We start from the raw sequence: 57,671 nt of genomic DNA on the forward strand, positions 1-57,671 counted from the left end.
GGTCTCCTGACTGTAAATTATCCGTAAGATAATTTGGATACAGTGCGGAAGCGCGCACTAAGGCTTGATCATTTAATAATAAACGATAATCATTTAGGTTTTCGGGAATTGTAAATCCTTTTGGTTTTATATCTAGATACTTACTACAGCTTCCTAAAGCCAGTAGACCAAATAGCAATCCTATATATATTTTTTTCATGGTATTTTCTTTTTAAAATCCTACAGATACTCCTAAATTGTAAACTACGGGTGCCAATACACCTCTATTGGGGCTTGTTACCGTACTATAGCCTACCCAAACCTCTGGGTCGAGATTATCTTTGTTGGCGGCCCATCTCCAGGCATTCAGCACCTGAGCGGTCAAGCGTATATAGCTCAGTTTGGTTGGCGCAATCCATTTACCTGGGAAATTATAGGACAGGGAGATGTCCCTTAATTTGATATAATCTGCTTTTTGGACAAATTTATGTGCTGCGTTGTAGATATCGGAAACATTGATAGAAGCAGCCGAAATAAAAGCCGGAGCAAGATCGGGATTACTTTCATCACCTGGGTTCTTCCAATAATCCAACCACAGTTTGTCAAAATTACTGTTATAGTTCAGTTCAGCATATTTGCTCAAAAACTCTGGGTGCACCCCGCGCATGACATGTCCACCATTGAAAATAAACATAAATGATAAGGTGAGATCTTTATACCGGAAGCCATTTCTAAAGGAAACGTTATATGGCGGTATGGTCGTTCCCTCGTAGATTAAATCATCGACTGTAAGTTGCTGCGTACTTTCTACCAGACTTCCATCGGCTTTTCTAGCCAAGGGCCTGCCCTGCTCATTCAGACCAGCGTAGTCTATACTATACAAACTTCCCATGGGAATGCCCACCCTGTTTTGTGGGGCATAATAGTAATAATAAGGCGTGTTTTGTTCAACAAATAGACTGGTGATCTTATTTTTATTATAACTAAAGTTTAAGGTACTGTTCCAACTGAAATCCTGCTGTTGGATAATTTTACCATTCAGTCCCAGTTCAATCCCCCGATTCTGCATATCACCATAATTCAGCAGGACCATGTCCCAGCCCAATGTGGGGTCCAATGGCGTATTTCCCAAAAGATCCGTCGTCTTTTTGTTATAGACATCGATGCTCGCAGACAGCCTATTTTTAAAGAGGGAGAAATCAAGCCCGACATTGAATACATTTGTCCGTTCCCAACGCAACAAAGGATTAGGTGGCGAATCGATATAGGCTTGCATTTCACCGTTAAAATAATTGAGGCTATTACTAACTCTTGAAATCAGGTAAGGTCCATTATCTTTGGGGACATTACCGTTGACACCATAGGTCATCCGAAGAGACCAGCGGTCTAATGGTTCCCAGTTAATTTTTGGCAAATGATACAATGCCCCCACCGACCAAAGAGGTTTGTATTGGTTCTTGATATCCGTACCGAACAGATTGGACTGGTCCATACGTATACTACCGCTCAAAGTCAACTTTTGGTCGTAGGTATAGGATCCATTGGCATAAAAAGAAACAAATCTATCAACTAAATCACTAAAACCACGCTCTCGTTTCGACAAGATATAGCTATTGAAAAGTGCCTGAGTATTTTGAATTGGGATACCGAACAACTCTTCATTAATACCTTTATAAACTAAACTATTTTCATCATAACCGTATTTATAAATATCAGTAAACCGATTATTAATCTGCCTGCGTTCAGCCCCGGCAATCGCTACAATTTCATGCTTATCATGAAAAGTATTCTGATAGTTGAACTGCCCCCTTAAGGTATAACTATTGACATCATCCCTTCGTTCTTGAAATTGTCCTCCTTGAGGAACATTCCGTTTTATTACCCCAGCTTCATCAATCTGCGTGGCATCGTTGACCATGGCCGTAACCACTTGCGCATTCTTTCTATTTAAAGTACCATTATAGCCCTCAGTCCGCTCAGTCTGATAGGAAAGGTCAAAGTCCAATCCTTTAATGAGTTTAAAATTGGCGGCAAAATTTAAATTGAGGTATTTGTTATAAAACTTCTCATGGATGGCCGACACCTGATCCAGGGGAATATATGTTTCATCCTCAAGTCCTAAAGCATTTAGGCGATCTATTTCAAACTGAGATTTTGAGCCATACCATTGAGCCGCCGAGCCATCTTCGTTACGTAACAGATAGTAGGAAGCCTTTCCGCCAATATAATTGTCGTAAAAATTAAAACCGATATCCCCTTCCCTGGATTGATTTTTCCCCAGGACATTTGCCCTCAGGTTAAACCAGTCTGTAAACTTAAAATTGTTCTTCAAACTGAAACCTATCTCTTTATTGGTCGCTCTTCCTTTATTATAATCTCCTGGCTGTGTATAATTAAGTGAATAGTGGTAGGTATAACGATCCGATCCTCCGGAAACGGCCAGATTATGCTGCTGGTCAAACCTGGTGGTATGCAGGAATTCGTCCATTTCACTATAACGGTCCCTATTGCGGTAAACATCCAACCGCTTCTCCATTTCGGCTTCGGATATCACGCCTCCCTTGTGGTCATACAAGATCCGATAGACATCATTCATGGCCTTTCGAGGATCAATGGCAGCATAATCACCTGATCTATAGTTGAACATTTCCTTCTGAAAGTCGACCAATTCAGCACTGCTCATCTGATTGAGATACTGTCGGCTTGGGAGCCCTCTAAAAGAGAGTGTGTTGCTGTAGTCTATTTTGGTTTTCCCCGCAGTACCAATCTTTGTGGTAATGACAATCACACCATTGGAGGAGCGCACTCCATAAATTGATGCTGCTGATGCATCTTTTAATACCGTTATAGAAGCTATATCGTTGGGATTGATAGCGGTCAGATCACCTTCGTATGGCATCCCATCCACAACAATCAATGGCGCTGCTTGCGCATTGATTGTAGAGCGTCCACGGATCTCAATACCTAGATTATTCTTATTATTTTGAGGGCTGGATGCATTACGAACTAAGCTCAGTCCGGGTAACAATCCGTCAACACGGTCTAATAAGTTGGGCTGTAAACGTCCTTCCATATCTTTGGCGGTGACTTGTGCGATGGAACCCGCCGCTCTTTCCTTGCTTATTTTCTGATATCCCGTATTGACCGTGACATTGACTTCTTGCAGCTGTGCGTCAACTGCATGCATGGTAATTGTACCCAGATCGGATTTGACCGGAAGGGAAATCGCTGAAAATCCTACCATTGTGATTTCCAGAAAGTGTTTTGAGCTAACGCCGTTGAGTTCAAAATACCCATTGTGATCTGTGATGGTCCCTTGTGGTACTCCTTTTATGCGAACGGTTGCCCCCTGCAACGGTCGCTGATGATCATCAACAACAAATCCTTTTACAGGCATTCTCTGATTCGATACTATATTGTTGCCAGAAAATGCATCCCTTGTTCCTGTTTTTTCACGAACGACAATAATCTTGCCTTTGATTTCAAAGTCAAGATTCAGGTTTCCCAGCAGTTTTTCAAGTGCTCTCCCTAATGATCCATTTTCGACATTCAGATTGACCTTGGTATCCGGATCGATGGTCGTTGCAGCCCACACATATGAATAACCTGTCTGCTTATTGATCGTGGAAAATACCTTCCTCAACGAAACAGATTTTTCATGGATAGATACATTTTGTCCATAGGTTTTAGCCCCAACATGGAGCAGACAACAGGACATCATAATGGTTGTTAGCGATATACGCATAATGTTCCCCCTCCAATGTGACCGTCCCCAGAAATCCGGGCGTTCACTGTTTTTCATAATTTCTGTCTGTCCGTGTAGGGCACGACAAACTTCTGCATAATTTTTATACATTTGTTTTAGGTTAAGATTAAAATTCAGTTACAGTTAGAATCGCTTGACCAGAAGCCTCATATGTTGCAAGCATTGAGGCTTCGTCGTTTTATTTAGGTTGTTTTCTATCTACATAAATGGTTTTTCCTTTAAATTTAAACTTGACTTTCCCCGTACTCTCCAGTACATTGATAATATCTTTTAAACTGCTATTACGGGATAGCATCCCCTCAAATTCTTCTGTTTTCACCTCTTGGTCAAGGTAGACCACATCCACATTGTACCAAGCCGCAATATCCTTCAGTATAGTCGATAGGGATTCTGAATTGAATACAAAATATCCTTCTCTCAAGGCATTGCCCATATCAAGATCAACTGTGCGGCGTTCGATCTGTCCATCATGCATATAGACCTCTTGGCCAGGAGACAATATGATCTGCCGTTGCCCTTGTTGAACCTTTACTTTTCCTTCATAAAGTGTTGCCTTGAAGTCATGCTCATTCCGGGTTGCTCTGACATTAAAATGTGTCCCCAGTACCGTAACGTTTATTTTTCCGTTTTGTACAGTAAATGGTTTCAAGTTGATGATCTGTCCTGCTGAAGAGAGGTATTTTTTTGCAACCTCGAAATAAGCTTCACCGCTTAACCGCACTTGTCTGAGACTATCCGTTTCATAATAATCCAGTTGTGTCTCCGCATTCATCCAAACCTTAGTCCCATCCGGTAAAAGAACAGCCAGCTTCGCTCCTTTTGGGGTTGATACCAGCAGATTCTCTTTGTTATTTGCCCTTTTATTGGAGATATCAGCCAATGCCACCAGTGTATCAGTAGTATTTAAAGCAATCGAATCCCCTTTGTTCAAGTATATCATACCCGCTGTTTTGGCAGGGTGAATATTGGGGTCCGGACTTTCCTGATACCCGGTACCGGCAATATAGTATGCAAAGAATAAGGCCATGAAGCCGATAAATACAGCTGCAATTTTCAGAAACCAAGCCCGCTTAAAGAATGAAATGGAATCCGGCTTAGTCAAATACTCCTGTTCAAAAATTTGAAATGAACGCTCCCAATCATAAGTAGACAACTTTTTTAAATCATTATTAAACAAAAGTTTATCCTGAACCATATCATCTATTACTCGATTCTCAGGTGCATTGGAAAGCCATGAATCAAGTTGCTGTTTTTCATCGGCACTTAATCGTTCTAACTTCGATTTACTTAATAAGTATATGATATGTTGAGGTATCTGCTCCATATTGCTTTATATACTTAAAACAATATTCTAATTTTGTTTCTCTAAAGAAATGGTAGATATTTTTATAATCAACTAAATATCAACACTATATTTTATAGTGCTTAATAATGTAGCAGGAGCAAAAGTAGGCAAAAAAATTGGTCAGGTTTCAGTCTTTTTCTTAAAAGCTCAATTCCTCTTTTCTTTTGATTATAAACGGTGCTTGTGGTGATGCCCAATGAAACAGCGACTTCTTGGGGACTCAAGTCTTCGACGACTAATTTGAACATCACATGTCGACACTGTTCGGGTAATGTTTCAATGGCTTCATGGACTTCTCGAAGTGTTTCCATATAGACAATCTGATGACTGATAGGAAGATCAATTAAATCGACCTGTGCCGTATACCTATCTGCCTGTTGTCGGCTTCGGGTCTGCTGTTGAATACGGTTAAGTGCCGCATTTCTACAACTGGTATAGAGAAAACCCCGGACCGACTCAAAATAGTCAAAGTCCAGCCGTCTTTCCCATAGTTTGAAAAAGACATCCTGTACAATTTCCTCAATAATACTTTTGTCCAAGTCCATTTTTTCCAGAAAATAGCACATCGGGCCATAGAAGGTTTTATACAGAAACTGCAGCCCCGTCCTCTTACCTTCACGAAAAGATTCGATAAAATCTTGTTTGCTAAATTCCTGGTTTACCTTGTTTTTCACAATTCAATATTACTTAAATTTTAACTAAATATGAAAATTTCATTGCTTGTACTTTCGATTAAAGAACACAGAATTGTTGCAGTCTATAGGATTATACCGGATTGCATGGCATCTCACTAAAATACAACACCGTCATCCAGGTAAACACATGATCAAATGCTGTAAACACTGCAATGCAGATCACAGCACAGCGGCGGATTCTTCATAAAATTCTTCATTCCATTTGGCCAACTGACACATGATCGGGATCAGTGCTTTTCCTTTTTCCGTCAGCGAATACTCTACACGGGGTGGTAATTCTTTAAATTCTTCTCTGAGCACTATGCCATCTTCTTCCAGTTCTTTCAACGAAGTTGTCAATACTTTCCTTGAAATGTTCTCGATCAATGCATCCAACTGTCCAAAACGTGCTTTCCGATCACGCAGTGTATAGATAATCACGGGCTTCCATCTGGTCCCCAAAATTCCCATCGAACGCTGCATCGCACATGAACTGCTTTTAAATTCTGTTCTTTTCATTTGCATACCAATAATAGTTACACAAAGGTAACCACTTTATACTATTAATAGTTACAAAAATAAACTATTTAAAATATCTTTGTATAAAGAACAGTAATTAAGATAAACAATGAATATACAGACACTCTTTAATCCCTTCCAATACAAAAATCTTATTCTCAAAAACCGTTTTGTCATGGCTCCAATGACACGTGCATTTGCCATCGATGGTATCCCTAGTGATGCAATCACAGGTTATTATGAACGCCGAGCAGCAGGTGATGTCGGTCTGATCCTTACAGAAGGTACAGTCATTGACAGGCCGGCCTCTAAAAATTTAAAAGATATTCCCAACTTTTATGGTGACCAGGCATTAGATGCTTGGAAAAATGTGGTTGAGGCAGTTCATGCCAAAGGGGGAAGAATAGCGCCACAAATTTGGCATGTGGGTTATACTCCCATGCAATGGGTACCTCCTGCAACTTTCGAAAGCCCTGATACCATGACCTTGACGGATATTGAATCTACTATACAGGCTTATGCCACGGCTGCAAAATCAGCCAAGGATCTTGGGTTCGATGCCTTTGAGATCCATGGTGCTCATGGTTATTTGATCGACCAGTTTTTTTGGGAGGGCATGAATCACAGGACAGACGAATTTGGGGGCAAATCCTTAAAGGATCGTTCAAAATTTGCTGTGGAAGTAGTAAAAGCAATGCGAAAGGCAGTAGGCCCCGATTTTGTAATCATCCTACGATTGTCACAATGGAAACAACAGGATTATACGGTTAAGCTAGCACCAACTCCGGCAAGCATGGAAGAGTGGATATTACCTTTGGTGGATGCTGGGGTAGACATTTTCCATGGAAGCCAGCGTCGTTATTGGGAGCCGGAATATGATGGCAGTGACCTCAACTTCGCCGGTTGGTTGAAAAAAATCTCTGGACAGCCAACCATCACCGTAGGATCTGTAGGGCTGGACAAGGATTTTGGGGAGGTGTTTACCAATTCGGCATTCAAATCTTCACCCGCCTCACTGGATGAATTGGTACGCCGCTATGAACGCGGGGATTTTGATCTAGTCGCCGTCGGAAGAGCTATTCTACAAGACCCAAACTGGGTAAAGAAAGTACAAACTGGAAAATTCGAAGAGCTATCTACTTTTGAAGCAAGCAGTTTGGGAAGCTTATCCTAAAAATATATTTCACTAGTTGGGTACGGCATCATGGATGGTCATTATTTTGATAAGGCGCTTCATTCAACCCATAAATACAATAATCATCTTCGGGACCAAAGCAAAAGTATGGCCTTACCACACCATACTTTTGTTTCTATATAAAAGCTGCCTAATCTTCAAAGAGCCGCTCGTATTGATTTGATTTTCTGCTCCGTTGGGCTGCTTCCATAAAACGAAATATCTCAATCGTTTCCGCCGCCGCTACAGGAGCCTTTCCTGTATCAAAGAAATCGAGTATTTCTTTGACCAGAGGACCGTAGCCGACAAATGGTCCTAAGGTAGCAATCCCATGTTCACCAAAAGCAGTACCCGCTATATTATTAGCTCCCTTCCTGATTCCCCTTACTGTGCCAATACGTCCATCTTTCCAATAGCCAACAACCAATTCTTGGTCGGGATTAAAAATTCGGATTACTTTTTCACAGCCTGTTCCCATCACAGAATAAAGCATTTCAACACCATGAATCATATACCAGGCCAAGTCCAAATGATGAGATTCAAGCTCGGCATATGTATAGACCTCAGCACCAAGGACAGGGCCAACTGAACCATTTTTCACCTTCAGCACGTTAGCATCATAGCGTAATGAAGAGCTTGAGAACAAGGGTACCTGTTTATTCTTGGCGTACGAAAAAATGGCTTCCACATCTTTCAGATCCTGGGCCATAGGTTTATCAATAAAACAGGGTTTTCCGGCTGAAATCACTTTTTTTGCCTGCTCAAGATGTACTCTTCCATCATTGGATTCGAGCAAAACAAAATCCACTTCTTGGAGCAGTTGGTCAATGGAATCCACGATCTTCACCCCCATGTCTACCATTGCTTTTACGATATCAGGTTTCATCTTCAAGGCTGAGGCAATATCTGGGCTACCATGAGGATATGCAGCAACAACCTTATACCCTCTATTTGCAAGCGGCCCTGCATTGATATCTTTGGTAAACATCTGACTATGGATGGTATCCAAGCCAATGACTCCGATTTTTTTAAATTTACCTTGATGTATTTGTGCAGATACCCGGTCTGCCAAAACAACCCCTCCGCCCAATATGGCCATTTGGGCAAGGAACTTTCTTCTGTCGTTAATCATATTGAGGCATTTATAGAGGCATAGGTGGTAAAGAAAAACCATTTTTGTAGGTATGCTTGATCCATTCTTCGGCACTTTGCCTGGCATTTAGCTTTACATAATCACGTATAAACCGTGGATCTCCATCGACCACTTCAAACTCATCGACCGACACCACTTGCAATTCGTCGTTGGTTCCGATATTGGTAAACCGCATCGATTCACCGTCCCAAAGCAGATCCCTATGAAGACCTTGCAGACGAACTGCCAGTACTCCCATAACCACCATTTCATTAAAGGGACCAGCGAATGAAAAATTTGAGCTAGCTTCCGTTCTATTACCTTTTGGCTCTTTAGCTGCTCGAATCCAGTCCTGTTCATGTGCATTGGTGCTCCATATATCACCATTTCCGCCTGGAATCCGTGGGATCCAAGGCTTTGGTTTCTGAAAATGGGCCATATTTTCCACTGGCAGGAGCGTCGGGTTCATCCCATAACATCCCGTCATGATTTTTCCCTTTTTACCCACAAATATGATCCCTCCATTCTCATCTCCCATCATAACGCCATCTCTGAGTTCAGCTGGTCTTTCTGGACGTAACCCACCATCATACCAAAAAATGTCTACTTCTGGCATATTGACCTGACCAATTTTCGCTCTTGCCGGAAAAGTATATTTGACCATTTCAGCATGTGGTGGTGAATAGAGATTGCTCAAGGTGGAACTTCCATTCACTTTGATAGGATACTTAAGACCTAGAGCCCAGTACACGGGATCCATAATATGACAGGCCATATCCCCTAACGCTCCTGTCCCAAAGTCCCACCAGCCCCGCCAGTTCCATGGCGTATATACACTATTATAGGGTCTTTTCTCTGCACTCCCGATAAACAACTCCCAATCTAAGGTTTCAGGAATAGGCATGGCTTGCTTGGGCTTCATGAGTCCCTGCGGCCAGATAGGCCTGTCGGTCCAACAATGTACCTCATATACTTCCCCAATACAATCCGATTGTATCCACTCGGCAATCTCCCTGCACCAATCAAAGGAATTACCCTGATTGCCCATTTGGGTCGCAACGCCATAGTGCTGTGCAAGCTTGGTCAATAAACGGGATTCGTATACCGAATGGGTAAGCGGTTTCTGTGTATAACAATGTTTACCCAGTGTAATGGCATGCGCAGTGACTCCCGCATGGGAATGATCGGGTGTGGCTACCATAACCGCATCGATTTCCTTGTCGATCTGATCAAACATCAACCTCCAATCCTTAAACTTTTTGGCCTTGGGGTAATCATTAAAGGTCTTCTGGGCATATTTCCAGTCCACATCACAGAGAGCAACAATATTTTCAGTTTTCATATTGGCCAGGTTCCTACGCCCCATACCACCAACGCCAATACCGGCAATATTCAATTTGTCACTCGGTGCGACATGTCCAAACTTTTTCCCTAAAACGGTGTTTGATACAATGGTGAAACCAGTCAGCAGTGCTGTGTTTTTTATAAAATTCCTTCTTGAATTTTCCATTTTTTTAGTTCTATTTAACGGGTTAATAATTTTCATTTTGAATCAGTACACCATTGGATCTATCTATCTCAACTTGTGGTATTGGAAAAGGCCAGCTCTTGTCATTGGCATCACGTCCTTTATTGGCAAATCCATACTTGGTAAAAAATGCTTTCATGGTAGCTGTATAAGTTCCCCAACGAATCAAATCATATAACCTAAATCCTTCCAATGCAAGTTCGTGCCTTCTCTCCAGATGAATAGCTGCCAGCACATCTGCAGACGATTTGACAGCATAATTGGCCTGAAACTCCTGCTCTCCAATGGCTTTCAGCCCTTGTCCGAATAAACGGAAAACGGCAGGCCCGTCAGCTTTCTTGGTCGTGACAAAAGCCCGATGGCGGACCTGATTGAGTTTGTCCAAAACATCATCCACACTTCCTCCTGTTTTCAGTGTGGCTTCGGCATAGATAAGTAGAACCTCAGCATAGCGGATCCAATAGGGTTGCCAATTGCTCCTTTGCAGATCATTATTCTGACGATACTGCTGCGGCACAAAAGCTTTTCTGCTCTGTTGTAAATTAAAGTCATTGAAATAGCCTTTGTAATTATGTACTTCATTGCCACCAGCAGAGGTTTTGAAGATATCGTTGTGACTAATGATTGTCATCATCTTTCGCGGATCCGCTGCCTCAAAACTACTGGCCAGATCACGTGTAGGGGTGTTTCCTCCCCAGCCCCCCACATTATTACGGCCAACATTCATAATGGCAAATGGATCCCCGCCTAAGCCGAAGGCTGGTTCATATTGATGCAGGATACCAAATATGCATTCCGAAGAGAAAGGTCCAACTTTATAGTCGCCGCGAAATAGGTCGTTGAAGTCAGGCAGCAATGCCAACTTTCCATTCATAATGATATCCTGAGTCGCTGTCCTGGCCAGTCCATATTCTGTCTTTGCATCTCCGCTCATTTTGGACTGTTCCATTAATCCGGCAAAAAATAGGGCAGCACGTGCTTTAATAGCTAATGCAGCATCTTTCGACAATCGCCCTGTTTCGGTAGCAGTAAGCTGTGATCGACGCGGAAAATTAGGTTCAGCAATCGCTTCATCCAAATCCTTCATCATCTGCCCCCGGATATCTTCAATAGGTGATTTAGCCAGCCTCACGCTCGGATCTGCTATTGTAACAATAAGCGGTACATCTTTAAAGACCGTTACCAGGTCAAAATAGTACCAGGCGCGCAACATTTTTACTTCAGCAATATAACGGGCCAAAGTTTCCTTGGGCAGCTTCACTCCATTCTGAACCAGGTTATCACCTTGCTTCAACAGTCCGTCTAATGCTTGATTGCATTTTCCGATCCCACGATAACGATTGGACCAGGTCTCATTGAGCAGTGCATTGGAAGCCAAGGGACGTCCTGTACCTACTTCGGTCGTTTGAGGCCGATCGCCAGGGTCAGATCCTCCGGCATCAGCATTATCCACACTTTCGTCCATGATGGCTACTTTATTTACCGTATATCCCCATCCATCGGCCAAGGGCTGATAGCAGCTAGTGACAAGTTTGAGCCCTGCACCATCGGTCTTAAAAAACTCTTCTTCATTCAGCACCCCATATGGATCACGGGTCAAATAATCCTTTTTACAACTTATACTCGCACAAAGTATGCTGAGTAAGCATATGGTCAATTTTGTAATTTTCATAACTAAAAGCTTAAGTTTAAACCTAACATCCAAGATTTTGCTACGGGATAGTACCCCTGATCGACCCCCATATTCAAAGGAGAACTATTACCTATTTCAGGATCCAGTCCCGAATATTTGGTGAAGGTGAACAGGTTGTAAGCTCCAGCCCACACACGCAATCCTTTGAGCTGCAAATGCTGTAAAGTCACCGACGGCAAAGCATAACCCAATTGGATCGATTTGATCCGTAAATAGGATCCATCTTCAACCAACCAATCCGAAATCTGTAGGTTATTTTGGTTGGAGGAACTAATTTTAAATTGACTCTGGCTAGGATTCGTTGGAGACCATGCGTCAGTAAGCAGCTCTTTAGGTGCATTGTACCAGCCGACGCCAGATTTCATATCGATCTTCACAATATTCATGATATCATTCCCTATTGTTCCCTGGGCCAATACTTTTAAATCAAAATTTTTATAATCGGCCCCCAAAGTAAAGCCATAAGAAAGGTCTGGAAATGGATCCCCGATATAAGTCCGGTCATTGCTATTAATAACGTCATCTGCGTTGATATCGACAAACCGAAGATCACCAGGTGAAGCTCCAGCCTGTCCTGACTGGTCCACTTCGGCCTGATTCTGAAAGATTCCATTTGTCTTAAAACCATAGTAATATCCGATCGGCATATTTTCCTCTGTCAGAGTCGTTGTATAGCTGATCCAGCCACCGCCAGGAATAGGCTCTCCGCCACCTAATGACAATACTTTGTTTTTAAAGGTCGACACATTGGCTCCAATAACATACCCAACTTCACCAACTTTATCATGATATTTCATGGCCAGCTCCAAACCATTGTTTCTTACTGCCCCCGCATTCGTCCACGGACTGTTGGTATAGCCTAAATAATTGGGCAAAGGCACCGTCAACAACATGCCTTTGGTATCTTTTTTATAGTAATCAACAGTCAATTCTAATTTATTCTGCAGGAAAGCAAGATCCAATCCTACATCAAGCTGTTCTGTTTTCTCCCACTGAATGTTGGCATTTCCGAAATAGTTGCTCCCGCCACTCAACTGCGGGGCATAATTACCAAAGTAATAATAGCCCTGATTGCCGGAGTAGGTGGTCAGGTAAGCCCCACGACCGATATTTTGGTTACCAATATTTCCCCAACTAGCACGTAATTTCCCCCTGGACAACCAGCTAAGATCTTTGGCAAAATCTTCTTCGGCAAAATTCCAGCCAATGGATAAGGATGGGAATGCCCCCCATTTTTTATCGGTCCCAAAGTTGGAAGAACCATCATAACGAAAATTCCCGGTAAGCATATATCGGTTTTTATAAGAATAAAAAATACGACCGAAGTACGAATTAAGCGCACTTTCCCATTTTGTACCGGAGGCCTGGGGATTAATGCTGCCGGCGTCAATAATCCATTGACTAGGTGAATTAGACACAAATCCTTGTTTAGAAGCACCGGAAGATTCGGATGTCCATTGTTCAGCAGAGGTTCCCAACAGGGCCGTAAAGCGATGGTTATTCCATTGTTTTTCAAAACTCAATGTATTCTCCCACACATAATAATCGGTCTTGGAATTATATGCTCCAACGGTAGCATCGGAATTGAACTGATTTCCATTAAGATAATATTTCGGAGCAAAAGAATTCGATACACCTGTGGAGAGGTCCAAGCCAAAATTACTTCTGAATTTAAGCCAGTCGGTCAGTCGAATATCCATGCTTCCCCCTCCTTTTATAGCCTTGCCCTTCCATCTATTCTTTTCATAGATCGCTGTCTGAGCGACGGGATTTTCTTTATTGGTCATCAAAATAGGGCTGTAAAAGGACCAGGGATTATTGATATCAATCTTATCCAAAAATAATGCATCCTTCAGAAATCCTGGAATATCGGTCAGATTGTTGCGATAAACCGGAGAGATAGGATCTGCAACAAAAGCTATAAATGCGGTATTAAAACCAGAGCTATTTTCCAGAACATTTCCCCGGCCTTCACTTATAATCCCGATGTTCGCTGACAATTTCAGCCAAGATCGAAGATTGTGTTCAATATTTGTCCGGAACGAGATCCGATCATAATCAGAACCTCTAATAATCCCTTCTTGATTTAAGTAGTTGACGCTAGTTCGGTACGATAAGTCTTTTACACCGCCGGAAACGGATATATCATAATTTTGGATCAGGGCATTTTTTTGATTCACCTCTTTCCACCAATTGGTCCCCGCCTCATTGCCGTTGTTACTACGCAAAAATTTAAGCACCTCCTGTTTATTTTCTTCCGTAAAATATGGATCCAATCCAGCATTGATATTTGCTCGGTTTTTATACTCCATGAATTCGGAGGCATTCATCATGTCATATATCTTTACAGGGTTCTGGAATCCAAAATAGGTATCAAAGCCAATTAAATTAGATAGCTTATCACTTCTCTGGTCACCTTTTTGTGTGGTTACCATGATCACACCATTGGCTGCTCTTGATCCATAAATCGCTGTTGCTGAAGCATCTTTCAATACTTCCATGGATTGAATGTCATTTGGATTCAGCCAGCCAATATCGGATTGAGGCAACCCATCGACCACATACAGTGGATTATTGTCATTAACGGTTCCAATGCCTCGAATACGGACCGCGGGTGGGGTGCCGGGGCTTCCTCCGGTCGAGGTGATCTGCACCCCTGCTGCTTGTCCTTGCAATGCTTCCGTTGCATTCCGTACCGGCATATTCCGCAATTCTTTCCCTGCCACCTGATCTACTGCCCCCGTAACATCCCGTTTGAGCTGGGTACCATAGCCCACCACAACGACTTCATCTAACCCTTTGACAAGAGGCTGTAGGGTAATGGTCTGCAATTCATCGTCTTGAATTTTCCATTCCAGGGCGCTGTACCCCAACAAACTAATCTCCAACAGCTGACCCATGCCGGCATTATCCAAGGAAAAATGACCATTTTGATCGGTCGATGTGGCCTTGTTTGTGCCTTTAATTTTTACAGTAACCCCAGGTAAGACCTTACCTGATGGCTCCATAATGATTCCTTTTATTGTTTTCTGTACAGATACCCCAGCTGGCCGGCCTGAATTTCCATGGGGAGACGCTTGAATGAAAATCGTCTTGTTTTTAATCTCGTACGTCAGATTGTAGGGTGTCAGACAGTGACGAAGCACTTGACTAATATCAGCATCTTTAACACTGAGATTGATTTTCGCTATTCGGTCCAGTTGCCTTTGACCGATCAGGAAATCATAATTGGTCTGCTTTTGAATCTGCGACAACACAGATTGCAATGAAGCATTTTTCATGTTTAAGGTTAATTTTTGGCTATAGGCATGTGCATAGACATGCACAAAACTACTTGTCAATAGGATGGTTATGGCTCGTGACAAGGAGTGTCCTCCTGAAAAATAGCCCGAAAAGCCACCCACAGAAGCAGGTTTAAACTTCTTTATCATAATAAATGGTATAAAAAATTAGATAATAAGTGATTGATGGTTATCTTAGGTTTAGTCTCCGATGATTATCCTCCTTTCTTTAACTTTAAAATGGATATTGGATATTTTTTCCAACTGGGTCAATATTTCAGTAATCTTCTTGTTTTTGTTCAATGATCCAGTATAACGTTCATGATTGTCACTGATATTAGCTATTCCACGGATATCATACCATCGGCTGAGTTCGATAATAATCTCTTCAATTGTTAAGTTGTTAAAGTGAATAAGACCGCTTTTCCATGCAATAAAATCATCCACATTGACCATGGAAAGATTGATTTTTCCTGATTTCTTTATCACAGCCTGTTCACCTGGTATTAATAAAGAACTAGATTTAGCAGAGTTTATGCGTATAGCACCCTGTAAAAGTGTGGTTTGTATATCGGATTGATCTGGATAAGCTTTGACGTTAAATTTCGTACCAAGAACTGTTACCCTTGAATAGTCTGACACGACTACAAAAGGTTGTTTAGGATTGTGTGCTACTTCAAAATATGCCTCTCCAACAACTTCGACGGTCCTTGTAGGCTCACCAGAAAAAGTCCTTGGAAATTTGAGGGAACTGGCACTATTCAGCCAGACCCGCGTACCATCTTCCAAAACAATATTTGACATGGCTCCTCTTTCGGTTGAAAATATATTCAAGTCATTGCGCTGATGGTCCGGGGGAGCATTTCTACTCCCCGCAGCATAGCGGATTCCTCCATCTGCAGTCAATCCAATATGATACCCATTTTTAACATAGGACAATGACTGACCATTCTGCTTTACATCAACAACATGTCCGTCCGCGAGTCGCAACATCACGCCACTGCTATCCAACAATGAAATCGATGAGTCAACCGTTGTGACCTGCGAAATATGATCTACTTTTGCCGGAACAACGAAGAGCTCTTTTCCTATAAAGAACATTAATATGGCAGCAACTGCAGACACAAGCGGCCAATGGAATAGTGATGTTGATGATGCTTTTGTTTTGTCTAAACTGGTTATTTCTCCATATATGGATTCAAGTACCCCTTCATGATCGTAATCAACTTCAGTTTCTTCAAAAAAAGGATCTGTGGTTTTTATCTCATCATAAAGATCGTAAAGTTGTTGCTGTTCCAGGCCCTCGACAAGCTGAACAAACTCAGTATATTCTTTGGAACTGATTTGTTCAGAAAGATATTTCTCTAGCAAAAACTTCAATCTATTGTTATATTCCATACCAAATTAATATGCTGGTTTTATAGGAATACACCAGTGGAATTACCAGAGGACTAGAAAAAATTAAAAAAAATTCACTGAAATAAGAAATATGGAGATTGTCATGAATTCATGGCCCCGGAAATGCATCTTTAATATTGCCAAAGCTGCAACCATATGGTTTTTGACGGTATTGGGAGAAATGGCAAGATGCTGGGCAATCTCGAGATGTGTCATATCTTCTTCACGGCTCAATTGAAATACCTTCCGCTGCATTGGTGTCATCTTAGTCATGGCCTGCTCCAGGAGTCTTTTTATGTCCTTCACCCCGAAATGATTATCAACAAAAGATTCACTTACTTTCAGACGTTCAATATGGAGGTCCCTGTGTTTTTGATAGCGTAATACGCTACGCAATTTATTCAGGGACTTTTGTTTGCACATGACATATAAGATCAACCAAAGTTCTTTTTCTTCGCCCAGACGTTCTCTTGAATTCCAGAAATGGACAAATACCTCCTGCACGATATCCTCGGCAAGAAAACGGTCTTTGATGATATAGAAAGCCATTGCAAATACTTTCTTCGCATATTTATTGTAAAAAAAGGTCAACGCCAATTCGTTCCCTTCCTTCAGTTTATTCAGGTTCTCACAATCCAGTGATTTGGTCCTATTGATCATGTTTGAGATAAATGCGTCGGAAAAGCCAAACTACAAAATTTTATGTAAAATACAGGAATTAAAGATCTTTAATTAACCAAAATCAGATCCGGACAATCCCTTTATTTTTTCCCTTGAGATCATGCAGCTGATCAGCAGCAGGAAGTCTTGATGAAAAAGCCAGGCGATTTTTTTTAAAACAATACGTTAAAAAAGAAGTTATCTAACATATGGTCCGGCCATCATGGGTTGATGGCAGGCTTTTAGTATTAGCACTCATAAGGTAACGATATGCTCAAAATACGCCTACTTCATTTGCTGTTCATTTCCCTATTTTTTTCGACCATGCAGGCACAAGAAAAATTTCCGCGCGACCCTAGATTAGAAATTGCAGCTTCTGTAGGTGCTTATCGTCCGATTGGCGTCAGTGTCACCGCAGACAATAGATTGTTTGTATCGTTTCCCAAACAACATAAAAATTATCAATATGCACTCACGGAAATTATCGATGGAAAACCTGTCCCCTATCCGAATGAGGAATGGAATAGCCAGGGCAACGCTGCATCTCATTTTGTGAATGTACAGGATTTATTTGTCGATGCGCAGGATAATCTCTGGATATTAGATTCTAAACCTTCTTCCTCAGGCTCTATTTTTGGTGCTACTGAAAATTCTTCTGGTGGACAGTTCAAACTACTAAAAGTCAACACCAAAACGAATCAGGTTGAACGCATATATACTTTCGATGATCTTGACAAAACAAAATCGGGTTTGAACGATGTGCGCATCGATGTACAAAAAGATCTGGCTTATCTATCCGATCCTGGACAAGCTGCAATAATTGTTTTGGATCTAAAAACGGGTAAAAGCAGAAAAACATTAGAAAAAACCTTCTTTACACAAGCTGATCCGGAAATTGTGCTACACTATGCAGGAAGGGATATGCGGGATGCCGATGGAAAACCTTTTCGATCCCATGTAAATGGTATCGCATTAACACAGGATTTCAGGTACTTCTATTTCAAACCCATAAACAAAAAACAACTATATCGTATCGAAACCAAATACCTGGCAGATACTTTACTAACGGCAGCGGAATTAGCATCTAAGGTGGAAGATATGGGTGATGTGGGTATTACACACGGGCTACTTGCGGATGCTCATGGGAACATCTACCTGACGACTTCAACAGCGTACAGTATAAAATACTTAAGTCCGGATGGTCAGCTACATACCCTGACCCAGGACCCACGATTGTTGTGGCCAGATTCTTTGGGAATCGGAGGAAATGGCTATCTTTATTTTTCATGTGCCCAACTATTTAAAGATCCCCAGTGGAACAAGGGAATCGATCGTGTTGAGTTGCCTTATTATATCTTTAAAATAAAGCTTCCGCAGTGATTCAATAAAAATCAATAAAACGAATGAAACTATTCAGTCTACCAATCTCCATAGTAATCCTTAGCCTTTTTTATTTGATGTCCAATGCACAAACAAGTCGTCCTGTCCTGGACATCATGTTAAGTAATTACCAATACCCGTATAAGGTACAGTATCTCAACTTTAAAAGTCAGGGTGAGCATCTAAAAATGGCTTATATGGATGTGCAGCCTCAAACAACAAACGGCCATACAGTTGTACTTCTTCATGGTAAAAATTTTAATGGTGCTTATTGGAAAACGACCATCCAAGCTTTAAACCAGGCAGGATACCGTGTTATAGTCCCGGATCAAATCGGTTTCGGCAAATCCTCAAAACCCATAGCATACCAATTCAGTTTTCAGCAGCTGGCTGAAAATACAAAGTTTCTTCTTAACAGCCTGAAGCTTAATAAAATTTATCTCCTTGGGCATTCGATGGGGGGCATGTTAGCAACACGATTTAGCTTGATGTATCCCGAAATGGTGGATAAACTTATCTTAGAAAATCCCATCGGACTAGAAGACTGGAAACTTGTTGCCCCATACACTTCCATCGACCAAAATTATCAAACAGAGTTAAAGACCGACTATGAATCGGTTAGGAAATACCAGAATGCTTTTTATTATGACAATAAATGGAAGCCAGAATATGATGAATGGGTTTATCTTTTGTCTGGCTGGACGAAAGCTTCGGATTATCCAACGGTGGCATTGGTGAATGCCAAAACAACGGACATGATTTTTACCCAGCCTGTGGTTTACGAATTCCAACATATTAAAGCCGCTACGCTATTGATTATTGGAACAAGGGACAGAACAGCAATTGGAAAGAACACTGTAAAGGATCCACAACTTGCCTCTAAGATGGGCTTATACCAGCATTTGGGAAAAGAAACCCAACAAAAAATTAAAGGTTCTAAACTCGTTGAGCTAGACAATGTTGGGCATCTTCCACATATTGAGGTATTCGATCGCTTTATTCAACCACTTATTTCCTTCTTGCAAGATTGATTTCTTGTCAGAAGGAAGAAATCCCATTGGAACACTTCGCCTTTGCGTGTAATCCCGCCTACTTTTCCTATATTTTCACCCATTTTCATATACAAAAACGCTAATAAGGTGCTCAAAACTTAATTTTTGAAGGGCACCAACATGTTTATACCTGGCCACAACACCTCTTGAACAAAGAGATCTCATGATAAACCAGGCTTATACTGAAAAAACATATCGGTATATGGGCATTGAAAGCAGCCAAAACGGCATATTAATAATTTTAGCATAAATTTTACTAATAATTTTATTAAACTAATATTTTTAGTATATTTGATTATCAATTTCAGATAGCATCTTTTATGGAACAGGTAAACAAATATGACAACGCGGAACTACACGTGGGCGATATTGTTCGCTTTCATACTCCCTATCCAGACGAGGATCCAAATACAATTTTCATTGTGCTTTGGTCATACTACGATCCGGAAGGAAAATCATCCAGGGCTGAGGTGGTCAAGTTTGATCCAGGCTCCAAGCATTATCCAATGATTCAGAAATGGTTCATCCGGGACTTAGAAAGAGTGCCTGAGGTCAGTCCCGAATTACTCAAACAGATTGCGTTGTTTATGAAGAGCAAGCTTGGCAATGCCATTATCAGCAAGTTAATTATCTAAATCAAGAGCCATTATGGAAAATAAATTCAAAGCGAACAAAGCATATGCATCAAGACCAAGATGGTCTGACTGGCGTGAACAGCTAAAAGAAAGTGAATTACATGGTTTGCGTCAAAGACTTGAAACAATGGAACGGGAAACACTTATTGATTGGTTACAATGGTACAATCCCAAAGGAAACTATACAGATCGTAAATGTTTTGAAAATGGTATCAAACCGATTTCTAAATTAAAAGCTATTGAATATACCTACAAAGAAATCTCACGTATCCATTTGAAAAAGGCCCATAATACCTTTTCTAATGGCCGAATTCAACTTATGTTCAACAATTAAACCTTGAGCGCATGGAACTTTTTATCAAACAGATTATCAGCTGTCAATTACCAAAAATAATAGCGATGGAATTACAGCGGGAAGATTGGCGTTACAAGCTTTCAGAACTGAAAGATAAGGCTCTTTTTGATCAACTCTCGCTACTGAAAAGACAAGAATTGCTCAGCTGGTTACAATGGAATGATCATACTGGCATTTATTCGGACTATGATCGTATTCGAAAGGGTGTGCCTTTATTCACTAAAACCCAGGCTTTAATCTCCGTATACTATTCCATTATGCGCAATCATGAAGATTGGGATGGCTGCATGGAGGGAGAATATATCCGGGGGAATGTATTTTATTGATTCGCATTCGGTTTTGGACCAATTGTAGCAGCAGCTAAGGTCTCCAGATTTGCAATAGCAGCTCCCATCGTATTATTGAAATAGGCATAAACCTCTTTTCCTTCAGTTAACCATTTATTAATGTAACTACTGTATTCATTCAACACAACATCGTCATAGCTGCCCCCATAATCACCTTTGGGGCCATGAAACCGTAGGTATATAAAATTGGCCTGATCATACTGGATATTTATAAGTCCATGACCATCTTTATCGTGCAAGACGATGGCCATTCCATACGCATTTAACAACGCAAATACTTCTTCCCGATACCAGGATACATGCCTAAATTCCACACATATATGCCAGCCAGCACTTCTTTTATGCTGGAAAATACATGTTAATAATTTGGTCAGATTTATAAAGGCTGTAAATTTAGTTGATGGAGGAAGCTGCAACAATAAACAGCCTTTCTTGTGCCCCACAGCATCAACACAACATAAAAAACGTGCAACATCATCGGGAACAAAGTCCAAACCCTTTTGATGTGTTATACCTTGCCAAATTTTAAAGGTAAAACGAAAATGATCTACTGTCTCCTGTGCCCATCGCCGAACAGTTTTCTCTTGGGGAATTTTATAAAATGAACTGTTCACTTCCAGTGAGTTAAATAATAAGCTATAAACCGCAAGCCTGCTTTTTTCCCGTAAATGTTCCGGATAAAAACTTTTATTTTGATAAGGTAAAAGAATACCACTCGTACCTGAAAAATATAATTGTCCCATGACACTATAACAACAGAAAGGATGGGTATAGTTTTAAAACTATTCATGATAGTTGATGGTGACAGGAAGTCTTTTCGGTCAGAACATGATGCTATAACCAAATAAATCACTTCGTTTCATTATATTTAGCCAATAAAATACGATGGAACATTAGCCCTATTGATAATACTATATATTTTTTCCCGATGGCATTGGGACAGGAGGATCGGAAATAGGTCTTGGATCAGCGTGAATAATACATTTCTTAAACATAATCAGAAATAATATGAGTACTTCCGAAGGAAGCAAGTTTGTCATTGAAAAGGTAGAACGTACAGCGGAGACCACAATTTCAGCATTAGCTGATCTGACGATGAATGTTGTTCGTCATGGTGCATCAATAGGCTTCATGGATACGCTGAACATAGCGGAAGCTATCCAATTTTGGACGCATGTCCTCACAAAAGTTGAGCAAGGAAAAACTATATTATTGATTGCTAAGGACGTACCGACTGGACAGATTGTCGGAACTGTCCAATTGCAAATCGACCTACCTTCCAATCAATCCCACCGAGCAGACCTTGCTAAAATGCTAGTCCATAATTCATTTCGCAGAAAAGGGATTGCTAAAAAATTGCTCCAACAGATCGAACTTAACGCTCGGGCCCTACACAAATCATTAATTGTCCTGGATACGGTTACAGACAGTCCTGCATATGCATTATATCTAAGATGTGGCTGGAAGATTGTTGGAGATATTCCCAATTATGCCTTTTTCCCGGATGGTTCTCCTTGTAGCACAACCTACTTCTATAAAAGTATAGAATAGATTTTTCATAAAAAAACCTCTAAAAACGCAAATGCTTTATAGAGGTATCTTTTCTGAATAAGCTCGTGTCAAGTTCAATTATTTTTATACCATACGGGACCAGGTTTATTACCCATTTTGAATACCAAAGTTGCCCCTGACATAATTTGCTCATGTGTAATGTAACTTGTTTCCAGTGGTTTTCCGTCAATGGTAACCGATTGGATATAGCAATGGGTCTTGTCCACATGATCTGCTTTAATGGTCAACTTTTTTCCATTGGGCAGCTGCAATTCCGCATGCATAAATAATGGTGTACCAATCTCATAACGACCACTTACAGGATCTACTGGATAAAAACCAAGTGCACTAAATACATACCAGGCCGACATCTGTCCACAGTCATCATTTCCGCTCAAACCGGAAGGGCTGTTCAAATAGAGTTTATCCATTACCTCAGCAGCATATTGCTGTGTTTTCCAAGGCTTTCCAGCCGCATTGAATAAATATAAGGCATGATGGCTCGGTTCATTTCCATGCGCATATTGCCCAATCATACCTGTACTAAAGATAGGTAACTTACTTGTATCAGCAGGGTGAAACGTAAACATACTATCCAACTTCTGTTCGAAGCGCTTCTGGCCACCAACCAGCTTGATTAAACCAGGAATATCATGCTGTACTGACCAAAAATATTGCCATGCATTACTCTCGCAAATATGAGCACTGTAGTCTTCCGGATCAAATGGTGTGATAAACTTGCCATGACTATCCCGCGGTTGCATAAAGGATGTGGATGGATTATAAACATTCTTATAATTTTGAGCCCTGGCAAAAAATGTTGCCGCAACGTCTTTATTTCCCATCTTTTTGGCCATCATTGCAATACAATGATCATCGAACGCATATTCAAGCGTACGCGACAGAGACCAGTTGTCTGCATTATATTCATCCTCAACATCGTAAGGTACATAACCCAGTTTTTTATATAAACCTATACCTCGATAACGATCGATATTGGCTGTAGCAACACAAGCTTCGAGTGCCTTTTTCGCATCAAAATCACCGATTCCTTTTAAATACGCATCCACGATTACCGGTATTGCATGATTACCAATCATCATATCTGTTTCACTTCCATAGATGTTCCATACTGGCAATCGTCCATTTTGTTCATAAAATGCGAGAAACGATTTAACCATATCATTTACCCGGTTAGGGGCAATATAAGTAAATAAAGGATGAGAAGCCCGATAGGTATCCCAAAGCGAGAATGTGCTGTAATTTGTCCAACCTTCGGCTTGATGTATTTTCCGGTCAGCGCCAAAATAAGTCCCATCCACATCGCCAAATATCGTCGGCGCCAGCATAGCATGATATAAGGCGGTATAGAATTTTACAGCAACTTCTTTATCTGCGGTCTCAACAGCAATTTTCCCCAGCTCTTCATTCCAGTTATTTTCGGCTTGTTGTTGATAATAATCAAAATCGTCTTTTGGAACTTCGGCATTTAAGTTTTTGGAAGCTCCTTCCATGCTTACTCCCGACAAGGCGGTGCTTAAAGTAATCTGTTCTCCAGCAGTGGTTTTAAAATCGAAACGAGCCTTAAATGCCATACCAGTAGGTTTGGCTGTGGGTACTCCGCCCGCTGTTGACTGGATGACCGAACTATCCATATGGACAGCCTGAAAGGGTTTTGAAAATCGGGTTTCAAAGTAGACCTTTTGTCCTTTGGCCCAACCTTCAGAAAAACGGTAGCCCCGAATGGTAACGGAATCTACGACTTCAATGTGGGAATCGGTAGTTGCATCCCAGTTCATTGCTTTTTTCAGATCCAGAAAAACAGCAGATTCTGCCTCAGGAAAAGTATAACGCTGAATCCCACAACGAGCTGTTGCCGTTAATTCAACATCAATATTGTAATCTGTCAGCTTGACCTGATAATATCCTGCATGAGCCTGTTCATGCTCATGCGAAAATCTGGAATGTATACCTAAAGGTGCCTCAGCCTCACGATAAGGTAGGGTAACAGGCATAAACGATATATCATACAAATCTCCTGCTCCAGTGCCACTCAAATGGGTATGACTGAATCCTGCAATTGTACTATCAGGATAAAAATATCCTGAAATACGATCCCAACCTGGTAATCCGTTGTCGGGACTCAACTGTACCATTCCAAATGGGGATTGTGCTCCCGGATAAGTGTTTCCGGTAAAATCAGTTCCTATAAATGGATTGACTAAATTTGCATATGAACGCTCTTCGGTATTGTTCTGCACAGCACAGCCCATTACGGATAATAGGCTTGCACTGATCAAATAATTTATAAATTTCATGTGTGGTTAACGTATTTAAACTTGGCCTTTATTATCTGTCTCCAGTAACAATTAGGATATCCTTACTATGGACCAAAACCTGATGACTGATCTTAAACCCGCCGAGTGGTTTCCCGTCAACTAGAATTTTTTTGATATATTCTCCCGCTCCATCTTTTTGACGTCTGATAGTCACTTTATCTGCATGTGGATAGTACTTGTTGTCCAATTGTATGACCACTTTATCAAATACAGGGGTCACCACAGTGTAATCTGGCCTACCTGGACAAAACGGATAAATACCCATCATATTCATCAATGCCCATGTGGACATGGTACCCGTATCATCATTTCCAGGAATACCGCCTGGGCTATTGGTAAAATGTTTTTCCAGAATTTGTTTAACTAGCTTCTGTGTACGCCACTCTTCACCTTTTATCTCTGAGAACACATGTGGATAAAGCATATCCGGCTCATTGGTCACATCAAAATACCCTTTATCAAAAGTAGACTGCAACCTGTCGACAAATTTTTTCTTCCCGCCCATTAACTTCATCAATCCGGGAATATCAAATGGTATCGCAAAACTATAATTCCATGCATTGCCTTCATGAAAGCCATGATTCGGCTCGAAATTAGCTCCCATCAAGGGATCGAAAGGAGTTAAAAACGTTCCATCAGGAAGAATTGGGCGAAAGGTACCAAACTGAGGGGAATAATAATGCTTATATCCTTTTGCCCGCTTACTGAATAGTTGTGCATCACTAGATTTCCCCAATGAAGTAGCCAGTTGAGACAAGTTCCAATCAGCTACATAATATTCAATGGCATGCGACACTGAATTATCGAATGAGTCCCGAAGTGGTACATAGCCATACTTGACATAATCTTTATTGTCAGGACGGATTCTGTTGGAAGAGTCAGTTGTCGTGGCCGATTTTAAAAATGCTTCATAAGCGGTATTGATATCATAATCCCGAATCCCTTTCATCCATGCATCGACAATCACAGGTATGGCAGGATCACCGTCCATCGTGAAACTCTCCCGACTATATAATTCCCATTTCGGCATCCAGCCATTTTCTTTATAGATATCGATCATCGAACGGATCATACCGACTTGTCTATCTGGATAAACCAATGACATCAGGGGCTGTACATTCCTATAGGTATCCCACAATGAAAATACAGTAAAACGATTGTGGTCTGCGACAAGTGTCTTCCGGTTTTCCATGGCAGGGTATTCACCATTGACATCCTGCAAAATATTGGGATGGATCATCGCATGATATAATGCGGTATAAAAAACTGTTTTTTGATCTTCGGTGCCTCCTTCAACCTGAATTTTTGACAGCGCCTTATTCCATAAGGATGAAGCTTCCGCCCTGGTCTTTTCAAAGCCAAACTCTTGTTGTTCAGCCTCCAGATTTTTACGGGCATTCTCAACACTCACGAATGACACGGCAAGTTGGACTTCTACACTTTCATTTTCCTGAACATCAAAACTTAGAAATGCGCCGAGGTCATCACCAGATAGTTGATCTGTATAATCTGTAAAAACCTTATACTTTCCTGCATCTTTGTTCCAATCATTTTCCCATTTTTCTCCTGCACGTTGGAATTTCCAGTACCCCTTTTTCGCAGGCTTTTTATTGACACGCATCACAAAGAAGATGGGGTATACGGCCTGATTGTTGGTGTAACAAAAAGAGCCTAGCAATTTTGATCCTTCGAGCTCTGTATCACTGACATAACGGACTGTGGCGCCGGTCTCATTGGTTAATCCTTCCCCTAGATTAAGTAAAATATTCGCCTGTCCTTTAGGAAAGGTGAATCTGGACACTCCTACACGGGTAGTTGCTGAGACTTCTGTCTTAATCCCATATTTTTTTAATACATTACTGTAATAACCCGGATGAGCTTCTTCTTGTGCATAGGTGCTCCCATATTCATGGTAGTCCACCTCCAGTTTTCCGGATGTTGGCATCAACAACAAGCTTCCCATATCTGGGCAGCCGACACCGCTGAGATTCACATGTGAAAATCCGGTAAAGTAACGGTTGCTGTGTTCGTATGGAGTAGACCACCACCTGGCATCTTTATCAAATGCATTTAACGTAGATCCCATGACATTAAAGGGAGATACATTCATAAGCCCATGAGGTACCTGGGCTCCAGGGTTAGTGGTACCATAATTACTGGTCCCGATAAAGGGGTTAACATAGTCTGTAGGAAGATTTTGGGCAGAAACATTCTCCCACATCAATACTCCTAGAAGGAAATAACGGATAAACTTGATCATATCATCTTGATAAGCGATTTTCTATTTACTTCTCCTTAACAGAAAAGAACAAAATCGCAGATTTTAGCGTGCGGTCACAATACTACAGATAATTGCAAAGATTTACAAATATCCATGGCAGTTATATCGATCATTTTACGTTTGTTAATAGGATTTAGCATATTCAAAAAAATGATCCCAAAAGGGATTCTTGGGCACAAAAAAAATCCTGAAGTGGGGCGCTTCAGGATTTTACTAACTAACCAATTATTAACCTAAATTATGAAAACTACTTGTAAAACGTCCCCTTCCCTACTTTCTTATCTCTTGATCTGTAGTTTAACCAAACTTTAACAAAATGAATATCCTTCTCAGGAAAGTACGTAATAAAATCTTCCTCCTTCGCCAGCAGCCATAAGTTCTTCCCAGATGATGCCTATTCATGCGCAAGTCCCCACTGCATATTAGGTTTATCGCCCATTTCCAGGATCAGCTCTCCGCCCTTTAGCAGTTCTTCAGCATTAAAATAGAAGGTATGAAGTGGCTTACCGTTCAGGTTCGCTCCCTGCACATACATATTTCTTTTGCTTGCATTTTTTGCTTTGATTACAAATTGACTTCCCCTACCGTACCTTCCGTCCAGCTTAATTTTAATTTCCTCAAAAGATGGACTGCCTATTTCGTATATCGGTTTAGCCCGGGTACCTCCATCGAGCTGAAATAAACCAATAGCATTCATAACATACCATGCACTCATCTGTCCTTGATCCTCATCACCCAAATAGGCATTTGAAATTCCCTGCCCATAATATCTTTCACCTATTGATCGGCTCCATTTCTGCGTCAGCCACGGTTTGTTCAACCAATTAAAAATGTATGCAAAATGCATGGACTGCTGGTTTCCTTGAACAACAGGATAATCCCAATACTGGTCATTTGGACCATTATAGCGCCATTTTTCACTTTCCCCAAAGCCCCATTCCAAGCGTTTCAAAAAAACATCCTCTCCGATCATCTGAGCCAGGGCAGGAATATCCTGCGGCACAAAGAATGTCAGTTGCCAGGCATTTCCTTCTACATAATGATGATTGGCACCGGATTTAAAAGGATCAAAATCTTTGTACCATTCACCTTTGGCATCTTTCATTCTTGCATAGCCACTTTTAACATCAATGGCATTCTTCCACCACGTTCCCCGCTCATTAAAATAGTTATAATCCGTGTCCTTGCCCAAGGATTTCGCAAACTGTCCTACTGTCCAATCATCAAAACTATATTCCATAGAGTTTGAGAATCTACCCAAATCATACGGAACATATTTATATTTTAAGTAGACATCCAAATCCCGGTTGCCTGCAAAACCACCTTCAAATTTCGAAGGACTGGTCATCTGCATTTTCTTAACCGCATGGAATGCCTTTGATACATCATAATCCCGTATTCCCATTTGATATGCACCCACGATCAGTGGTATTTCATGTTCGGCAACCATGACAGGAATATACTCCATCCCTGCCGGGCCTTTGGCCAACCAGCCATTAGCATCATACATCGCCAACTGTGAACGAACCCATTTATTCGACCATTCTGGTGTAACCAGATTCCAAAATTGATTCAGATTCCAGAATGTATTCCAAAATGCGTCACAGCCCAAAGCAAGGTCATCTTTATGCGCCAAAGTCTGAACCACTTCGTCTGAAGACCGCCATTGTCCATTAACATCACTAAATGTATTCCGGCTTGCCAATGTACGGTACATATTTGTATAAAATTTCTCCTTCTCCAGGTAATCGCTTGTCTTAATTTCCAATCGACCAAGCAGCTCATCCCAAACACGATGCTGATTGGCCACCACTTGGTCAAAGGACCACCCAAATGGATCTGACAGTTCTGTTGCCAGGTTTTCCTCCGCATTGGCAATACTCACATAGGAAATACCTGTCCGCAGCTGTACATCTTTATCACTATGGACATCAAATTCGACAAACATACCTGCAAACTGCGCACTATCAGCCATGAGATCAGCACCTTTTCTAATTTTATCATTGTGCCATGTACCATAATTTATGATCGGTCTATCAAACTCCATCACGAAATAGACAACATAATCTTGTTTGGCATCTGTTGACCACACATTCTCGGAAAGTTGATTGCTATATCCTACGATCTTATAATCTGATATTTTTTTAAGAGATAGGCCCTTAATCTTATAATCGTATTCCCCATTGACTTTGAGATCGACCATAATACGCCCGGTATCGGATTTATGATACGTGTATTTCTGAAAACTGGATCTTGTCCCTGCTGTTAGTTTCACATCAATATCGTGATCTATAAGATGTACTGCGTAATATCCTAAGGGCGCTCTTTCAGTCGTTTTATCAATTGCTGATCGATATCCCGAATTGGTGCTATATTGATCTCCGACCCTCGTTTTTAGTGGACCAGCAGTAGGGAAAGTCCCGAGCCCTGCCATTGTCCATTCGTGTATATGGCTAAAGGTGCCAATGGATTCTATTGAAGGTTCGTAACCAGCTTGCCAGCCAATATTTTGGTTGTCCGGACTAATCTTAACCATTCCAAATGGCATCCATGGTCCTGGGGCCAGCATCCATCTGGAATGTGCCGCCCCTATCATCGTATTGACATAATCCGACACTCCGCCCAGCCTCTTAGGCCCGCGGGTTATGGTATCGGAGCTTATTAATTGATCATTGCTATAAATCGCGTATCGGCTCTGCACTTTTTTCGATGTATAGGGCATTGGGATCTCCAATCGAGACGTCCCTTTTTCTTGTGTCTCCTCGTAAATCTTCTGACCATCCAATATGACCTTGACCTGTTCATCATCCTTCAATTTCAAGAGATCAACCAACATGTACTGCACACGCTCATTACCATTTTTAACCTCAAAATCCGACTGTTGCACCTGTTTAACGATGGTCGTATAATCAGTCAGTAGCCTTGCTTTTTGGGGTCCTGACAACCTAAAGGAGTCAAACTCGATCCAACCACCTTTGATAACTGTTAAAGTAATCTGGTTAAACCCCGGGCGAACAAGGTGTGCAGGCAATGCCAGTGTTATTGTGGAAGCACCGGACTTAGCATTGGTACTTATCGGTTCGCCGGTCCCTGCTCCTTTTTTTAACTCGTAATTATAAACTTCACCATTAATTGAAATCTGCAAGGTTGGTATATGTTTGGGATCACTATTAGCCAAGTTAACTTCAAAGGTCCATTTACCTTTATTCGTCTTATTTAGCACATAGTTTAGGTTTAGAAAATGCGTCCTTAATCCTGAAGTCCCGCCAGTTCCACCCCATTCGTTGGCTGGTCCGGGTAATACATAGGGAAGATCTTTTATGGGCGATGACTGGCCAATAATAAACGACCTGTCCTCATAACCAAAATCATGTTCCAAGAACTTTTTATAATTACCTGGTGATAATGCAAATTCCTTGCTAGAACCGTCTGTATTTCCTACTTGCCAAATCGTCTTATCTTGTCCTGAAACAAGCTGAATGGACATTAAAAATACGCTTATAAGACATGATAGGGAGAAATAGATTTTCATAATTCGCAGATTTTATAGTTTTCTTCTTTATCTCCTTCCCAAATTTCAGTAAAGAGAGGTTTCCTCGTATAGCTTGTGCTACTTTTTATTAAAAGTACCTTAATTTGTACATACATAAACAATCATACAAAACACACACTAACCATTAAATAAATGGTAAACACCACAATATTACTATAAAAAAATGCAAATAACAAGCATAAAAAAAACAATATGTGTATACATATTGTTTTTACAAATAAATAGGGAATAGATCGAAGAGATTTACCCACTTAATTCATTGCTTGCTCTATATTGATCATATTGAAGACATTTCCAGATTGAGTGGTAAACTTCAAAAATCGTCTTCTGCCACTCTGATTGGCAAATAGGACAACCTTAATCCGATGTTCGTCAATTTTAGAGATTTCAAACCAATCACCTTTAACTCCAGCCAGAGCTAAGGGATTGGTGGTATTATTCTCATACTTCAAATTTACCCGCGGCCTATAAAGGTCCATACTGAGATTATTGATAAGCACATCATTCAACCACCATCTTTCATTATTTTTGGTCAATAGGATCGTGTCTACTTTTGGAGAATTAAACTGATGGGTGCTCGCATCAAACTCTGGGCCACGCCTGGTCGCAAAAGGTTCCTTACAGCTTATCAGCGATAAGATCATTGCCAAAAACAAACAGATTGTTGAGATTACTTTTTTAGCGATTGCCATAAGCGACAATTTAATATTGGGTATTTTGAATCCAATAGGTTATATTTATATAATTTAATAGCTTTGACTTAGTAAAGATAAAAAGTTTAATCTTTATATTCTCATTATGAAGAACATTCTACACATTTGTGTAGAGCGTTATACCTTTATATTACAGACATTTAAAGTATTAGAATTTTCAACTATTGTTTTGGGTGATTGCTCAACATACAAATAATGGGGATAAACCAACCTATTAGTCACGTGTGATTTGAGATTAAATCCTTATTTTTGCGGCACTAAGAGCCTTGGACAATATTAATCTTAACTTGGGATTTGAAGCGATCGCGGGTCATCTTTGTAATTTACACTATGAAAATTAAAATTGAAGATTTTTTTAAACCGGTACATGTTAAGGATGATTTTAGCAAAGATGACTATGAAATTGTGGAAGCCTTCATTAATTTCGCTCGATCTTTAAGCAGGTTAACTTATCAGAGTATATATTTAATTGACTATTCAAAAAAGAGTTTTTTATTTGTATCTGACAATCCGATTTTTTTATGTGGGAGTTCTCCCGAGAAGGTTTTAAAGGAAGGTTATCAGCATTATCTTGATAATGTCCCCAAAGACGATCTATTGTTAATAAAAAAAGCTAACGATGTCGGTTTTGCTTTTTTCGGAAACCTGGATACTAAGGATCGATTAAAATTTTCCATATCTTATGATTTCCACTTAAAGCAACCTGGCAGCAAACCCCTGTTGATAAATCATAAGCTGAAGCCGCTACTGTTGGATAAACACTCAAATCCCTGGATTGCCCTTTGTCTGGTTTCCATTTCATCGCATGCCAACCCTGGCAATATCAAATTTAAGTCCGATGAAGATGGGAAACAATTTGAATATGATCTGGATAAAGACGTGTGGGTAGAGACCCTTCGTGTCAAATTAAAACCCCGAGAAAAAGATATTCTCCTTTTTTCAGCACAGGGACTTACAATGGATCAAATTGCAGATCGGCTCTATGTATCCATTGATACAGTTAAGTTCCATAAGAAACAGATATTTTCGAAATTGAAAGTTAAAAGTATCACGGAAGCAACGGCATTGGCCATCGAATTATCTCTCTTTTAAACGCGTTATACAGCTATTCATTTTTAGAATACGATAACATGAGTTTAGACAGATCGATAAATTTCTGAATATCATTGTCATTTCCGTCGCTAAACTGTGAAAATCTATTCTTTTGGATAAATGTCTTAAGCCATTCCGATTTAATATAAATTGGTAAGGTTTCTGAATAAAGATAGATGATCGGATCGCCTAATTGATAGGATTCAATTTCTAATTTTCGGAGGGTATTGACTACTTTTTTGTCACATTCAGCAATGATCAACCCACTACCAAGGCTAAATGGACCATAAAAAGCATCGAAAAGCATTTTTTTCAAAATATTAATCCTATTGCCCACTATTTTACCTGAAATAACAAAGCGACCTATATGCCAAAAATTATCGATATCTGGAATCAATAAGCTGTCTGTTTCAATATCAAATAATTTTTGAATGGGCAGGCAAGTTTCTTTATCCCAATAAGTAATTCGAATGGAAGCTTGAATTCCATGATCTATTTTACTTCGAAGTACATAATAAATTGATCGATCAAAGAATACCGCATCTTCCCCGATCAGTGAGTCATAATCTGTACGATATTCTTTTTCAGAATAGTCATTGAGCTTGTAGTGTTCCTGTGTAGTTACTAAATAAAAATGAATAAGTTCAGGAAGTTCGTTTCTATTAAGTTTAGTAAAATAATAATTTTCAGGCGTCCAGTTCATGCAGATGAAATTCAATATGCAACTATAAAAATAAAGATTTTTAGCTTAAATCTTCTTGTCAAAACAATTACTACACAAAAGTGTAACAACCCTCTAACCTCAATCAGCTATCTCACTCATGCATAGATAAATAATATGAATCTGGAAAAACTTTTATTGGTTTATTTGTGGCGATATTGAACACAATATGGCTAACCATACCTGACAACAGATATAACCCTAATGATAATTGTGGTGGCGGCGAATCCATTGCTATTTTACCATATGCTGTGAGAAAATCTTCAAGCCAGCGAGTTTCTATATGCTTTGCTTTCAAACTGTCCACAATAAATTTTCCAACATTCATTTCAAATACCTGATGTTCTTTACTCAACTGTTGCAGGTTACGGCTTTCTGGTGTGATTACAGTTAAAAAGCCCGCCCATCCCAAGTTGTAAGGATGAATGACCGGTATGCCTTTTTGTGCCATATACGCATCGAATAAAAAAGGAATATCAGATGAAAAATCCAATGCATTAATCGCTACTTTATGCTGAAGATCAAGTTCATAAAGGTTTTTCCGATCAATGAACTCTGGATAAATGACTACATTTGCATCTGGATTGATTGCCATCAATCGCTCTTTGATTGCAATGACCTTTTTGATACCTATATCTTTTTGTAGATAATTTTGACGATTAAGATTGCTCAATTCTACCGTATCACCATCTATAATGGTCAGGTTTTCAAACCCCATCCGTAATAAACATTCTGCAATATAACTTCCGATACCGCAACCACCGATAAGCACAGGGAAGTCCTTGATGCTCTGCTGCTCTTCCTCTTTAATATGTATATTGTTACGTAGATATCTCAAATTCATATTTTACGGCAATTTATACCTTGATAAAGATAGTACTATAATTTATAAAATATCAGGTCAGTATGCTGAAAATGTTTCAAAAGTTGGTTCAATCAGCACTAATATCGGAATGAAAAATGAGGACGAAAAAATCAGATTATCAAGAACATCAGGTGCGAAACATGATACATGAATATTTATATGCCTAAATAAAAAGGTAAAAATATGATCCGCCTATAACGATAGATTCTGACAATTATGTTCGAAAAATTCAGGCAAAAAAGATATCTTTAATATAGAAAACAACAAACTAACAGCCGCCATGGACAATACAAGAATATATCGGATGTCATTTGCTGGGGTATATCCACATTACATACAAAAGGCAGAAAAAAAGGGTCGCACCAAAGAAGATGTGGATGAAATCATATATTGGTTGACAGGCTATAACAAAGCCTCACTGCAACAGCTTATTGCCGATAAAGTAGATTTTGAAAGTTTTTTTGGTCAAGCTCCCAATTTCAATACCAATGCATCAAAAATTACAGGTGTGATCTGTGGCTATCGTATAGAGGATATTGAGGATCCTCTAGTTCAAAAGGTTCGTTACCTCGATAAATTGATTGACGAATTGGCCAAAGGCAAATCAATGGAGAAAATACTGAGAAAATGAGTTCATGACGACTATCTTATAGCCTATTCATATAAAGCTTTGCCCATCTCCTTTACATCAAGTATCGTCTTTTCTTTTTGGCCCCGGATAGACGTTAGTAGCCTAATTATAAAACCATTAAATACTTTAAGCTTGACAACCATATTTTATCCGATTAACTTTGTCATGATCCTTATGTTATGATCCCAGCTATTTGGAATGGTAAACTAAGGGAGTTTTTAAATTTTACACGATTTTAGAAAGTGCTAAACTGACAACTATGGAAAAGCAGGTAAATGCAGGTGAATTTGTAGATCGATTTATGACCGGGAGCCTAAAACACTTACGGTATCAACAATCCCCTGTCAAGATATTCCAGTTGAGCGAGATAGCCCCATATATTAAATTTCCAACACCACCTATTTTCCTGGGCTACAACCTCCTTGTGCATATAACAGCAGGTTATTTTAAGCATCGGATTGGTGCCAAAGAATATGTAGTGGAGGCCCCTGCAATTTTAATCAGTAGCTATGGCAATATATCGACCATAAAATCGGTAGATAAATCTGCAAAAGGGCACTGTGTTTTGATCAATGATAATGCGATGACCTCGCTATTTCGGGAGCAAGAAATTCTAAATATTTTCAATATTTCACCTCTGCTCAATTTAACAGCACCGGACAGTTCAGCTCTGCAGGATCTTTTTAAACTGCTTTACAATGAATTACTTTCTGAATCTCCTTATAAGGAACTATTTGAAAGCTTACTAAAATCGTTGCTTTTAAAAATCATAAAACTTTCTTCTTCCAATCAAACGCTGAACCGAAGACAGGAAATTGCCATGATGTTTAAACAGCTTGTGCACAAAAACTTCAAAAAGCAAAAGCATATTGGATTTTATGCGGATAGACTAGCCGTATCTACCAATTATCTAAATCGATGTGTTTTTTCGGTGTTCAAAAAATCATCCAAGGAGATTATCCTTGAGGTACTCATCATGCACAGCCAATTTCTTCTTTTTGAGTCCAACAAAAGTATTGCTGATATTTGTTATGAGCTTGATTTTTCCGATCCATCTTATTTCTCCCGTCTGTTTAAAAAAATCGTGGGAATTTCTCCTTCCGCCTATCGAAAAAAATCAACATAGCCCACATATGCACGATTTGTCCTATCTTTTATACTAAAGTACACAAACGAATCAGACTGATTGCAACTATTTTTGTATAGCATTGGAAATATAAGGGGTTGTTCATTCCAATAATGGAAGGTACTTTTCCTATTTTCAACGCTGATTGTACCATCATTTAATTACATATTTAAAGAGATGCTTAAGGTTTCAGAAAACAACAATATAGCTCAAGATTTCGATTTGTTTATCGCGAACTTCAAAGACAGACTATCCGATCTATTCAATAAAGAATATGACTATAATGCCCTTAGTCTAACCAGAGGCTTACCACCTGATTTCCTTTCTGAAATAATGGACATGAGACCGTTATCAGTTGCTATCCCCACACATCATGGTGGGCGTGGATTACATGTAAAGGAATGTCTGGGCGTGCTTGCTGCGGCTTCTTATGAATCGCTTTCACTGTCACTCATCTTTGGAATCAATATTGCCCTGTTTTTAGAACCATTTGCAAAATATGGCAATACCTTACTACAAGAAAGGATTTTCCATCAATTCTTGGAAAATAAAGCTATGGGTGGATTAATGATCACTGAACCGGCCTATGGCAGTGATGCACTCAATATGCGGACTTGTTACAGCCAAAAAGAAGACAAATATCACATTCAAGGTGAAAAACACTGGCAAGGATTAACGGGTGCAGCCGATTTTTGGCTTGTCACAGCCCGCAAGAAAAATGAGCATGGTGAACTGGTACGTGATATTGATTTTTTTGTTACCGACAACTCTATTGAAGAGCAAAAGATTGAAGTGCTAAAAAAATACAATAGTCTGGGTTTGTATGCCATTCCATATGGTCTCAATCATATCGATATTGAGGTACCCGTAGATTATCGACTTACACCTGAAAGTACCGGTATTAAATTGATGCTTGACACTTTACATCGCAGCCGGCTTCAATTCCCTGGAATGGGAATGGGATTTATAAAGCGTATGCTGGACGAGTCCATGAAACACTGTACAGAAAGACGGGTGGCAGGTATTCCTTTGAATGAAATGGATTCAGTCAAGTTCCAATTATCCCGTTTACAAGCGGCATTTACCCTCTGTTCTGCGATGTGTTCATACAGCGCTTCTGTCAGTTCAATCAACAATGACCTTTCGTCTCATGCTGTAGATGCAAACAGTGTCAAAGCACTGGTCACAGATCTCATGCATGAATCTGCTCAGATATGTGTCCAATTATCCGGGGCAAATGGTTATAAGCTCGACCATATTGCAGGTCGTGGCTTAGTAGATAGCCGGCCTTTTCAAATATTCGAAGGATCGAATGAAATGCTCTATACGCAGGTAGCTGAAGCTATTGCTAAACTTATGCGAAAAAGTAAGGAGAATAATTTACTTGCCTACCTAAAGAAATATAATGCAACAGAACTGGCTGCTCCATTTTTCTCCTCTATTCTAAATTTTGATTTTCCATTACAGCCCAAACAACGGGAAATGGTTACTTTGGGAAAGATCATTGCCAGGGTAGTCTGCTTCCAATTCGTATTGCAAATTAATAATGCTGGATTTAATGATGGCATGACAGAAATTGCCCGACAACATATCAGTATGGATTTGTACATGCTGGTAGGGCAACTCTCCAATAACAATAATGCCGAACCGCTCATGAACTATGGGGAAAAGACGGATTGGATGAGCTTCACTTCTTAATCCAGCCTCTTTATAAGCTTTGAAAGGGATGAGGATTGACTGATATTGTTCTTCATCCCTTTTGCTTTATATGTCCGCAATGTCCCATTCCCATACACTATGATAATGTTGGGTCTCTTCTAAGTAATTTATAAATTTCAGATAAAAGGGGTGTGTGCCGAGTGTAGCGCTATCACCTATGACAACCAATTTCTTTTTCGCTCGCGTCATGGCTACATTCATGCGCCGCACATCTGACAAAAAACCAATTTGTTGATCCATATTGCTCCGTGTCAAGCTGATGTAAATAATATCTTTTTCTTGTCCCTGAAAACTATCTATTGTCTGCACCTTAATATTATCCATATAGGGATGTAACTCCTCATCTTGTTCCAAAATTTCCTTTAAAAGTGTCACTTGTTTTCTATATGGGGCAATAATTCCAATACTTGGCCAGGTTCCTATGGAGACAGACTGTTGCCATAATGTGAACGATAATTTGAGATGATGTTTCAGAAAATAAGCCTCTCCTCTATTGAAAATGCTCTCCTCATGTTCACTTTCTTCAAATCCGGCCCCAGCAGTATCGATAAACATGATAGGTTCTGTATCTTGAGGTAACCTCCAGTTTGCTACCGAGTCATCCGCTTTCAAAAGACCTCCGTACATGATCAATGAGGGATAATTCATGATTTGCTCGTTCATTCTATATTGAATATCGAGCAATGCGCTAGCATCTGGAAAAAGTTTGACCAGTTTTTCAAATAATGTATAGCTCAATTTATTGCCCGTTTCCCGACTGGATTTAACCGTAGGTGGTAATTGGCAATGGTCGCCCGCCAAAACCAATTTTCGCGCCTTCAATATAGGAATCCAGCAGGCTGGTTCCAATGCTTGCGCTGCTTCATCTATCACAACTGTTTCATACATCCGGTGGCGGATAACTTCCTGATTAGCACCAACCAGTGTGGCAGTAATCACCTGAGACCGGTCAAGAATGTCTTTCACAATAAAATCTTGGATCCGGTCAACATCTTTCCTTATTCTGTACGCTTCTTCAAATAGTGCTTTTCTCTGTTCTCGCTCTGCCTTCCCAAAATTACGCTTATATTTTTGCGCCATTTCTGTATAGCTTCGAACCTGTTTCTGTAAAGACCGTATTTCCTTATTAGCCTTATGGAGTTCCACCTTTGTATCCAATGTTAACGCTTGAAGGTGTTCTGAAACTTTAACCGGATTGCCAATTCGTGTCACCGTAATCCCCTCCGCATCAAGACGCTCCGTCAATACATCTACGGCTGTGTTACTTGGAGCCACCACGAGTATCTGTGTCTTATTTTGTTTAAGCAATGCCTCCACTGCCCTGATCAATGTGGTGGTCTTTCCAGTTCCGGGCGGGCCATGCAACAGGACAATATCCTCCGTGTTCAGGATACGTTGTATGGCATCATTCTGGCTCCTATTCAGATCAGGGTGCTGAAAAATCTGATGTTGATGTCCTGACAACAACTGTTCAGCGCCAATAAGCTTATTCACCAATGAATCTTTTTGGGCCTTCTCACTTCGCTCTTTTGCCTCACGTAGAGCACGAAACATCTCCCGATATGAGTATTCATCAAATTGTAGATCTACCCCAAGTTTACCACGCCGACTCCAATCCGGCAGTTCATCCACACGAAAAGAAATTTGCATTCGATCTGCATGAATTGAGGTGATTATCCCCTCAATCCGATCTTCTTCCGGAGCATGATTTGAAAATAAACAAACCGGCATACCAAAATGAAATTTATGTTCCAAATGCTGATTGTTTGTCCTGGCCAAAGTAACTGATAGATAATCTCCTCTTCCCAATTCGCTGTCTACTATTTGAACTGGAAACCAGGTCACGCCATGCATTCTTCTTTCTTTTAAACTGCTTTTTAACAATAAAGCTTCATGCTGTATTTTATCATGCTGTTTCTCCTCATTCAATAAGGAAATAAGCTCATCAAAATAATTCATCAGTAAATAATTATTTTAAATATCATATTCATTGTTATACTGGATTCCACCTTAACGACTGCAAAATAACTGTTTTCTCCCGTACTTAAGGCATTTTGGTTGTACTCAGCACTTAATACCAATCGTATTATCACTGATCATAGTATTTGTGCTCTTCAAACATGGGTATTTCATATTTATTTCCTATACTTGAATATCAAAGATCTTATCTTTTAAACGTTCAAAACTTACACAATCTATAATGGATGCGATATTTTTACATGATCAGGAACAACCTTGGACCGACATAGGTGATGGTGTTAAGCGTAAAATTTTGGTTTTTAATAATGAATTGATGCTAATGAAGGTCCATTTTAAAAAAGGTGCCGTCGGTGCTTTACATCAGCATCCACATACACAGATTTCGTATGTGAATGCCGGAAAATTTAAATACCATATCAATGGTACAGACCGAGTTTTAACCGCTGGCGACTCCTGTATCATTTATCCTGGATTACTTCATGGCTGTGAATGCCTTGAAGAAGGAGAATTAATGGATTCCTTTACTCCTTGTCGTGAAGATTTTCTTTAGTTTTAATACCATGCTAGTCACTAGGCTACATGACGCAAATCGCCAGAATTATTATTGTATACCACTGATATAAAAATATGATGACATCCACACTCAGCAAGCGCTATCAGACTTCTTTCCTTTTTTATTGTTTTTTATGCCTGATCGGTTTATTTTCTACCGCATCATTACAGGCCCAGGAAAAACCGCTAATGATTGAAAAAATAAACAAACAACTTTATCTTTACACGACATATAATACTTTTGAGGGCACTAGATATGCCGCAAATGCACTTTATTTAATCACAAAAAAAGGTGTAATCCTATTTGATACTCCTTGGGATTCGACACAATATCAGCCTTTGTTGGATAGCATCCAACATAAGCATCATTTACCGGTGATTGCAATCTATGCCACGCATTGGCATGAGGATCGTGCGGGTGGGTTTGCTTATTATAACCGGAAGGGAATTCCGACATATGCGACCAAAATGACAAATGATCTGCTGAAAGCGAATCACAAAGCGCAGGCCACACATCTTGTGAAAACGAATAAAACGTATAAAATAGGTGGTCAATCTTTTGTTTTGGATTTTTTTGGCGCTGGACATTCTTTGGATAATGTTGTCGTATGGTTCCCGGATTATCAGATTCTGGATGGAGGTTGCTTTATTAAGAGCTCTGATGCCAAAAATTTAGGATTCACGGGTGACGGGGACATACAGGCCTGGAAACCTTCATTAGCCAGATTATTAACTAAATACCCCGCTATTAAAATGATCATCCCAGGACATGATTCGTGGAAGGACAATGGACAGATAAAACGTACACAGGAACTCCTTGATGAAAAACAATAAATATTAGCTGTGCAAAAAATAAAAAAACAAGTTTTGTTTTTACAAAAAAGTATTATCTTAGCGGCAGAAAAATACAAAGGGGCATTAGCTCATTTGGCTAGAGCGCTTCGCTGGCAGCGAAGAGGTGATCAGTTCGAATCTGATATGCTCCACAAAAAAGGCTACTTTAAAAAGTAGCCTTTTTATATGATCGCTGTCACATTCTCCAAATCAAGCTCGATCTATCTGAGCAATCTAACCTAGTACAGACTCACCTATTACTTATAGGAATTGACCGATTTAGAGACTCTCCATGTACCATTTTCTTTAACAAGGGTAATCAGATCCGTTTTAGAAAAACCATCAAATTCCATGGTTACTTTTGCAATGGCATAATCTGGTAACTCCTCGATAATCTGCGTCGTTGTCTTGCAATTCATTTTGATTCCTTTTTGTCTTTTTAAAAAATCAATCATTTCCGAACGGCTGTGATTCAAATCTTGCTTACCACATATTTTTTGGCTAAAATCGGCTGTGAACAATTTGTTTAAGTTCATTATCTGGCCCTCAGTAACCGCTCCCACATATTCATCAATCGCTAAATCGGCTGTGATCAAATTGTGCTCTTCTGGTTTTACTGAAGCCATTGTGCAAGTAGAAATTGCTACCATTGCTGCCGCTACAAATGTTTTTACTAAAGTTTTCATATCTTTTCTATTTATAATGATGTATTCGTATATTTCTTATGCTATTGTCGTATGCAACTTTTATTTGTTGCTTAAAGTTTTCAATTATTTTCTAATTCAAAGTTAAGACAACTGATGTATCGTCTTCATTACGTTTAGATTAACATTGCATTAAAATCGGTAAATGATATTATTTTCTAGGTGAATGAAGTTTCGGGACAGATCATTTTATAGCTAAAACTTGACAGGACTAATAAATTATTCCTTTGGATATTGCAATTCTGTTTAATTCCTACTAGATTGCGTCACTTCATGGCACAGGACGATAAACGATATTTTTTTTATTTTGCACTGACTATTTTGATGGTTGCACTCGTCTATCAACCCAAGGTATATGCACAACGTCCCGTAAATGAAATAGAAATCACACAACATATTGCTGACACCAGTAAACAGCGAGACTTAATTGATATTGGGAAAGAAATTTTGCGTATAAAACCACCCAAATCGGTCGACAGTACGGGGAAAAAAGTATATTTCTCTTTTCTACCCTTCTCCACGGCTGTTCCAGGTGGGGGCCATGCGTTAATAACAAGCACAACAGCGGGGTTTTATTTAGGTGAACGCACGAATACCTACATGTCAAAGCTTACCTTCACTCCCTACACCAATTTTGGGAAACGATTCGGTCTACCCATACGGTCTTACATTTGGCTAAAAGAAAACAACTGGGTAATTGATGGTGATATTAGATTATTAAAATATCCACATGAAACCTGGGGAATAGGCAAAGAACATCATGGCAACCAACAGATCAATTTAGACTATACCTATTTCAGATTGTACCAACATGCTTTAAAAAGAATTCATGGTGGATTATTTATGGGAATTGGTTATGATCTTGATTATAGGATGAACATCAAATCGACAAGTGACATCCCGCTTAAAGAATACACATCCTATCCATATGGTACAGATTTAAAAAACAAAAGCATATCCTCCGGTGTTAGCCTTAATTTTATTTACGATACACGGGCTAACTCCATCAACACCTGGGCAGGGAACTATGCCAATCTACAATTCCGTATTAATCCAACTTTTTTAGGGAGTGACCAAAACTGGAAATCCTTATTTTTTGAGATCAGGAGATACCACCGGTTAACCCAAGATCGCAATAGACAGAACATGATCGCCATGCGGAGTTTCTTTTGGACCGTATTTAATAGTAAAGCCCCTTATCTCGATCTGCCTAATCTAGGCTGGGACCCCTACAATAGCTCGGGAAGAGGTTTTCCTGTCAGCCGATTCCGAAGTAAATCATTGTATTACCTGGAAACGGAATATCGCCGTGATATTACGCAGAACGGTCTATTTGGTTTCGTGGCATTTGTAAATTTCACAACGATCAATGGGCCGAAGAACACGATGTTCGAGGATTGGAATGTTGGTACCGGAGCTGGTGCCCGAATTAAATTCAATAAAAATTCAGGCACCAATATCGGCATCGATTATGGCATCAGCAAAAATCACCGTGGCGTGAGGCTAACACTGGGTGAAGTATTTTAATTTCTTAGCTCAGATGGTAGCTTTGATTTTTAAATTCCATGGAAGCATAATATCGATATTTTTCATTATTCAAGGGATAATCCCAACATCCCATGCGATGGTAGATCTCTCCTCCGAATCCGGTCTTAAAGCGATAAAGCCCATATAATGGATGTGCTGGGTCTGCCTGAGGGGAAACTCCGAAAAAATCATACTCTGTTCCTCCTTTTTCTTTCGTAATCTGCATTGCCCGCCATTGTAGTGCATAAGTAGCCATATAATGACGGTTTTCAGATGCTGATGCCCCGTATAGATAAGTGCCTCTATTGGCAGCAATAACCAGAAACATAGCGGCCAAAGGTTGATTATCCACTTCAGCGACTAATAGATAAACATCTGCTGGTGACAGGGTATCATTTGCTCTTGCGGAAAGAACAATCTTAAAATAACTCATATCATGCAGAAAAAAATTATTCCGGAGTGCTGTCTGCCGATACAATTCATACCAGATTTCCAGACTTTCCAATCCCAAAACACGCACCTGAACGCCCTTTCTTTGCGCTAAATTGATATTGTACCGTGTTTTTGATTTCATATTGGTAAGCAATAAATTTTCATCCTTTTTAAGATCCATAAATATCGTATTGGAAGGAAGAATATCTGTATTTGCCTTATGGAAATTCCAATTTTCAGTATTAAAATTAAAACGCATTTCCTGAATTCGTTTCTCTGGCACTCCAAGCCAATTACCATGCAAGTCGTAACAGTCATCATCCTTTGCCCAATGAGATTCCCAAGATAGATCATAACGGATCATGATACAGTTTGGAGGTAGATAAGAGCGTAGACTTTCGGACAGTTGCTCCAAAAAGTGCCCTTGGTTTTCCTCCGATGGCTCAACCTCCGGTCCATAAGGGACATAAGCAATACAGTGTTCCTGATCAATAGTCTGTATAATGATCAATAGATCTCCAACAAAATAGGTTTCATCTTCAACCCCTACATAAAGGTCTGAATATTTTAATTTGAAATTAAATGCCTGCGATTGAATACCCTGCATTTTTTTTACCATAGACCAATAGGCTGTCTGCTGAATAATAGCCGTTTTATAGAGCCTGCTAACTTCTTTATCGTTGATATCTGCAATCATAAGTACACTATTTTTACCGGATATTTCTGAATAGAAATCTAAAATATAACCGATTTCAATGCCCAAAAACGGCAAACTTAGCCAAAATGTTTGGCTATGCCCATCAGCATTTGTCACTTTGTTGTTAATTTTAAAAAATGATATTTAATTGCTAAAAAAACTAGTTTTTTTACATAATTTAACGCCATTATATTTCCTTCATGATTGGTATTTTGTGCTAAAAATTAGGATATTTGTAGCTCAACAATTCAACAGCAATGGACAATAAAGCTATTTCCAAAATTTTCAAATTATGCAGCCAACTGATGGAACTTCATAACGAAAATCCATTTCGGACTAAAGCTATGGCAAGTGCGTCCTTTAAATTGGATAAACTTCCTTTTCGCATTGACGGGGCTGCACTTGAGGAGTTGAGTGCCCAGCCGGGTATCGGAAAAAGTACTGCTGAGAAAGCCAAAGAAGTAGCTGAAACGGGAACTTTTAAGGAACTTCAAAATTTACTGGGAAATACTCCCCCGGGCATTGTCGATATGCTAAATATAAAAGGACTGGGGCCAAAGAAAATTCAGATTATCTGGAAAGACTTAGCTATTGAAAGTGTCGGCGAGCTTCTCTATGCGTGTAATGAAAACCGCCTTGTTGAAGCAAAAGGTTTTGGGCTAAAAACGCAGGAAGAGATAAAAAAATCCATTGAATTCTCTATTTCAAATAAAGGTTGGTTTTTGTATGCCAAGGTATTACCACAAGCAACTGCATTTTTCAAGGTATTAAAATCCCATTTCCCAGCCTCCCTCCTTTCTTTTACAGGAGATTACCGAAGAAAATGTGAAGTATTAAGTACGGTGGATCTGCTCATTTCTGAACATATAGATACTGTTGAGAAATTTCTTGATGCATATATTTTAGTCGAGAAAACCGAGCATTCTCTGGAGGTTACCGATGAATTTGGATTTACTTTCAAAGTCTTCAGTAGCAATATAAATGATTTCTATCGTGACCTAATTCTCAGTACAGGTTCTGCCCGCCATTTGGATCTATTAGCTGATATTATCTCGGAGTTACCTTCGCTCTCCAGTGAAGAGGCTATTTATCGCAATCTGGGTCTTGATTATATTGAACCGGAACTTCGTGAAGGATTAGACGAAATAGTCCGTGCGCAGCAGCATACATTGCCACATCTGATACAATACAAAGATCTTAAAGGTACTTTACATAATCACTCCACCTATAGTGATGGGGTGCATAGCCTGGAGCAGATGGCCGTCTATTGTAAAGAAGCTTTGGGGCTTGAATACCTTGGTATCTGCGATCACTCCAAAACTGCCGTATATGCAAATGGTCTTTCTATCGAAAGACTCGAAGAACAATGGAAAGAAATTGCATTTTTAAATGAGAAGCTTAGCCCTTTCAGGATATTTAAAGGCATAGAATCAGATATTTTAACCGATGGTTCATTGGACTATCCCGATGATATACTCGCAAAATTTGATTTTGTCGTGGCCTCTGTCCACTCCAATTTAAAAATGGATGAAGAACGGGCAACAGCAAGACTGATCAAAGCCATTGAAAACCCTTATACAACCATACTAGGGCACCCTACAGGTAGGCTTTTATTAAGTAGAGCCGGATATCCACTCGATTATAAAAAAATAATCGATGCTTGTGCAGCAAATCAGGTTGTCATTGAGATCAATGCTAATCCATTAAGGCTTGATCTAGATTGGAGATGGCACCGTTATGCGGTAGAAAAGGGTGTCTTATTATCAATTAATCCTGACGCGCACAGGACGGAAGGTCTAAAAGATATGCAATATGGTATATTCGTAGCCCAAAAAGGTGGACTTGAAGCGAAAAACTGTCTGAACAGTTACTCATTAACGGACATCACAGCGTATTTTAATAAACAGAGGTAATGGTATTTCTACGATCGTGTTGAACAAGAGGAACCGTGCGTTTAGCAACTGCCGGATCCAATAGCATGAGTTGACCAGACCTTGTGCTCATTGTAAAAAATTATGACACATAAAACTAATGCAGTCCGTCTATTGGATACTGCAAAAATAACATATGAATTAAAAGAATATGAGGTTGATGAACTGGATGTAAGCGCAGGACATGTTGCAGCATCCTTAGGGATATCGGCAGATACACTTTATAAAACTTTGGTATTAAAGGGCACTAAAGATCCTTATATTGTCGCTGTCATCCCAGGCAATGCCCAGCTTGACTTAAAAAAAATGGCAAAAGTATCTGGCAATAAGCATTGTGAAATGCTGCCTATGAAGGATCTGTTGTCCATAACTGGGTATATCCGGGGTGGCTGCTCTCCCATCGGGATGAAAAAATTATTTCCCACTTTCATGGAGGAAGCTGCTCAACTTGAGCAACAGATTTCTGTAAGTGCTGGCAAAAGAGGTCTCCAAATGCTATTAAATCCCAATGACTTAGCTTCTCTAACACGAGCAACCTGGTCAGATATTATTAGTTTTTAGTGGCCTCATTTTTTTCGGCCATAAAGCAGAATGCGTTTAAAAGAATAGATGGCTGGAAATGTTGTAAAATATTGTTGAATACGCTTTTTAAATTCGTTGATAAATATGAGCTGTTTGTTTTCCTCAAGTTGCTCCAGATAGGGAATCAATGCTGATCCGGCAATAAAATTATAAAGCGTTTCCGGTTCTGCTGCAATAATTGGATAAACGCGAATGGAAAGGCGCAATTGCTTCAACCCTTGGTCAAATAAAATTTTTGCATAATCATCGATGCTCAACACTGGCGAGGAGCTGTTCCAACCTTTTAACATAGACCGATAGGGTTCCTCCCCGGCCATTCCAAATAAAATTTTATTTAATACATTTTTTGGTTGATAAGGCATCTGTACAGCCAGTTGTCCGCCTGGACTCAATTTAGAAATTATTTTGGGAAAAATCTCATTATGGTCTTCTAACCATTGTAGTGCCGCATTACTGAATATCAAATCCCAAGAACCAGGAGTATCCAGAAAATGCTCGACAGTACAATTTTTAAATGTTAGTCTTTCCTTTTCAAGTTTACTACTTTCGGATAACATTTCCTTGGAAGAATCCACTCCCAATAAGCTTGCCTGCGGAAATTTTTCACTTAAAATTAACGTCTGCTCACCTGTTCCGCATCCCAAATCCACAATTTGCATCTGTTTTTCCGCTGAGATCAGTTCCATCAGGTCATAGAAAGGTTTAAATCGTATAGCTTTAAACTGGTTATAAATTTCGGGGTCCCAAGGCATAATTACATTTAAATTTGATCCCCATTTCGGGGAGATATACTATTTTTATAAACAAGGTCAACTTATTCAAACAATTCCAAAATCTCTGTATCATCAACCTTACCAAAATATTGAGTGAGCTCTACAGATTTCAGAATTTCGGCAATGACGGTCAATTGATGTTTTTCGCCAATCAAGCGTGCCTCTAATTCACGAATGGATCTTGATGCAAAAAAGTCACCGAAAATTTTAGCTTTCTGTATAAGCCCTTTATGCACATCTAAGTGCAATTCAATAAATCCTGCTGGAATTTTGATGGCTTTCTTAAAGTTATAATTTGGAGAAAAGCCAAAATTCCAATCCCATGTTTCATATTTTTCCTGAACCAATCTTTCGATATGTTGCATGTCCTGCAGTGATAATTTCATCATTGCTGCATCAGGATTATCACGACGTATCTCCTCAACCAATAATTCTTTGAATTTTAATGTGGTAAATCCCTCTGGCAAATAATCAATTAAATTAGTAACACGAGCTCGATTTGATTTTACTGCTTTATCCACAAATTTAAGCGGATTAGCTTTCAACGCATTATTCAGTACCTTCATCTGTGAATCAATTAATATGGTACCATGCTGGATCATCTTACCGTTTTTAATCAACTTCGCATTTCCACTGAATTTTCTCCCATCAACTAGCAGGTCATTTCGTCCTTCGAGTTTCGCAGGAATATTCAGTCTATTTAACACAGAAATAATAGGTTGTGTAAACATTGAAAAATCCATAAAATCAAGATTTCCTAATAAGGTATGAAAGGAGAAATTAAGATTTCCCAAATCATGGTACACTGCTCCACCACCTGACATTCTTCTCACGACCTTAATATGATTCTCATTAACGTACTCGAGGTTGATTTCAGCCAAAGTATTCTGAAATTTTCCAACAATAATTGAGGGTTCGTTTATGTATAATAAAAAAATGTTTTCTTTTGGAAATTTATGGAGTAAATATTCCTCTGAAGCAATATTGAAAAAAGCATTATGTGAAGGAGAATCTATAATGAGCATTTTGTTTCTTCTTTTTTTAAAATTAATAAGAATTTGGGCGCATTAACTCATCTTAATTTCATAATTTCAGCACAGGACTTCAGCATGATGATATGAACGATACATATCATCATGGTAAAAATAAACGAACTGGTATATGCCAATTTAATCCCATATTCTTTATAAAGATTTTATTTTCTCTTCAAGTTTATTAATGATCAGGGAAGAAAAATCTTCTTTTACAATCTCCTCTGTTTGACATAGTGCACCAGGACTAAACACATTGATTTCCATAATCCGGTCACCGACTATATCTAAACCGACAAAATACATTCCATCCTGGATTAATTTATTTTTGATCTTGTCTACCATGAGTAATAAATCTGACGAAATAGTAGCGGCTTGGGTTATTGCCCCCTGATGCACATTGCTACGAATCTCATCCCCTTGTTGTACCCGATGAACAGCAGCATATTTTCCTTGAATAACTATAGGTTCACCATCTAGAAGAAAGAAACGAATATCTCCTTTGGCAGCTTCCGGGAGATATTCTTGGCCAATCACATATCCGTCGCGCGCAATAGCTTCTACGGTCTGTTTGAGATTTTGTTGGTTGTCCTTATTTATCAGAAATACATTTTTTCCGCCAGAACCTTTTAACGGTTTTAGGATAATGAGCTTATTTTGTTGTTCAAAAAATTCGATGACGTCTGTATAATTCCTAGTAACAATTGTTTTCGGCCGGATAGATTCATCAAAACCTTCGAGGTATAATTTGTTACTAGCCCTACCCAAGCTATCCGGATCATTAATCACCTGTACTCCTTTTTCTTTTAATAAGGAAGCAAATTGAAGCGCTGAAGGTGCTGCCCAAGGTCTATTCACCATATCCAAAACAGGATCGAACCTCAACCATAGTACATCGATTGTTTCCAAAATCATCTTCTTCTTTCTTCCTCCTCTCAGCACTTCCATTAAAGCTTTTGTAGAGGGAAGCTGCTGCTCCGGGAGTACCTCCCGCACATGGGCTGCAATATGAGCCGATTCATAATAGAAGTCTGCCAGTCCAATATAATAAATCTCATGTCCCATTTGATGAGCTCTAAATGCTAAAAGAGTGGTGGTAAAACGTGCTGTTTCTTTATGGGTTTGATTGATAACAAATGCTATTTTCATATACAATTTCTGATTATTGAATCATTTGAAATATTCCTTTATTTTTTTTAAGATTTAACAATACTTCTTGGTAGGGGGAAGTTAAATACCTGGGTATGAGCACTGGCGCTTTCAGCATACCTTTCAACATCAGCTCTTCTACAATGGGGATATAATCTTCACGAATCTTACCCATAGTCAACAAACTTAGGTCCCGACCACTTTTAATATAATTGGTCAATTCGATCAAACCGCTCAGGTACAATGCATCTTTGGTGAGCCCGCCACTTCTAAATACGCGCATCGTCATCTGAAAGGCCGTTTCAGGTAAAAATTGGTGTTTATCCACGAGGACAGCGAATGTATCCAGGAAAGAGTTTCCTTGTTGCATATGATGAACGGCAATCACACGTCCAGCCAAAATACGCAATCTATTATTTGTCAATCCACCAACTAGATATTCGGCCAGGACAGCCAGTCCTTCTTGCAGTTTTTCATATCCTGGCACCCCTAATCTAAAAAGACTGAAAGGCTGCTTCTTACCATTATAATAGGTTACAATATGTGTTCCGACCTCGTGCTGAATAAGTGCCTTTACCCGATGACGGGGCAGGCTATATTGTTTACTGATATTCAAAACACCCTGATTGACCATAACACCGTAAATATCATCCCGCAAACGCACGGTAGTACTAAAGCTTGGATCTTGTTGTTTTAAATAATCCAATTCTTCTTGCGCCAGCTTGGCAAATTCTTCAGCAGAAACAATATCCTCCACTTTGGTCCGAACTTCCCGGTCGTTGGCCGTAATGGTTAGTATTGCCTGAGCTTTTTCCAGCAGTTTTTCGTTGACCGTCCCAAAGACCTGCATACTGCCCAACAAAAAGCCTTCTTTTCCCCGTTCGCTAAGCATACTCATCATTTGATCCAGCTCCTTTCGTTTATCCCGAAATAAATAGGCTATTGAGGGATCATATAAGTCCTCAATATGTAGATTATATAAATTGCGTTTAATAATATCCGGATCGATTGGCATAGGTCGATAGCGAAAGACTGGCATCTTGCGATAATTTCCTTTCTTGAACTGCAACCAGGCATCATAAGAATTAGTTGGCGTAATCAGCAATAAAAAATCAAACCTTTGGCTTTCACGTGCTAGCTTTTGATCAATCTCCCAAGCTAATGGTAACATTTTTTTGGGGTGGCTTATTTTAAAAGCTGTTGGTTTTGATAGGGTATGTATACGGATAAATTCAAAGAATGTTTTGGATAAGCTTCGAGATATGGCCTCTCGAAAATGACGTAGATCAATAGGTAGAATCTGTTGATCAGCCCCCAGAAGATATTTAGGTTTGATCCCCAGCCCCATATAAAGTATATTACTATTTAAATTATCCAATTGTACGCTTGCTGGAGAAAGACTTTGCGTGGCTTTAGTTTTGGATTCAGTCACAATTTCTACCGTTGAAATCGCCGACTCAGTTTCCAACTGCTTCCCCAAATAATAAGCAATAGCCTGAACATTTTTTCGCGCTATATGTATCCGAATATCTTCTTCCTGTTCAGGCCCCGCAGTCCAAGCTTCTATGATAAGGCAGGAACCAAACTCTTCCACCAACTGATTAAGCATTGGAGCAATCCAGTCGGATATATCCATCTGTGGATCTTTAACCCTAAAATATGCCGGTTCTGATTTAACCAGTTCGGCAAGCATGGGGTCAGGACTCAAGAACTGTCTATACAAAAATAAATAAGGTACAACTTGATTGAATACCAACTTATTCTTCGAAGGTATTTGAACATGAAAAATTTCCTTGTTCTTTATTTTCTTTAGTACCGCAGCTAACTGCCTGGCATTATCTTTCATAGGTAAAATACGATTCTAATGTATCAATACTTTGCAATAGCAGTTGTTTATATTCCTGAAGTTTTTGAGGAAAAACCTCCCCGGTCCACTCATTCATAAAATCCTTCCGGAATTCAATTGAAAAGATACAACCGTACTCACCAAATTTTTCGTTTAAATAAGCAGACAGAAATCCACCTTTAAATTTGATATTTTCCCGCACATCATAACGCTGGCCATCTTTTCCAAATCTGAGAGATTCCAAAAACAATGCTGTGAGTTGCTTCCATTTCACATGATTATGTCCCGTCCCTATATTAATCTGGGGGTTTTGTTCGGTATCAATAACCGCTTGTGGTCCATCGCGAAACGCGTTGTAACTATGGATATCATATACGACAAAGTAACCATATCTGTCAATTACAGTCTGGATCTGCTGGCATATGCGATCATATAGCTGATCATATGAATCATAGAGTTGGTTCTTGATTTCCGGAGACAATTCTGTCCGCCATACCTGAATTCCCCAGGACTGTTCAGGTCTCAGGTAGATCGCTTCTTCCCGTTTCCGATTTAAGTCCAATTGAAACCTGGATGTACCGGACACAAAACGATTAAATGGCAGCTCTGCCAAAATTGCTGTATAGGGATCTTCTTCCCGGAGCCGTTCGGCTGGGGATATACACAAATATGACACTAGCCTATCATCGATATGATGTCCATCATGAATTGCAAAAGCAAAAAAAGGACTCTTGTATTCTTCAAATTGATAAAGATATGTTAACGACATGTACTTTATTTAAAACAGTGTACCTATAATTGATCTCTCCGTCTAGATAAACATTCACAGGCTATAAAAGGTTTGAAAATAAAATACAATCCCATAGGGAGGTAAGACGATAGCCTCCCATGTCCTCAAGCGTTAAAAAGCGTTAAACTGATTTTGCATATCGAGTATTGGCATCCTTATTGAATATTGTCTACTAGTTTCATAAATTTAGGTTAATAATTAGTTAGTTTATAAAAAACCTGTTAGTCCCCGCTAGCAGGTTTTTTATTTTTCTAATACGAAAACAATACTACATATTAGAATATTTTATCGAAAACCAATATAAAAACACAAAAAAGTGTTAAAAAATTTAAAAATGTAAAATCTATTGAAACATTTTCGAAATTCACTACGTTATATATATACTTTTCATAAATTTAGGTTAATAATTGGTTAGGAAAACTCCTGTTGCTCCCCGCTTCAGGAGTTTCTGTTTATCAACCGATTAAAACCATAAAATAAAAAAAATATTTCACTACTGGTCAATCATTTAATAATAGCCCCCTGCCCGATATGCCGGTTTATTATTTAGAGCTTACCAAGATCCAATAAAAAACAAAGAAGCAATAAATCTGGAAATATTAATTAACAAAAAAATGACAATATATTCATCTTAGGAAAATAAGTTTTGGCATAAGTATTGTGCTGTTTTAAGTATTCATAAATTTAGGTTAATAATTGGTTAGTTAAAACACTTGAAGTTCCCCGCTTCAAGTGTTTTTCGTTTATCAGCATGTTCTCTTGCTTTTCATTTAAGTGGGAGTTAGAGCATGTAGCCACTATCCCATCAGTTGTTTTAGTGCAATCTCATATGCTCTAGAAGAAATTCCGGTACGCTCAGGTGATATGTCCCTTATTTTATACAAGGCATCAAAAATAACTTTTGAAACATCCGTGAATATTGCATCGTCGCTTATTTCAATATTTCGTTGCATCAAATAAGCAAATACTCTTGCCATACCACAATTTGCAATAAAATCTGGTATCACCGCAACATGTTGATCGGCAAATTCCATAACGGGTCCATAAAAAATTTCTTGATCAGCAAATGGTACATTTGCCCCAGATGCGATAACCTCAAGTCCATGGTCGATCATATGTTGGATCTGATCCTTAGACACCAATCGAGATGCCGCCGCTGGGACAAAAATCTCGGTATCCAATTCCCATATTTCTTTTTGTATTTGCTCAAATGGAATCAAATCCGTTGAATTAAGTTCATTTCCTTTTCGATCTAAGAATAAACGGGTAATTTCTTCTTCGTTGAATCCAGTAGGATGAATAAGACCACCGCCACGATCAATGATCCCAACGATTTTCACGCCGAGTTTAACCAAATAAAAGGCAGCGGCAGCGGCTACATTTCCCCAACCTTGAATCACGGCGCGTTTTCCTTGACAGCTGTCTCCGAAAAGCTGATAATAATGACGAATTGATTCGGATACACCATATCCTGTTATCATATCCGCTACTTTATATTTCCGTTTCAGATCGGGACTATACGAACTATCTTCCAAAACCTTGGAAACACCATAGCGTAATTGGCCAATCTGATGAATACGATTGCTTTCATTTACCTTAAAATGTCCATTCAATATCCCCTCTTGAGGGTGCCAAAGTCCATACTCTTCTGTCAAAGGGATAACATCATGGATTTCATCCACATTGAGATCACCACCTGTTCCATAATAGTTTTTCAATAAAGGCGTGACAACTTTAAACCAACGATCCAATACTTCATTTTTCTTTGGGTCATGTGGATCAAAGTCAATCCCTGACTTCGCCCCACCAATGGCAGGTCCGGAGACCGTGAATTTAACTTCCATCGTTTTTGCCAGGGCCTCTACTTCATGCCGATCCAATCCCGCCCGCATCCTTGTTCCACCACCAGCAGCTCCTCCGCGCAGCGAATTGATTACAACCCAGCCTCGAGCTTCAGTTTCACTATCTTTCCATTCAAAAACAATTTCTGGACTCTTATATTCAAATGCCCGCAGTAATTCTTTCATACTTACCATACCTTATAAATTTCCTCTCCGCTGTTGTTCACGCTCTATTGCTTCAAAAAGTGCTTTGAAGTTACCTGCGCCAAAGCTTTGTGCACCTTTACGTTGAATAATTTCGTAAAATAAAGTCGGTCTATCTTCGACCGGTTTGGTAAAAATTTGAAGGAGATAACCTTCTTCATCACGGTCAACTAAAATCCCCAGCTCTTGAATAATTTGAAGCTCCTCATCTATTTGACCAACTCGTTCGGGTAACATGTCATAATAAGCTTCAGGCGGGGCCCCGAGGAATTCAACTCCTCTAGCTTTGAGTTCTCTCACCGTCGCGACAATATCCTTTGTTGCCAAGGCTGCATGCTGCACACCTTCGCCCTCATAAAATTCAAGATACTCTTCAATCTGCGATTTTTTTTTGCCTTCAGCAGGTTCATTGATCGGAAATTTCACATATCCATTTCCATTACTCATGACTTTACTCATCAATGCGGAGTATTCTGTATTGATTTGTTTATCATCAAAAGATAGAATATTGACAAACCCCATGACATCCTGGTACCATTGTACAGTTTCATTCATTTTATTCCAACCAACGTTACCAACACAATGATCAACATATAGCAAGCCTGTATCGCTTGGGTTATAATCACTTGTCCACTTTTCATATCCAGGCATAAAGACTCCGGAATAATTGCTTCGTTCGACAAACATATGTACTGTCTCACCATAGGTATAAATACCAGCTGTCCAAACTTCTCCATGTTCATCCTCCAAAAGCTGTGGTTTTTGATAAACCTCTGCCCCTCTCCTGGTTGTCTCTTCAAATGATTTTCTTGCATCATCGACCCATAGCGCTAAGACTTTGACACCATCACCGTGTTTTTTAACGTGATCCGATATAGCGTGGTCAGATTTCAATGCCGTAGTCAGCACCAACCGTATCTTATTTTGTTTCAGCACATAGGAGACACGGTCTCTAACACCAGTTTCAGGCCCAGCATAGGCTTCTGACTGAAAACCGAAAGCAGTCTTATAGTAATGAGCTGCCTGCTTAGCATTGCCTACATAAAATTCAATATAATCAGTTCCATTAATGGGTAGAAAATCCTGCGCTTGGGCAATCTTCTCTGCAAATGTATTTGACATAATTTATCTTAGGTTATTTGTAAATTAATTTAGCTCATCCATGATTTGAAATAATCAGGGTCTTCAATGTTCAACGCATCTTCAGTTAACATCAAGGGGCGAAAAGGATCAATCATAACAGCAAGTTCATCTGTTTTAACCTGACCTATGCTTTTCTCTACTGTCCCCGGATGTGGGCCATGTGGTATACCTCCTGGGTGTAAAGTGATCTGACCTTTTTCAACCGATTTGCGGCTCATAAAATCACCATCAACATAGTATAATACTTCATCTGAATCGACGTTACTATGATTATATGGTGCTGGGACCGACTGCGGGTGATAATCATAAAGGCGTGGGCAAAAACTACATAGCACAAAATGATCCGTTTCAAAAGTCTGATGAACAGGAGGAGGTTGATGGAGTTTTCCAGTAATCGGCATAAAATCATGTATAGAAAACGACCATGGAAAATGATATCCATCCCAACCTATAAAGTCAAAAGGATGACTTCCATATATATAGGGGTAAATCAATCCCTGTTTTTTAATCTTTACTTCAAAGTCGCCTAATTCATCAAAGGTTTCCAGATGTTGAGGCACCCTTATATTGCGCTCAAAAAAGGGCGCGTGCTCCATCAACTGACCAAATTCATTGCGATAACGTTTTGGTGTGCGGACAGGTGAGAAAGATTCGACAATGAACAGTCGATTATCAGCTTGATCAAATTCCATCTGATAAATTGTGCCCCTGGGAACAACTAAATAATCTCCATATTTAAAAGGAAGGCTTCCATATCCTGTTTTGAGTCTTCCTGTTCCCTGATGTACAAAAATGATCTCATCTGCCTGACTGTTTTTATAAAAATAGTCCAGCATGGACAGACGTGGTGCTGCCAATGAAATATAGAGGTCTTCATTAACCAAGACAGGTGTCCTGCTATCCAGATAGTCATTTTTTGCCTGTACCTGGAAGCCCTTTAAACTAGTGTGTTTCAGATGTTTTTTTCTAGCAATCTTTGGTGATACATCATAGGGTTCACCAATTTGTTTGACTAAAGTCGGCGGATGACAATGGTACACTAATGAATAGACACTCGAGAAGCCATGGGTAGAGACCAGCTCCTCTGCATAAAGTGTATTATCGGGCTTTCTAAAAACAGTATGTCGCTGTGATGGAATCTGCCCTTGTTTAACATAAAATGGCATAATTCTACGATTTAAAACGGTTATAAAATTAAATGAATATCAAAATTGCCAATAGATTCGGTCGGCAAAAGAGTACGAAAGGATTAATATTGTGCAAAAACGATATCCGCTATGATTGCTCGATTAAATGCAATATAGGGCATGGAGGACGCAAGGCGATATATTCCACGAGTGATCATTTTTTATAGTTTATAATGCTACATAAAGATAAGAATATTTTTCTATTTTCAACAGGGGAAATATTTTTTTCAAATCTTATACAATATATTTGTGTCGTATTCTAACGACATTGAATAACCAATATAATATTCACTATGAGAATTGTCACCTGCGCTAAACATGGTCAACATGAATTAGGTATGATTATAGATGATCGTGTCTATCTGTGTTCGGATATCGATCACGCTCTGCCTAACAATATGGCTGATTTGCTAAACGGTGGAGATAAAATGCTGGATAGGTTAAAACAATACTTTACAGCATTGACCCAGGGTAATATCCATCGGTCTTACGAGCCATTACAAGAGGTCCAGCTCATTGCACCGGTTCCTCACCCTACATCTGTGCGGGATGCCTATGCCTTTCGACAACATGTGGCAACATCCCGAAGAAACCGGGGACTGGATATGATTCCTGAATTTGATGAGTTTCCTGTTTTTTATTTTTCCAACCATCAGGCGATCCAAGGTCCAGGGCCTGTACAATGTATGCCCTTGCATTTAAACCAATTGGACTTTGAGCTTGAAGTTGCCATCGTTATCCATAAAGCTGGTATTAACATTCCTGCTTCCGAAGCTGATGAATATATTGCGGGATATATGATCATGAATGATTTTAGCGCCCGAAGGCTTCAAATGGAGGAAATGAAACTAAGTTTGGGACCAGCGAAGGGGAAAGATTTCGCAACAGCCATCGGCCCCTGGTTAATCACAAAGGATGAGCTTGCCCCTTATAAAGTGGAACCTGCTGCTGGACACACT

46 protein-coding genes and 1 tRNA gene (2 of these 47 running past the window's edge) are annotated in these 57,671 nt (G+C 39.6%); 18 read left to right on the forward strand and 29 right to left on the reverse strand.

Annotated elements, in window-relative coordinates; all coding sequences use genetic code 11:
• From HX021_RS07830 to HX021_RS07850, 5 genes are all read right to left on the reverse strand, one after another.
• Positions 1 to 199 carry the start of a RagB/SusD family nutrient uptake outer membrane protein gene (locus HX021_RS07830; protein ID WP_286589595.1) on the reverse strand. It extends 1,250 nt beyond the left edge of the window, so the window shows 199 of its 1,449 coding nt (coding positions 1-199); its start codon is at positions 197 to 199; the stop codon falls past the left edge of the window.
• A 12-nt stretch (positions 200 to 211) separates the two neighbouring features.
• Positions 212 to 3,835 carry a SusC/RagA family TonB-linked outer membrane protein gene (locus HX021_RS07835; RefSeq protein ID WP_286589596.1) on the reverse strand — a complete coding sequence of 1,208 codons (3,624 nt, stop codon included), beginning with the start codon at positions 3,833 to 3,835 and terminating at the stop codon, positions 212 to 214.
• 88 nt (positions 3,836 to 3,923) lie between these two features.
• A complete protein-coding gene (locus HX021_RS07840; RefSeq protein WP_286589597.1) occupies positions 3,924 to 5,069 on the reverse strand; it encodes a FecR family protein in 1,146 nt (381 codons plus the stop codon).
• Between the two features lie 101 nt (positions 5,070 to 5,170).
• Positions 5,171 to 5,764, reverse strand: coding sequence for an RNA polymerase sigma factor (locus HX021_RS07845; protein ID WP_286589598.1), 594 nt, complete (start codon positions 5,762 to 5,764; stop codon positions 5,171 to 5,173).
• A gap of 180 nt (positions 5,765 to 5,944) precedes the next feature.
• Positions 5,945 to 6,283, reverse strand: a complete 339-nt coding sequence (locus HX021_RS07850) for a winged helix-turn-helix transcriptional regulator (protein ID WP_286589599.1) — start codon at positions 6,281 to 6,283, stop codon at positions 5,945 to 5,947.
• Positions 6,284 to 6,392: 109 nt separating this feature from the next.
• On the opposite strand from HX021_RS07850, the gene HX021_RS07855 reads away from it, so the two are divergent.
• Positions 6,393 to 7,457 carry an NADH:flavin oxidoreductase gene (locus HX021_RS07855; protein WP_286589600.1) on the forward strand — a complete coding sequence of 355 codons (1,065 nt, stop codon included), beginning with the start codon at positions 6,393 to 6,395 and terminating at the stop codon, positions 7,455 to 7,457.
• 151 nt (positions 7,458 to 7,608) lie between these two features.
• Here the strand turns inward: HX021_RS07855 and HX021_RS07860 are convergent, their stop codons facing one another.
• From HX021_RS07860 to HX021_RS07885, 6 genes are all read right to left on the reverse strand, one after another.
• Positions 7,609 to 8,589: a Gfo/Idh/MocA family protein gene (locus tag HX021_RS07860; RefSeq protein ID WP_286589601.1), complete on the reverse strand. Its 981-nt coding sequence runs from the start codon at positions 8,587 to 8,589 to the stop codon at positions 7,609 to 7,611.
• A 10-nt stretch (positions 8,590 to 8,599) separates the two neighbouring features.
• Positions 8,600 to 10,099, reverse strand: coding sequence for a glycoside 3-dehydrogenase (locus tag HX021_RS07865; protein WP_286589602.1), 1,500 nt, complete (start codon positions 10,097 to 10,099; stop codon positions 8,600 to 8,602).
• Positions 10,100 to 10,121: 22 nt separating this feature from the next.
• Positions 10,122 to 11,789: a RagB/SusD family nutrient uptake outer membrane protein gene (locus HX021_RS07870; protein ID WP_286589603.1), complete on the reverse strand. Its 1,668-nt coding sequence runs from the start codon at positions 11,787 to 11,789 to the stop codon at positions 10,122 to 10,124.
• Positions 11,790 to 11,791: 2 nt separating this feature from the next.
• Positions 11,792 to 15,241, reverse strand: a complete 3,450-nt coding sequence (locus HX021_RS07875; protein WP_286589604.1) for a TonB-dependent receptor — start codon at positions 15,239 to 15,241, stop codon at positions 11,792 to 11,794.
• A gap of 51 nt (positions 15,242 to 15,292) precedes the next feature.
• On the reverse strand, positions 15,293 to 16,489 hold the full coding sequence (locus HX021_RS07880; protein WP_286589605.1) for a FecR family protein: 1,197 nt from the start codon (positions 16,487 to 16,489) through the stop codon (positions 15,293 to 15,295).
• Between the two features lie 63 nt (positions 16,490 to 16,552).
• Positions 16,553 to 17,149, reverse strand: coding sequence for an RNA polymerase sigma factor (locus HX021_RS07885; protein ID WP_286589606.1), 597 nt, complete (start codon positions 17,147 to 17,149; stop codon positions 16,553 to 16,555).
• 270 nt (positions 17,150 to 17,419) lie between these two features.
• On the opposite strand from HX021_RS07885, the gene HX021_RS07890 reads away from it, so the two are divergent.
• The 5 genes from HX021_RS07890 to HX021_RS07910 all read left to right on the forward strand — a co-directional run bounded on the left by HX021_RS07890 (position 17,420) and on the right by HX021_RS07910 (position 20,897).
• Positions 17,420 to 18,529: an L-dopachrome tautomerase-related protein gene (locus HX021_RS07890; protein WP_286589607.1), complete on the forward strand. Its 1,110-nt coding sequence runs from the start codon at positions 17,420 to 17,422 to the stop codon at positions 18,527 to 18,529.
• Positions 18,530 to 18,606: 77 nt separating this feature from the next.
• The gene (locus HX021_RS07895) at positions 18,607 to 19,560 is read left to right on the forward strand and encodes an alpha/beta fold hydrolase (protein WP_502959000.1); all 954 of its coding nucleotides are present in this window, start codon (positions 18,607 to 18,609) and stop codon (positions 19,558 to 19,560) included.
• 341 nt (positions 19,561 to 19,901) lie between these two features.
• Positions 19,902 to 20,216, forward strand: a complete 315-nt coding sequence (locus HX021_RS07900; protein WP_286589609.1) for a hypothetical protein — start codon at positions 19,902 to 19,904, stop codon at positions 20,214 to 20,216.
• Positions 20,217 to 20,229: 13 nt separating this feature from the next.
• Positions 20,230 to 20,550, forward strand: a complete 321-nt coding sequence (locus HX021_RS07905; protein WP_286589610.1) for a hypothetical protein — start codon at positions 20,230 to 20,232, stop codon at positions 20,548 to 20,550.
• An 11-nt stretch (positions 20,551 to 20,561) separates the two neighbouring features.
• Positions 20,562 to 20,897 carry a hypothetical protein gene (locus HX021_RS07910; protein WP_286589611.1) on the forward strand — a complete coding sequence of 112 codons (336 nt, stop codon included), beginning with the start codon at positions 20,562 to 20,564 and terminating at the stop codon, positions 20,895 to 20,897.
• Here HX021_RS07910 and HX021_RS07915 read toward each other — a convergent pair.
• Entirely contained in the window at positions 20,891 to 21,661 is a 771-nt protein-coding gene (locus tag HX021_RS07915; protein ID WP_286589612.1) for a DUF72 domain-containing protein, read from the reverse strand. The two genes, HX021_RS07910 and HX021_RS07915, sit on opposite strands and share 7 nt — an antisense overlap.
• Before the next feature lie 265 nt (positions 21,662 to 21,926).
• Here HX021_RS07915 and HX021_RS07920 point away from each other — a divergent pair, with 265 nt between their 5' ends.
• Entirely contained in the window at positions 21,927 to 22,469 is a 543-nt protein-coding gene (locus tag HX021_RS07920) for a GNAT family N-acetyltransferase (protein WP_286589613.1), read from the forward strand.
• A gap of 74 nt (positions 22,470 to 22,543) precedes the next feature.
• Here HX021_RS07920 and HX021_RS07925 read toward each other — a convergent pair whose 3' ends face one another.
• The 4 genes from HX021_RS07925 to HX021_RS07940 form a co-directional block, all read right to left on the reverse strand.
• Positions 22,544 to 24,787, reverse strand: a complete 2,244-nt coding sequence (locus tag HX021_RS07925) for a GH92 family glycosyl hydrolase (protein ID WP_286589614.1) — start codon at positions 24,785 to 24,787, stop codon at positions 22,544 to 22,546.
• A 31-nt stretch (positions 24,788 to 24,818) separates the two neighbouring features.
• A complete protein-coding gene (locus tag HX021_RS07930; protein WP_286589615.1) occupies positions 24,819 to 27,068 on the reverse strand; it encodes a GH92 family glycosyl hydrolase in 2,250 nt (749 codons plus the stop codon).
• A 415-nt stretch (positions 27,069 to 27,483) separates the two neighbouring features.
• Positions 27,484 to 30,576 (reverse strand): GH92 family glycosyl hydrolase, encoded by a 3,093-nt coding sequence (locus HX021_RS07935; RefSeq protein WP_286589616.1) that lies wholly within the window; start codon positions 30,574 to 30,576, stop codon positions 27,484 to 27,486.
• 317 nt (positions 30,577 to 30,893) lie between these two features.
• The gene (locus HX021_RS07940) at positions 30,894 to 31,334 is read right to left on the reverse strand and encodes a hypothetical protein (protein WP_286589617.1); all 441 of its coding nucleotides are present in this window, start codon (positions 31,332 to 31,334) and stop codon (positions 30,894 to 30,896) included.
• 351 nt (positions 31,335 to 31,685) lie between these two features.
• Here HX021_RS07940 and HX021_RS07945 point away from each other — a divergent pair, with 351 nt between their 5' ends.
• Complete coding sequence (locus HX021_RS07945) at positions 31,686 to 32,447, forward strand: response regulator transcription factor (RefSeq protein ID WP_286589618.1); 762 nt, start codon at positions 31,686 to 31,688, stop codon at positions 32,445 to 32,447.
• A 13-nt stretch (positions 32,448 to 32,460) separates the two neighbouring features.
• Here the strand turns inward: HX021_RS07945 and HX021_RS07950 are convergent, their stop codons facing one another.
• Together HX021_RS07950 and HX021_RS07955 are read right to left on the reverse strand one after the other, a co-directional pair.
• On the reverse strand, positions 32,461 to 33,150 hold the full coding sequence (locus HX021_RS07950; protein WP_286589619.1) for a hypothetical protein: 690 nt from the start codon (positions 33,148 to 33,150) through the stop codon (positions 32,461 to 32,463).
• Positions 33,151 to 33,262: 112 nt separating this feature from the next.
• The gene (locus HX021_RS07955) at positions 33,263 to 34,012 is read right to left on the reverse strand and encodes a HesA/MoeB/ThiF family protein (RefSeq protein ID WP_286589620.1); all 750 of its coding nucleotides are present in this window, start codon (positions 34,010 to 34,012) and stop codon (positions 33,263 to 33,265) included.
• A gap of 301 nt (positions 34,013 to 34,313) precedes the next feature.
• Between HX021_RS07955 and HX021_RS07960 the strand changes: the two genes are divergently transcribed.
• From HX021_RS07960 to HX021_RS07970, 3 genes are all read left to right on the forward strand, one after another.
• Complete coding sequence (locus tag HX021_RS07960; RefSeq protein WP_286589621.1) at positions 34,314 to 34,664, forward strand: DUF2200 domain-containing protein; 351 nt, start codon at positions 34,314 to 34,316, stop codon at positions 34,662 to 34,664.
• 259 nt (positions 34,665 to 34,923) lie between these two features.
• Positions 34,924 to 35,790, forward strand: a complete 867-nt coding sequence (locus tag HX021_RS07965) for a helix-turn-helix domain-containing protein (RefSeq protein ID WP_286589622.1) — start codon at positions 34,924 to 34,926, stop codon at positions 35,788 to 35,790.
• Between the two features lie 177 nt (positions 35,791 to 35,967).
• Positions 35,968 to 37,488: an acyl-CoA dehydrogenase family protein gene (locus HX021_RS07970; protein ID WP_286589623.1), complete on the forward strand. Its 1,521-nt coding sequence runs from the start codon at positions 35,968 to 35,970 to the stop codon at positions 37,486 to 37,488.
• Between the two features lie 66 nt (positions 37,489 to 37,554).
• Here the strand turns inward: HX021_RS07970 and HX021_RS07975 are convergent, their stop codons facing one another.
• The gene (locus HX021_RS07975; protein ID WP_286589624.1) at positions 37,555 to 39,468 is read right to left on the reverse strand and encodes an AAA domain-containing protein; all 1,914 of its coding nucleotides are present in this window, start codon (positions 39,466 to 39,468) and stop codon (positions 37,555 to 37,557) included.
• Positions 39,469 to 39,709: 241 nt separating this feature from the next.
• Between HX021_RS07975 and HX021_RS07980 the strand changes: the two genes are divergently transcribed.
• The 3 genes from HX021_RS07980 to HX021_RS07990 all read left to right on the forward strand — a co-directional run bounded on the left by HX021_RS07980 (position 39,710) and on the right by HX021_RS07990 (position 41,027).
• Positions 39,710 to 40,039, forward strand: a complete 330-nt coding sequence (locus tag HX021_RS07980; protein WP_286589625.1) for a cupin domain-containing protein — start codon at positions 39,710 to 39,712, stop codon at positions 40,037 to 40,039.
• 80 nt (positions 40,040 to 40,119) lie between these two features.
• Positions 40,120 to 40,875, forward strand: a complete 756-nt coding sequence (gene bla, locus HX021_RS07985; RefSeq protein WP_502959001.1) for a BlaB/IND/MUS family subclass B1 metallo-beta-lactamase — start codon at positions 40,120 to 40,122, stop codon at positions 40,873 to 40,875.
• 78 nt (positions 40,876 to 40,953) lie between these two features.
• Positions 40,954 to 41,027, forward strand: a tRNA-Ala gene (locus HX021_RS07990).
• Between the two features lie 105 nt (positions 41,028 to 41,132).
• Here HX021_RS07990 and HX021_RS07995 read toward each other — a convergent pair.
• A complete protein-coding gene (locus HX021_RS07995; RefSeq protein ID WP_286589627.1) occupies positions 41,133 to 41,561 on the reverse strand; it encodes a nuclear transport factor 2 family protein in 429 nt (142 codons plus the stop codon).
• A gap of 291 nt (positions 41,562 to 41,852) precedes the next feature.
• Between HX021_RS07995 and HX021_RS08000 the strand changes: the two genes are divergently transcribed.
• Positions 41,853 to 43,106: a BamA/TamA family outer membrane protein gene (locus HX021_RS08000; protein WP_286589628.1), complete on the forward strand. Its 1,254-nt coding sequence runs from the start codon at positions 41,853 to 41,855 to the stop codon at positions 43,104 to 43,106.
• Between the two features lie 4 nt (positions 43,107 to 43,110).
• Here the strand turns inward: HX021_RS08000 and HX021_RS08005 are convergent, their stop codons facing one another.
• Positions 43,111 to 44,235 (reverse strand): lipid II:glycine glycyltransferase FemX, encoded by a 1,125-nt coding sequence (locus HX021_RS08005; RefSeq protein WP_286589629.1) that lies wholly within the window; start codon positions 44,233 to 44,235, stop codon positions 43,111 to 43,113.
• 257 nt (positions 44,236 to 44,492) lie between these two features.
• Between HX021_RS08005 and HX021_RS08010 the strand changes: the two genes are divergently transcribed.
• Together HX021_RS08010 and ybaK are read left to right on the forward strand one after the other, a co-directional pair.
• The gene (locus tag HX021_RS08010; RefSeq protein WP_286589630.1) at positions 44,493 to 46,148 is read left to right on the forward strand and encodes a DNA polymerase/3'-5' exonuclease PolX; all 1,656 of its coding nucleotides are present in this window, start codon (positions 44,493 to 44,495) and stop codon (positions 46,146 to 46,148) included.
• 102 nt (positions 46,149 to 46,250) lie between these two features.
• The gene (gene ybaK, locus HX021_RS08015; RefSeq protein ID WP_286589631.1) at positions 46,251 to 46,727 is read left to right on the forward strand and encodes a Cys-tRNA(Pro) deacylase; all 477 of its coding nucleotides are present in this window, start codon (positions 46,251 to 46,253) and stop codon (positions 46,725 to 46,727) included.
• A gap of 5 nt (positions 46,728 to 46,732) precedes the next feature.
• Here the strand turns inward: ybaK and HX021_RS08020 are convergent, their stop codons facing one another.
• The 8 genes from HX021_RS08020 to HX021_RS08055 form a co-directional block, all read right to left on the reverse strand.
• Positions 46,733 to 47,500: a methyltransferase domain-containing protein gene (locus HX021_RS08020; RefSeq protein ID WP_286589632.1), complete on the reverse strand. Its 768-nt coding sequence runs from the start codon at positions 47,498 to 47,500 to the stop codon at positions 46,733 to 46,735.
• A 62-nt stretch (positions 47,501 to 47,562) separates the two neighbouring features.
• A complete protein-coding gene (gene lplA, locus HX021_RS08025) occupies positions 47,563 to 48,546 on the reverse strand; it encodes a lipoate--protein ligase (protein ID WP_286589633.1) in 984 nt (327 codons plus the stop codon).
• A gap of 159 nt (positions 48,547 to 48,705) precedes the next feature.
• The gene (locus HX021_RS08030; protein WP_286589634.1) at positions 48,706 to 49,701 is read right to left on the reverse strand and encodes an ATP-grasp domain-containing protein; all 996 of its coding nucleotides are present in this window, start codon (positions 49,699 to 49,701) and stop codon (positions 48,706 to 48,708) included.
• Between the two features lie 13 nt (positions 49,702 to 49,714).
• Positions 49,715 to 51,547: a peptidase MATCAP family protein gene (locus HX021_RS08035; RefSeq protein ID WP_286589635.1), complete on the reverse strand. Its 1,833-nt coding sequence runs from the start codon at positions 51,545 to 51,547 to the stop codon at positions 49,715 to 49,717.
• Entirely contained in the window at positions 51,537 to 52,316 is a 780-nt protein-coding gene (locus HX021_RS08040; RefSeq protein ID WP_286589636.1) for an N-formylglutamate amidohydrolase, read from the reverse strand. The genes HX021_RS08035 and HX021_RS08040 overlap by 11 nt, the downstream gene beginning before the upstream one ends.
• Positions 52,317 to 53,134: 818 nt before the next feature.
• Positions 53,135 to 54,364, reverse strand: a complete 1,230-nt coding sequence (locus HX021_RS08045; RefSeq protein ID WP_286589637.1) for a Glu/Leu/Phe/Val dehydrogenase dimerization domain-containing protein — start codon at positions 54,362 to 54,364, stop codon at positions 53,135 to 53,137.
• Positions 54,365 to 54,376: 12 nt separating this feature from the next.
• A complete protein-coding gene (hppD, locus tag HX021_RS08050; protein ID WP_286589638.1) occupies positions 54,377 to 55,504 on the reverse strand; it encodes a 4-hydroxyphenylpyruvate dioxygenase in 1,128 nt (375 codons plus the stop codon).
• 29 nt (positions 55,505 to 55,533) lie between these two features.
• Complete coding sequence (locus HX021_RS08055) at positions 55,534 to 56,691, reverse strand: homogentisate 1,2-dioxygenase (RefSeq protein WP_286589639.1); 1,158 nt, start codon at positions 56,689 to 56,691, stop codon at positions 55,534 to 55,536.
• Positions 56,692 to 57,005: 314 nt separating this feature from the next.
• On the opposite strand from HX021_RS08055, the gene HX021_RS08060 reads away from it, so the two are divergent.
• On the forward strand, positions 57,006 to 57,671 hold the 5' portion of the coding sequence (locus tag HX021_RS08060) for a fumarylacetoacetate hydrolase family protein (RefSeq protein WP_286589640.1). The gene runs 309 nt beyond the window's last position; the window shows 666 of its 975 coding nt (coding positions 1-666); it begins with the start codon at positions 57,006 to 57,008; its stop codon lies beyond the right edge, outside the window.

The sequence above is a fragment of the Sphingobacterium sp. N143 genome (assembly GCF_030325625.1).
Lineage (GTDB): Bacteria > Bacteroidota > Bacteroidia > Sphingobacteriales > Sphingobacteriaceae > Sphingobacterium.

Coding starts and splice junctions, on each gene's coding strand:
- HX021_RS07870 (WP_286589603.1), bottom strand. CDS start 11,789: ATGAAAATTACAAAATTGACCATATGCTTACTCAGCATACTTTGTGCG.
- HX021_RS07865 (WP_286589602.1), bottom strand. CDS start 10,099: ATGGAAAATTCAAGAAGGAATTTTATAAAAAACACAGCACTGCTGACT.
- HX021_RS07945 (WP_286589618.1), top strand. CDS start 31,686: ATGAAAATTAAAATTGAAGATTTTTTTAAACCGGTACATGTTAAGGAT.
- hppD (WP_286589638.1), bottom strand. CDS start 55,504: ATGTCAAATACATTTGCAGAGAAGATTGCCCAAGCGCAGGATTTTCTA.
- HX021_RS07895 (WP_502959000.1), top strand. CDS start 18,607: ATGTCCAATGCACAAACAAGTCGTCCTGTCCTGGACATCATGTTAAGT.
- HX021_RS07855 (WP_286589600.1), top strand. CDS start 6,393: ATGAATATACAGACACTCTTTAATCCCTTCCAATACAAAAATCTTATT.
- HX021_RS07935 (WP_286589616.1), bottom strand. CDS start 30,576: ATGTCCATTCAGCTTGTTTCAGGACAAGATAAGACGATTTGGCAAGTA.
- HX021_RS08000 (WP_286589628.1), top strand. CDS start 41,853: ATGGCACAGGACGATAAACGATATTTTTTTTATTTTGCACTGACTATT.
- HX021_RS07925 (WP_286589614.1), bottom strand. CDS start 24,787: ATGAAATTTATAAATTATTTGATCAGTGCAAGCCTATTATCCGTAATG.
- lplA (WP_286589633.1), bottom strand. CDS start 48,546: ATGCTCATTATAGATTCTCCTTCACATAATGCTTTTTTCAATATTGCT.
- HX021_RS08030 (WP_286589634.1), bottom strand. CDS start 49,701: ATGAAAATAGCATTTGTTATCAATCAAACCCATAAAGAAACAGCACGT.
- HX021_RS07955 (WP_286589620.1), bottom strand. CDS start 34,012: ATGAATTTGAGATATCTACGTAACAATATACATATTAAAGAGGAAGAG.
- ybaK (WP_286589631.1), top strand. CDS start 46,251: ATGACACATAAAACTAATGCAGTCCGTCTATTGGATACTGCAAAAATA.
- HX021_RS07930 (WP_286589615.1), bottom strand. CDS start 27,068: ATGATCAAGTTTATCCGTTATTTCCTTCTAGGAGTATTGATGTGGGAG.
- HX021_RS08020 (WP_286589632.1), bottom strand. CDS start 47,500: ATGCCTTGGGACCCCGAAATTTATAACCAGTTTAAAGCTATACGATTT.
- HX021_RS07960 (WP_286589621.1), top strand. CDS start 34,314: ATGGACAATACAAGAATATATCGGATGTCATTTGCTGGGGTATATCCA.
- HX021_RS07835 (WP_286589596.1), bottom strand. CDS start 3,835: ATGTATAAAAATTATGCAGAAGTTTGTCGTGCCCTACACGGACAGACA.
- HX021_RS07965 (WP_286589622.1), top strand. CDS start 34,924: ATGGAAAAGCAGGTAAATGCAGGTGAATTTGTAGATCGATTTATGACC.
- HX021_RS07980 (WP_286589625.1), top strand. CDS start 39,710: ATGGATGCGATATTTTTACATGATCAGGAACAACCTTGGACCGACATA.
- HX021_RS08040 (WP_286589636.1), bottom strand. CDS start 52,316: ATGTCGTTAACATATCTTTATCAATTTGAAGAATACAAGAGTCCTTTT.
- HX021_RS07995 (WP_286589627.1), bottom strand. CDS start 41,561: ATGAAAACTTTAGTAAAAACATTTGTAGCGGCAGCAATGGTAGCAATT.
- HX021_RS07875 (WP_286589604.1), bottom strand. CDS start 15,241: ATGATAAAGAAGTTTAAACCTGCTTCTGTGGGTGGCTTTTCGGGCTAT.
- HX021_RS07970 (WP_286589623.1), top strand. CDS start 35,968: ATGCTTAAGGTTTCAGAAAACAACAATATAGCTCAAGATTTCGATTTG.
- HX021_RS07885 (WP_286589606.1), bottom strand. CDS start 17,149: ATGATCAATAGGACCAAATCACTGGATTGTGAGAACCTGAATAAACTG.
- HX021_RS08005 (WP_286589629.1), bottom strand. CDS start 44,235: ATGATTGCAGATATCAACGATAAAGAAGTTAGCAGGCTCTATAAAACG.
- HX021_RS07880 (WP_286589605.1), bottom strand. CDS start 16,489: ATGGAATATAACAATAGATTGAAGTTTTTGCTAGAGAAATATCTTTCT.
- HX021_RS08010 (WP_286589630.1), top strand. CDS start 44,493: ATGGACAATAAAGCTATTTCCAAAATTTTCAAATTATGCAGCCAACTG.
- HX021_RS07850 (WP_286589599.1), bottom strand. CDS start 6,283: ATGAAAAGAACAGAATTTAAAAGCAGTTCATGTGCGATGCAGCGTTCG.
- HX021_RS07900 (WP_286589609.1), top strand. CDS start 19,902: ATGGAACAGGTAAACAAATATGACAACGCGGAACTACACGTGGGCGAT.
- HX021_RS07860 (WP_286589601.1), bottom strand. CDS start 8,589: ATGATTAACGACAGAAGAAAGTTCCTTGCCCAAATGGCCATATTGGGC.
- HX021_RS08055 (WP_286589639.1), bottom strand. CDS start 56,691: ATGCCATTTTATGTTAAACAAGGGCAGATTCCATCACAGCGACATACT.
- HX021_RS07890 (WP_286589607.1), top strand. CDS start 17,420: ATGCTCAAAATACGCCTACTTCATTTGCTGTTCATTTCCCTATTTTTT.
- HX021_RS07950 (WP_286589619.1), bottom strand. CDS start 33,150: ATGAACTGGACGCCTGAAAATTATTATTTTACTAAACTTAATAGAAAC.
- HX021_RS07920 (WP_286589613.1), top strand. CDS start 21,927: ATGAGTACTTCCGAAGGAAGCAAGTTTGTCATTGAAAAGGTAGAACGT.
- bla (WP_502959001.1), top strand. CDS start 40,120: ATGACATCCACACTCAGCAAGCGCTATCAGACTTCTTTCCTTTTTTAT.
- HX021_RS07940 (WP_286589617.1), bottom strand. CDS start 31,334: ATGGCAATCGCTAAAAAAGTAATCTCAACAATCTGTTTGTTTTTGGCA.
- HX021_RS07915 (WP_286589612.1), bottom strand. CDS start 21,661: ATGGGACAATTATATTTTTCAGGTACGAGTGGTATTCTTTTACCTTAT.
- HX021_RS07905 (WP_286589610.1), top strand. CDS start 20,230: ATGGAAAATAAATTCAAAGCGAACAAAGCATATGCATCAAGACCAAGA.
- HX021_RS07975 (WP_286589624.1), bottom strand. CDS start 39,468: ATGAATTATTTTGATGAGCTTATTTCCTTATTGAATGAGGAGAAACAG.
- HX021_RS07910 (WP_286589611.1), top strand. CDS start 20,562: ATGGAACTTTTTATCAAACAGATTATCAGCTGTCAATTACCAAAAATA.
- HX021_RS08035 (WP_286589635.1), bottom strand. CDS start 51,547: ATGAAAGATAATGCCAGGCAGTTAGCTGCGGTACTAAAGAAAATAAAG.
- HX021_RS08045 (WP_286589637.1), bottom strand. CDS start 54,364: ATGAAAGAATTACTGCGGGCATTTGAATATAAGAGTCCAGAAATTGTT.
- HX021_RS07840 (WP_286589597.1), bottom strand. CDS start 5,069: ATGGAGCAGATACCTCAACATATCATATACTTATTAAGTAAATCGAAG.